Genomic DNA, 57,671 nt, shown 5'->3' on the forward strand with positions numbered 1-57,671 from the left:
GCCGCCCAGATGCAGCGCGACAACAGCGCTGCCTGCTGCCATCGCCGCGGTGGCGGTGGTGCGCACGCGGACAAGCTGCCAGTTTGGCCCCACGCTGAAGGTGTTGTCGCCAAATCCGCCAAAGGGCGGCACATTCTGCTGCACCCGCACGCCGATGCGTGCGCGCCCGTCATCGGTCGCGGCGGACACGGTGCGCGCGGCAACCGCGATTTCAAGCTGGTCGCCTTCGGCAATCGCTTCGGTCAGCGGCACGGCGGCCTGCAGATCCCACGCCTGCGGGGCCACGGCCGGCGAGGTGAACTGCGCAGCGGTGCCCAGCCAGATCGTCCCTTCTTGCCGCACCACATAGGTTCCGGCATTGGCGATGAAGCTGTAATCCGACACGAACGGATTGCTGATCAGCGTGCCGCGCCCTTCCAGTTGCGGGGGCAGAGTGGGCGTGGGGCGGGCGTTGTTGCCCAGAATCCGATCCGCGCCTGCCACCACGAAGGTCTGGCCGATTTCCACCGTCTGCTGTTCGGCCCCCATCTGGAACACCAGAAACGCCTCGCGCCGGGGGATCGAGATATTGGCGGTGGCGGTGCCTTCGTACCAGCGCCATTCGGGACCGATCGCAAAGGTGGTGTCGCCAAAGCCCGGCCAGGGATCGGCATCGCGCTGCACGCGCACGGTGACGCGGCCATTGCCATCTGCCGCGCGGCTGGCCGTGGTGCGCGCCCAGAAGCCGTAGGTCACCTGCGTGCCCGATGCGATATCGGCGGTCAGCGGCGCATAGGCCTGAATGTCCCACGGATTGGCCCCGGCGCGGCGCACTTCATACTGCGTCGCCGCCCCGCCACCCGGAATATTGGGATCCACGATCGCCGCCGTGCGCAGCCGCGCCCCCGCCGTTCGCCATTCGAGCGAGGTGGGATCGTTGATCAGCGTGCCGGGCAGGCTGGCGTCAATCTCGGCCAGCAGCGCGGCGGTGTCCGCATCCTGCGCCAGCGTGGGCACCGAAGGGGACAGAGCGAGGGCAAGGGCAGCCAGGCCCACCCCTGCCGTGCGAATTGCGAGGGTCATCTTGCGTTTCTCCCAACACCATGCGCGCCGGCCCATACCGTGCGCGCGAAAAAGCCTGATCAGGAACAGGGCAGAACCTGCTCCGCATCCATGCCCAGCCGCACTTCGGCCAGCGCCAGATCCGCCCGGCCTTCGCTGGACAGGATGAAGGGCGCGGCAACGCTTGCCATGTCGATGCCCTTGTCGCGCAGGCATTTGAGCGGCAGGCCGTATCGCACGAAGCGGCCATTGGCGGGCAGCGCCACCGGGTTCACGCCCAGCGTGCCATCCGCCCCGCGCATTGCCACGCCCAGTGTTTGCGGCGCAGTGTCCACCTTCACCGTGAACAGCAGCAGGATATCCGCATTGGTTTCGCGCGTGATGTCCACCGGGTTGAGATTACTGACCGAGACAGCCGCCGAACCGCCCGCGATTTCGAAGCGACGCGCGCCTTCCTGCACGACGTGGTTGACTGCGCTGATCCGCGCACGCCCTTCCATCGCCTCTGCCGGCACGGTGGTGATGCGGGTCTGGCTGCCGGGCTGCGACGGGTCGGCAATGGTGAGTGACCATGCGGCGGCAGGCACGCCCGCATCGAACCACACGCGGCTGTCGCCCGCCTCAGCCACCTGCACCAGCGGCAGATCGGTCCACGCGGAAGGCGCGGAGGCATAGGTGAGACCGTAGCCCAGCGGGAACAGAGTGCCGTCATCCATGTCCGCAGTGATCGGCCAGGCGGCGGGCAGCGTGCCGGTAAAATCGTAACGCGGTGCGCGCCCTGCATCGCCCACCAGCACATCGGCAATCCCGCCGCCCTCGCTGCCCGGCAGCCACGCGACGACAAAGGCATCGGCCGTGTTCAGCGCCTCGTTCACATAAAGCGGGCGGCCGGTAATCATTACCGCCACCACCGGAATGCCCTGCTCGCGCAGCGCGCGCATCGTGGCATAGGGCCCGGTCAGCGCGTTATCGAGCGCGAGCGTCGCGCGGTCGCCCTGAAATTCGGCATAGGGTTCCTCACCAAACACCACCACGGCGGCATCGGGCCGCTGGGTGAAACTGCCATCGGGCGAAAGTTCCGCGCTGCCGCCTGCGGCGGTCACCGCATCGCGCAGGCCCGCCCAGATCGAGGTTGCGCCGGGAAACAGATCGTTGGTGAGGCCGGTGCCCTGCCAGCTCAGCGTCCAGCCGCCCGATTGGCGGGCAATATCGTCCGCCCCGTCGCCCGCCACCAGCAGGCGGCCACCCGGCGCCAGCGGCAACACGCCGTCATTGCGCAGCAGAACCAGCGACTTGCGCACCGCCTCGCGCGCCAGTTCGCGGTGTTCGGGCGCGCCCAGCAGATCGTAACGGCCCGACAGATAGCGTTCGGACGGGCGCGGCGCGTCGAGCAGGCCAAGGCGTTCCTTCACCGTCAGGATGCGCGTCACCGCCTCGTCCACGCGGGCCATCGGAATCTCGCCGCTGCGCGCGCGGGCCAACAGGTCGTTATAGATCGGACGCCAGGTATCGGGCGCCATGTACATATCGATCCCGGCCATCAGCGCCTGCGGGCAGCTTTCATTGGTGCAGCCTGCAACCTGCCCGTGCGCGTTCCAGTCGGACACGGTGAAGCCGCCGAAATCCATCCGCTCCTTCAGCACGCCGGTCAGCAGCGAATGGTTGCCGGTCATCTTCACGCCCTGCCAGCTGGAGAAGCTGGCCATCACGGTGGAGACGCCTTCGGCAATCGCGGGGCCATAGGGCGCGCCGTGGATGTCGCGCAGTTCCTCTTCGGAAACCGAGCTGTCGCCCTGATCGGTGCCATTGTCCGTGCCGCCATCGGCCAGAAAATGCTTGGTCGAGGCCAGCACATAGGGGCCATCGAGCATATTGCGCACGCCGGGGCCGCCTTCCAGCCCGCGCACCATTGCGCCGACATAGGAGGAGACGATGGCGGGATCGGACGAATAGCCTTCGTAAGCGCGGCCCCAGCGGAAATCCTGCGGCACGGCCACGGTGGGGGCAAAGGTCCATTCCTGCCCGGTCACGCGGATCTCGATCGCGGTGGCACGGCCGATCCGTTCGATCAGATCGACATCGCGCGCCGCGCCAAGGCCGATATTGTGCGGGAAAATGGTCGCTCCGATGATGTTGGAATGGCCGTGCACCGCATCGGTGCCCCATACGATCGGCACGCCCACACCGCCATCGCTGGTGTCGGTGGAAGCTTCCCAGAACTCGTCGGCCAGCCGCAGCCAGTCCTGTGCCGGGGCCAGATCGTTGCCATAGGGGCCGGAATTGCCGCCATTGAGCACCGAGCCGAGATTGTATTCGCGCACCTCGTCCGGCGTGACGCAGCACAGATCGGCCTGGACCAACTGGCCAATCTTTTCCTCCAGCGTCATGCGCGCCACGATGGACGCCACGCGCGCCTGCGCTTCGGGCGGGTTCTGCACGGGATATGTATAGGCGGGCCAGATTTCCGGATTCGCCACGCCGCGCGCGCCGGTGTGCGGCGAATCGGCAGGAGCGCTGCTGGCGGTCTGCGCCTGGCTGGTCCCCATGCTCGCGCAGGCCATCAGCATGATCGTGGCCAGACCTGTCGAAGCAACCTTCCCGAAACGCGGCATCGTGTTCTCCCTTCGCTTCCCGTCTGCGCGGGAATCTTGACTATGTGAGCGCTACCATCCAAATTCCGGGGCCACTTGTCAAAGGCATAATGCACGACGAGGCGTGGCCGGCAGTTGAACCGGTGGGGTGGGGAGAGAACAATGACAGCAAGGCTTTACCCGTTTGCGCGCGCGGCGCTGGCCGCATCGGCATTGGGGCTGGCGGGCCTCTTTGCCGCCTCTGGCGCGGCGGCACAGGGCGGCGCGGCACAGGTGGCCGTGGCGGACCAATCCCTGCCTCATCGCCTGCTGGCACAGATGACGCTGGAGGAGAAAATCGGCCAGCTGGTGCAGCGCATGGGCGGGCGGCAGCGCGCGCTCAATTCGCGGCTTGGCCCGGACGAGCTGGAGCGCGTGCGCGCCGGACAGGTCGGCTCCTATCTCCATGTCGCGGGCGCGGAACCCTTGCGCGAATTGCAGCGCGTGGCGGTGGAGGAAAGCCGCCTGGGCGTTCCGCTCCTGTTTTCGATGGATGTGGTGCACGGCTACCGCACGATCTTCCCCGTGCCGCTGGCGATGGCGGCCAGTTTCGATGACGCCGCCATGGAGCGCCACGCGCGCATCGCCGCAGTGGAGGCAAGCGCGGCGGGCCTGCATTGGACTTTCGCCCCCATGGCCGATGTGGCGCGCGATCCGCGTTGGGGCCGCATTGTCGAGGGCGCGGGCGAAGACCCATTCCTCACCGCGCGGATGACCGCAGCGCAGGTGCGCGGGTTTCAGGGCGATGACCTTGCCGCCGCCGACACGCTGATGGCGGGCACCAAGCATCTGGGCGCCTATGGCGCGGCCGAGGGCGGGCGCGATTACGCCGGCGCGGAATTGTCCGAACGTGCGTTGCAGGAAATCTACCTTGCGCCGTTCCGCGCGGCGGCAGAGACGGGCACGGCCAGTTTCATGACCGCGTTCAACACTATCGGCGGCGTGCCGACCACCGCGAACGAGGCGCTGCTGCGCGGGCTGCTGCGCGACGATTGGGGCTGGCAGGGGCTGATGCTGTCCGATTGGCGCGCGGTGGAGGAATTGCTGGCGCATGGCATTGCCGAAACACGCGACGATGCCGCTGCCTTGGCTCTGCGCGCCAGCGTGGACATGGACATGGTGGCCGATGTTTATGCCGATCATCTGGCGCGTGCGATTGCCATGGACCCCGCGCTGCTTCCGCTGCTGGACGAGGCGGTATTGCGCATTCTGTCGGTGAAGGAACAACTCGGCCTGTTCGATGACCCCTACCGCTACCACGACACCGCGCGCGAGGCGGCGGTAATGGTTTCGGCAGAACACCGCGCGGCGGCGCGCGAGGTGGCGGAACGCTCGATCGTGCTGCTCAAGAACGAGGGCGATGTCCTGCCGCTGGTGCGGGGGGCGGGGCGTATCGCGTTGATCGGTGCGCTGGCCGATGATGCGCGCAGTGCGCTGGGCAGCTGGAAGGCGCAGGGGCTGGATGCCGATGTGGTGACTTTGCGCGCCGCCTTGCAGGCTGCGCATCCCGGCGTCACCTACACACCGGGCGTCGACAGCCGCAGCGAGGACGCATCGGGCATAGAAGCTGCGGTCGCCGCCGCACGGGCTGCCGATGTTGTGGTGCTGGCGCTGGGCGAGGATTTCGACTGGTCGGGCGAGGCGCGCAGCCGGTCCAGCCTCGAACTTCCGGGGCGGCAGAGGGAATTGCTCGCTGCGATCAAGGCGACGGGCAAGCCGCTGGTCGTGGTGCTGATGGGCGGGCGCCCGCTGGCCATTCCGGAAGTCGATGCAGCCGCTGATGCGGTGCTCGCCACATGGCTCTTGGGCATTGAAAGCGGGCCTGCGATTACCCGTGTGCTGCTGGGCGATGTGAACCCTGCGGGCCGCTTGCCGGTGACCTTCCCGCGCGCCACGGGGCAGGTGCCGTTCACCTATGACCAGATGCCCACCGGCCGCCCTGCCGATCCCGACCCCACGCGCGACACGGTGCGCTATATGGACCTGCAGATCACCCCGCTTTACGCCTTCGGCCACGGCCTGTCCTATACCAGCTTCACTTATGGCGCGATGGAAGTGGACAGCGCGGAGGTGGCGGCGGCTGGCGGCGCGGTGACGGTGCGCGTGCCTGTCACCAATACCGGCGCGCGGGCGGGCGACGAGGTGGTGCAGCTCTATATGCGCGATCCCGTTGCCAGCGTGTCGCGCCCGGTCATGCAATTGCGCGGCTATGCCCGCGTGGCCCTGCAGCCCGGCGAAACGAAAACGGTGGCATTTACGCTGGAGCCTGCGCAATTTGCGCTGTGGGTTCTGGGCGGTGGCTGGCAGGTTGAAGCAGGAAGGATCGAATTGATGGCAGGGGCAGCGTCCGACGATATCCGCACACGCGGGTCAATCACCATCACGGGCAGCGCGCCCGGAACCATTGCCCCTGCGGCAATCCCCACGCGGGTTTCTGTGCAATGAGGGCGCTTCTCGCCGTCGCCGCGCTGGCCGCCATCTTGGCCGTTCCCGCCATGGCGGGGGAAGTGGAACAGGTGCCGCATGGCCTTGTCGTCACCACCGATGCGGGCGAGAAGGTGCGCCTGCTGGCCTTTGCCGACGGCACCATCCGCGTGACCGTGGCAGAGGATCTGGCGGCGGTCTCGCCCAGCCTGATGGTTACCCAAGAAGCCGATGGCGCGCCCGTTTTCCATACCGACGGCACCTATGCCAGCCTGACCACGCATCGGGGCCACGCCATGGTGCAGCTCTCGGATGGGCGGCTGACCGTATACGATGCGCAAGGCGCGGTGCTGCTTGACGAATACGCACCCGCCCGCCGGATGCAGCCGGTCAATGTGGAAGGGCAGCGCTGGCTCGCCACCCGCGTGCAGTTCAACCGCGGCACGGATGAGGGGCTGTATGGCCTTGGCCAGCACCAGAACCGGCAGATGAACTACAACGGCGAGGATGTTGAGCTGGCGCAGCACAACATGGCCATCGCCATCCCCTACATGGTGTCGACGCGCGGTTACGGCATCTTGTGGGACAACAACTCGATCACCCGCGTGGGCGATCCCACGCCCTATCGCCCGCTGGAACTGGACTGGCGGGCGGATTACTATCTCGATCGGCGCTTCGCCCTGTCGCGGCGCGAGGCCACGATCAATTACCAGTATATACGCGATCAGGCGCGCTGGCCGACCGAGGCCTTGTCGCGCACCGAGGCGGCGACCAGCGGGCAGAACACTGCCGGCAATGCGGTGCAATCGCAGGCGGTGATCTGGAGCGGGCGGTTCCGCGCCGACAGGGCGGGCACACACAAGTTTCGCCTCTATTCCTCCAGCTATGTCCGCGTGCTGGCGAACGGGCGCGAAGTGCTCAACCGTTGGCGGCAGAACTGGAACCCTTGGTATCACCATTTCGAACTGGAATTGCGCGCAGGCGAGAGGGTGGATTTGCGCGTCGAGTGGGAGCCGAACGCCGGCTATATCGCGCTGGAACACGCCGAGCCCTTGCCCGCAGCCGATCGCCATTCGGTCAGCTTTGCCAGCGATGCCGGAACCGCAATCGATTATTATGTCGTGCCCGCGCCGACAATGGACGAAGGAATCGCCGGATACCGCCGCCTGACGGGCAAGGCGCCGATGATGCCGCGCTGGTCCTACGGCTTCTGGCAATCGCGCCAGCGGTATCAGACACAGGACGAGTTGACCCAGGCGCTGGGTTGGTATCGCGCGCTGAACATACCCATCGATGCGATTGTGCAGGACTGGTTCTATTGGCCCGAAGATCAATGGGGCTGCCATTGCTTTGACCCGGCGCGCTTCCCCGATCCTGCCGCCATGGTGCGCAGTGTCCATGCGAACAATGCGCGCATCATGATTTCGGTCTGGCCAAAGTTTTACCCCAATACCGCCAATGCGCAGGAACTGGCCGCAGGTGGCTTCCTGTATCAGCGCCCGCTGGATGCCGGGCAGCGCGACTGGGTGGGGCCGGGCTATGCCAACACTTTCTACGATCCCTATTCGGGCGAGGCGCGGGCGATCTATGCCCGCCAGATGATCGAGGCGCTGGCCCCGCTGGGCTTTGATGCCTGGTGGATGGACGCGACCGAGCCTGATTGGCATTCCAACCTGTCGGTGGAGGAGCGCGCCTTCCAGATGAGATCACCCGTCACCGGCACGCCGGGGCTGGCGATCTTCAATTCCTATCCGCTGGTTCATGCCGAAGGGGTGGCCGATGCCCTGCGTGCAGCCCAGCCGAACCGCCGGCCTTTCATCCTCACCCGCAGCGGGTTTGGCGGGGTGCAGCGCGCCAGCGCGGCGCTGTGGTCGGGCGATGTGGCGGCGCGGTGGGACGACCTGCGCGACCAGATCAGCGCGGGCACCAATCTGTCTGTCGCGGGCGTCCCCAACTGGACGCACGACATTGGCGGCTTCTCGGTCGAAAGCCGGTACACCTACCAATTGCCCGAACATCTGCCCGAATGGCGCGAGCTGTATCTGCGCTGGTTCCAGTTTGGCGCATTCAGCCCGCTGTTCCGCAGCCATGGGGAATTCCCCTTGCGCGAAACGCCGGTGATTGCATCAGAGGACGAGGCGATGCTGGAGGGCCTCACCTACTACCACCGCCTGCGTTACCGGCTGCTGCCCTATATCTACACGCTGGCGGCGGGCACGCATTTTGACGATGGCACTATCCTGCGCCCGCTGGTGATGGATTTCGAGGCCGATCGGCGGACCTGGGAGATTGACGACCAGTATCTGTTCGGCCCCTCGATCATGGTTGCGCCGGTGACAGTGTTCGGTGCGCGCGAGCGGCAGGTCTATCTGCCAGCCGGCACCGACTGGTATGACGCGCAAACGGGCGCGCGCCATGCAGGCGGGCAGACGATCACCGTCGATGCCCCGCGCGAGCGGATACCGCTGTTCATCCGCGCGGGCGCGATCGTTCCGCTGGGGCCGGTGGTGCAGCACGCCAACGAAAACCCGCAGGGGCCGCTGGTGGTCCATGTCTTTGCCGGGGCGGATGGCGCCTTCAGCCTGTATGAGGATCAAGGCGAGGATATGGGCCATGCACGCGGCGAGTTCAGCCGCATCCCGATGCGCTGGTTCGACGCCTCGCGCACCTTCACGCTGGGCGCGCGGCAGGGCAGTTTTCCGGGCATGGAAGACCTGCGCGAGATCGCGGTGATCGTGCATGATGGCAGCTCCAGCGGCCCGGTTTTCGAAGCCGAGGAACCGGGCGGTCTGCTCTATCACGGGGAGCCGATCCCCTAACCGATCACCAGTTCCACATTGTCCCATCTTCCAGCCGGGCGATGGGGAGCTGTGCAGGCTTGTAGGGGTATTTGGCCGCCAGCTCCTCATCAATGGTCACGCCGTGGCCGGGGCTTTCGCCGCAATAGAGGTGGCCTGCTTCGAAGCGGTAGTCATGCGGGAAGACCGCGTCGGTTTCTTCCGAATGGCGCATATATTCCTGAATGCCGAAATTGGGCACCCAGGTGTCGAAATGCAGCGCTGCGCCCATGGTGACGGGCGAGAGGTCGGTGGCCCCGTGGCTGCCCGTGCGCACCTGATAGAGTGCAGCAAAATCGGCAATGCGGCGCAGATGGGTGATGCCGCCCGCGCGCAGCACGGTGGTGCGGATATAGTCGATCAGCTGGTTTTCGATCAGTTCCTTGCAATCCCAGATCGTGTTGAAAATCTCCCCCACGGCCAGCGGTGTGGTGGTGCGTTCGCGGATCAGGCGGAAGGCCTGCTGGTTTTCCGCAGGGGTTGCATCCTCCATCCAGAAAAGGCGATACGGCTCCAGCGATTTGCCCAGTTGCGCCGCCTCGTTCGGGGTCAGGCGGTGATGCACATCGTGCAGCAATTCCGGCTCGTCACCATAGGTTTCACGCAGTTTTTCGAACAGCTTGGGGACGAACCGCAGATATTTGGGCGTGTCCCACACCGTCTCGGTGGGAAGGGCAGCATCGGCGGGTTCGTAATGCAGCGTTCCGCGCGCGACGCCATAGGCCTTGGCAATGCCGGGGATGCCGCTTTGCGCGCGGATCGCCTTGTATCCCATGGCGATATACTGGCCCACTGCATCCACGGTTTCTTCCAGCGTGTTGCCATTGGCATGGCCGTAAACCAGCACCCGTTCCCGGCTTTTTCCGCCCAGCAATTGGTAAAGCGGCATCCCGGCCAGCTTCGCCTTGATATCCCACAAGGCGGTATCGACCGCGGAAATCGCGCTCATCGTCACCGGCCCGCGCCGCCAATATGCGCCGCGATAGAGGAATTGCCAGATATCCTCGCTCTGGCGGGGATCGCGGCCGATCAAATTGGGTATCACGTGATCGGTGAGATAGGATGCCACCGACAATTCGCGCCCGTTCAGCGTGGCATCGCCAATACCGGTAACGCCTTGATCGGTTTCGATCAGCAGGGTCACGAAATTGCGCCCCGGCGAACAGACGATAACCCTTGCAGCGGTGATTTTCATGCGCGATACCCTTTCCCGTTAGCGCTACCATCGCGCTAGCCACAATGCGCAAAAAAAGCGAGAGGAGTTGAGGGTGCCAAGGCCGCTTGTGCTCAATGAAGACCGGTTGTTCCCGTTGGAACCATCGGCGCGGGCGCTGGCGCGAGAGCTGTATGGCACGGTGGCCAGGCTGCCGATCATCAGCCCGCACGGCCATACCGACCCTGCCTGGTTTGCGTTGAACAAATCCTTTGGCAATGCGGCCGAATTGCTGCTGCAACCCGATCACTACCTTACACGGATGCTCTATTCGCAAGGTGTCCCGCTGGAGGCGCTGGGGGTGAAAGGCGCAGCCGCCGACCCACGCGAAGCATGGCGCATTTTTGCGCAGCATTACCATCTGTTTCGCGGCACCCCCAGCCGGATGTGGATGGATTGGGTGTTGTCCGAGGTGTTCGGCATCGCTATGCGGCTGGATGCGGAGACGGCGGACGCCGCCTATGACCGGATCACCGATGCGCTGGCGACGCCGGAATGTGCCCCGCGCGCCCTGTTCGAACGCTTCAATATCGAAGTGCTCGCCACCACCGAAAGCCCGCTCGACTCGTTGGAGCATCATGCGGCGATCCGGCAATCGGGTTGGCAGGGCCGCGTGATTACCGCCTACCGCCCCGATCCGGTGGTTGATCCGGAATTCGAAGGCTTCGCGACAAATCTGGCGCTGCTGGCGGAACTGACGGGGGAGGATTGCGGCAGCTGGCACGGCTACCTCGCGGCGCACCGGCAGCGCCGCGCCTTCTTCAAGGGCATGGGCGCAACCAGCACCGATCACGGCCACCCCACCGCGCAAACCGCCGATCTGTCCGGGCATGAGGCGGAGAGCCTGTTCGACCGCGTGAAAGGCGGACACGCCAGCTCGCAGGATGCCGAACTGTTCCGCGCGCAGATGCTGACCGAAATGGCGCGGATGAGTGTGGAGGACGGGCTGGTGATGCAATTGCACCCCGGTTCCTACCGCAACCACAACGCCGATCTGTTCGCCCGCTTTGGCCGCGATGTGGGCGCGGATATTCCGCTGCGCACCGATTATGTCCATGCGCTGAAACCCCTGCTCGACCGGTTCGGCAATGCGCCGGGCTTTTCGCTGATCCTCTTCACCCTCGATGAAAGCACCTATGCCCGCGAACTGGCGCCGCTGGCGGGGCATTATCCATGCCTCAAACTGGGGCCGGCCTGGTGGTTCCATGACAGCCCGGAAGGGATGCGCCGCTTCCGCCGCATGGTGACCGAAACGGCGGGCTTCTACAACACCGTGGGCTTCAACGACGATACGCGCGCCTTCCTGTCGATCCCTGCCCGGCACGATGTGGCGCGCCGGGTGGATTGCGGCTTTCTGGCCGAGCTGGTGATGGAACACCGGCTGGAGGAGGACGAGGCCTTCGAGCTGGCGCAGGATCTGGCCTATGATCTGGCGAAGAAGGCCTACCGGCTGTGAGGCTGGCACCCGACACGCTGCGGCATCTGCCTGTCCATGTGCCGTCTCCGCCCTATGATTTTGCCGGGCAAGAGGTGGGCGTGGTGCATTTCGGGCTTGGCGCCTTTGCCCGTGCGCATCTGGCGGCCTATTGCGACGCGGCGATGGCAGCTGGCGAAAGCGGCTGGGCCATTACCGGCGTGTCGCTGCGGTCGCGCAAGGTGAGCGAGGCGCTGAACCCGCAAGGCGGCCTTTACACGCTGACCGAGCACGGCGAAGGCGGCCCTGCCACTTACGTTGTGGGAGCCTTGCGCGAAGTGCTGGTGGCCGGGCGCGAGAGCGAGGCGATCGTTGATCGCATTGCATCCGCATCGTGCCATATGGTCAGCTTTACCGTAACCGAGAAAGGCTATTGCCGGAACGCTGACGGATCGGTTGACGCCCATGCCGCCGGGGCAAGTTTCTATCCGCTGCTGGCTGCGGCAATGAAGCGGCGCATGGAACAGGGCTTGCCGGGGCTGACCGTGTTGTGCTGCGACAACCTGCCGGAAAATGGCCGTTTGCTGGGACGATTGGTGAAGGCGTGGCTGGAGCAGGAAGCACCCGATGTGGCCGGCTGGTTTGCCGCGCATTGCACCACGCCATCGACGATGGTGGACCGCATCGTGCCGGCCAGCACGCCGGCCGATCTTGCCGCACTGGAACGCCGGTTGGGGATGCAAGACCGGGGCGCTGTGTTTACCGAGCCGTTCAGCCAGTTCGTGATCGAGGACCGCTTTGCCGGGCCGCGCCCTGCCTTTGAGCGGTATGGCGTGCAAATGGTTGCCGATGTGGCGCCTTATGAAACAGCCAAGCTGCGGATGCTGAACGGTGCCCATTCGCTGCTGGCCTATCGGGGGCTGCGGGCGGGCCATGAATTCGTGCACCAGGCCATGGGCGATCCCGCCATCCGCACCGATGTGGAACGGCTGATGCGGCAGGAAGCCGCGCCCACGCTGATCCCTGCGCCGGGGCAGGATCTGGCGGCCTATGCCGCGCAACTGATGCAACGTTTTGACAACCCCGCGCTGGAACACCGGCTGGCACAAATCGCGATGGATGGCAGCCAAAAACTGCCGCAGCGCTGGCTGGCTACGCTGGCCGAGGCGCAGGGGCCGTGTCCTGCGATCTTGTCGGGCATTGCGGCCTTTCTGTGGCACGTGGCTGACGGGCGGTGGCTGGACGATCCGCTCGCCGACTGGCTGTGGCAGGAAGTCGCCTCGCGCGACATTCCCGCGCAGATTGTGTCGGTGTTCGGCCCCGGCGGATTGCTGCGATCGCGCTGGATTCCCTCGGCGCAAGATATCGCCGCGATTGCAGCCGCTTATGAGGAGCAGATGTCATGAAGCCGATCTTTGCGGCGGCCGTGATGGCCGTGGCTGCGTTGTCCCTTGGCGGCTGTGCGAGCACGTCTTCGGCCTCTGTCGCCAGTTCTGTAATGGCCGCGCCCGAAGGCAGCCCCGTGGCCCGGCATGGTGCGCTCTCGATCGCCGGAAACCGCGTGGTGGATGCCAGCGGCCAGCCCGTCACATTGCGCGGGATGAGCCTGTTCTGGAGCCAGTGGGCCCCGCAATACTACACCGCCGAAACGGTCGACTGGCTGGTTCGCGACTGGAAGATCACCGTCATCCGCGCTGCCATCGCGGCCGAGGGGAACGACAGCGCGCTGTTCCATATGGAGCGTGAACTGGCCAAGGCATCGGTCGTGATCGAGGCGGCGGTGGCCAACGGTATCTATGTGGTGGTCGATTGGCACGCGCACCGCAATCACCCCGAACACGCCGAATATTTCCTGTCCGAGATCGCCCGGCGCTACGGCCATCTCCCCCACCTGATTTACGAGCCGTTCAACGAGCCGCTGCGCGACGGGGTGGAATGGAGCCGCGATGTGAAGCCCTATCACGAGCGGATGATCGCCGCGATCCGGGCGCATGATCCCGACAATCTGATCATCGTGGGTTCCCCCAGCTGGAGCCAGGATGTCGATATAGCCGCCGCCGACCGGCTGGACGGGAGCAATATCGGCTACACGCTGCATTACTATGCCGCCACCCACAAAGAAGGCCTGCGCGCCAAGGGTGATGCGGCGCTGGCCGCGGGCCTTGCGCTGATGGTGACCGAATTCGGCATTGTCGAGGCAACGGGCAATGGCCCGATCGACCTCGAATCCTCCAACGCCTGGTGGGACTGGGCCGAGGCGAACGGCGTGTCGTGGATGGCCTGGTCTGTCGGCGACCGGGACGAAACCAGCGCCGCGCTGGTGCCCGGCGCGCCGGTGGCGGGCTGGCGCGAGGAGCATCTGACTGAAGGCGGGCGCATTTTGCGCGACCGCATCCGCACCGCCAATATTGCGGACGGCTATTGACCTCTCGCCCGCGCGCCATATGGTAGCGCTATCAGGGGGAGGGGAAACAATGTCCCGCAAGACTTATCCGGGCCGGGAGCGCCGCGCGTGAGCGCGCCTGCATCTGGCGGCGTATCGCCTGTTGGCATGGGCAAGCCGCAGGGCCGCTATCGCTGGGCTATCTGCGCGATCCTGTTCTTCGTCATCACCATCAATTATATCGACCGCCAGATACTGGGCGTGCTCAAGCCCGTGATCGAGCAGGATCTGGGCTGGAGCGAGGTCGATTACGGCAATATCGTCACCGCGTTTCAGGCCAGCTACGGCCTTGGCCTGCTGTTTGTGGGGCGCTGGCTGGACAAGGTGGGCACGCGCAAGGGCGTGGCCATTGCCATCGCGGTGTGGAGCATCGCTGCCTGTTTCCACGCGGCAGCGCGCAGCGTGCTGTCCTTCATGCTGGCGCGCATGGTGCTGGGCGTGGCGGAAAGCGCGGCCTATCCCGGCGCGGTCAAATCGGTCGCCGAATGGTTCCCCAAGCGCGAGCGCGCGCTGGGCGTGGGCATATTGAATGCCGGCGCGAATGTGGGCGTGCTGATGACGCCGATCATCGCCATCGGCATTGCCGGCTTCTACGGCTGGGAAATGGCCTTTCTGGTGACCGGCGCCATCGGCTTTGTCGTGCTGTGGGCGTGGCTGCGTTTTTTCCGCACGCCGGCCACGCATGAAAAGGTGACCGACGCAGAGCGCGCCTGGATCCAGCAGGATGGCGAGGATGTGGCGGGCCGCCCGCTGGGCTGGAAGGATGCGCTGAAACAGCGGCAGGCATGGTATTTCATCTGCGGCAAGTTTTTCACCGATCCGGTCTGGTATCTGTTCCTGTTCTGGCTGCCCGATTTCCTCGCCAAGACGCAGGGCATGGAACTGTTTCCCAAGGGCGAAACCGGCATCCTTGCCACGATTGGCCCGGCGCTGATCGGCGTCTATCTGCTGGCCGATGTGGGCGCAGTGGCGGGGGGCTGGCTGTCTTCCCACTTCATCGCGCGCGGCTGGTCGATCAACCGCGCACGCAAGACCACGCTGTTCATCGCCGCGCTGTTTGCCGTGCCGTTGGTGACGGTGGCCAATGCCTCCAGCCCGCTGGTGGCGGTGCTGCTGATCGGCATGGGAACAGCCGCGCATCAGGCCTTCAGCTCCAACATCTTCGCGATGATTTCCGACCTCTATCCGCGCCGCGCGGTCGCCACGATTGCGGGTATGGGCGGTGCGGCAGGGGCAGTGGGCGGGATGCTGATCGCGCAGGCAACCGGCTGGACGCTGGAATTAACCGGATCCTATGTGCCGATAGTGATTTATGCCGGCATGGCCTATGTCATTGCCTTCGTGATCATTCAGCTATTGGTGCCGCGCATGGAAGCAGCCCGGATGCCGGAGGATTGAGGCAATGGCGACAGTAGCAGTGTTCGGGGAGATCCTGCTGCGGCTGGCCCCACAGGCTGGTGCGTCGCTGCGGCGTGCGGTGGGCCTTGACATCCATGTGGGCGGGGCAGAGGCGAATGTGGCTGTCGGCCTCGCGCAACTGGGCCATGCGGCGCGCGTCATCTCGACCCTTCCCGCCAGCGCGCTGGGCGAAATTGCCCGGCGGCGGCTGGCGGCAGAAGGGATCGACCTGACGCATACTGGCGCGGGGCCGGGACGCATGGGCCTCTATTTCCACGAACCCGCCGCTGGCCCGCGCGGCGGCGGCGTGCTGTATGACCGGGCGGGCAGTGCCTTTGCCCTTGCACAGGCAGCCGCCTATGATCCGGCATCAGCGCTGATTGGGGTTCGCCACCTGCACATTTCGGGCATTTCCCCCGCGGTGAGCGAGGCAGGGGCGGAGGCGACGCTGGCCATGGTAGCTGCGGCGCGCGAGGGCGGTTGCACTATCAGTTTTGACGGCAATTTCCGCGCCAGCCTGTGGGCCACTTCGGCCCGCAATCCGCGCGATGTGCTGGTTCCGCTGGTGGCGCAGGCAGACCTGATCTTCGGCAATCACCGTGATGCGGCGCTTTTGCTGGGCCGCGACCTGTTGGGCGAAAGCCCGCGTGCGGTGGCACTTGCCCTGTTCGAAGCCTTTCCGCAATGCAGCCTCGTTGCCTCTACCCGACGTGAGGTGGAGCAGGGCGGTGCGCAATTTGTGGGCGCGCGGATCGACGCGCGCGACGATTTTGCCGAGGCGGACGAGGTGGGACTGCCCCACATCGTGGAACGGATCGGCACGGGCGATGCCTTTGCCACCGGTGTGCTGCACCGCTGGCTGGAAGACCCCACCGATCTGGGCGGCGCGGCGCGCGCGGGCGTGGCGTTGATGGCGCTGAAGCACGCCATGCCCGGCGATCTGCCCGATTTCACGCCCGATGATCTGTATGGCGCGGGCGCGGATATTCAGCGCTAGACCGGAATATCCACCGCCACCACCGCGCCATCGGCATCGGCGCTGGCATAGATGGCTTCCATGATCCGCATATCGCGCAGGCCCATCTCGCCCGGCGTCAGATGCAGCACATTGGCGCGCGCGGCGGCCGAAAAGCCATCCACCTGCGCGGCAAATTGCTGCATTGGATTGCCTGCCCGGAATTCGCGCGGGGGCTGCCCGCCGCCTTCGAGCAGGATCCGGTTGTCGTCATATGTGGTGGCCGGCTGCATCTCGATGCTGGCATCCGCGCCGAAATAACGCTGGCGGCTGACATAGGGGCTCCAGCAATAGGAAGAGGAGCCCTGCACATTGATGCCGCTGGCCATGCGCAGGCGGTAATCCACCCCGCCTTCCACCTCGGCAAAACGCGCATCGCCCGCAGGTGTCGAATAATGCGCGGTCACGCCCACCACCCGGTCGCCCGGCAGCATCATCAGCGAGGTGTTGATGCCATAGACGCCGATGTCGAACAGCGACCCGCCGCCCGCCAGTTGCTTTTCCAGCCGCCATTTGTGCGGCGGATATTGCGGATTGGCGGAAAAGCCGTGATCGGCGCTGACATGGCGCAGTGCGCCCAGTTCGCCTGCGGTGATCCGGCGCAGCGTGTCGCGGTTATTGGGTTCGAAATGCACGCGGTAGGCCACGCCCAATTGCCGGTTGGCGGCGCGCGCGGCGGCTACCATCGCCTCGGCCTCGGCCACGGTCGAACACATCGGCTTTTCGCACAGCACGTGCTTGCCTGCCTGCAGCGCGCGGATCGTGTATTCGGCGTGCAACCCCACCGGCAACGCGATGAAGACGCAGTCAATCTCCGGATCGTTGGCGATCGCATCGTATCCGGCGTAATCGTAAAAGCGGGACACGCCGTAAGCCGCGCCCAGCGTCCGCGCCTTTTCCGCATTTCCCGAAACAAAGGCGGTGATGCGGCTGTGGCGCGCATCGCCAAAGCCGGGGATCACCTGCCCCACGGCAAAGGTGCCAAGGCCCACAATCGCCCAGCGCATCCGCTCGCCCGGCATATCGGGCAATTGCGGATTGCCGAGCAGCGGCTGGCCGATGGCTTCCTGCGCCGATGTGCTGGCGGATAGCGCCGCCAGTGATGCCGCCGCCGCGCCGCCAGCCAGCAATTCGCGCCGCGAGAGGTTGGTGCCCGTCTTGTCCGCTTTGTCCATCGCCCGATCCTCTCTTGCCATTTGGTAGCGCAAACATTGCCGCTTCGGCACCGTCGCCGCAAGCGCAAAAGGCCCTGCGACAATTTGGCGCAAGCCGGGGCTTTTCAGCGCGGGCCAGCGGCTTATGATGGCGGCCCTGCGTTTGGGAGGGCGCGCGAGGTGGGGAGAGCAATCAGGCAGAGTCGGTTTGTTGCAGCTCTGTGCGCAGCGCCGTTGCTGGCGGCCTGTGCGCACGGAGCTGAGGCGCAGCCGACGATCCCACCGGATATCGTGATGCAGGGCGAACGGCTTTTCCCCGAAAGCATTACGTCTGCCGCGGACGGCACGCTTTATATCGGCAGCAATCCGGGCATCGTCTTCCGCGCCGCGCCGGGCAGCGCAACAGCAACCCCGTGGATCGTGCCGGATGAAGCGAACGGCCTTGCCACTGTGTTCGGCGTGCTGGCGGACGAGCCGCGCGGCCTGCTCTGGGTGTGCAGCAATCCGGCGATGGGAACGCCCGGCGGGGCGCCGCAGATCAAGACCTTCCGGTTGAGTGATGGCGCGCTTGCCGCAACCTATCCGCTGAATGTCGAAGGCCCGGCGATGTGCAACGACATGACCGTGGCGGCGAATGGCGAAGTCTATGCCACCGAAACGCTGGGCGGACGCATCCTGAAGCTGGCAAACGGCGGGGCAGCGTTCGAATCGTGGGCCGTCGACCCGGAGTTCGCTTCCATCGACGGCATCAGTTTCAGTTCCGATGGAACGCTCTATGCCAATGCCATCCAGCGCAACACCCTGTTGCGCATCGGGATCGAGGACAACGGGCTGTTCGACAATGTCGAGGTGATGCAGACCTCGCGCCCGTTGCAGGGGCCTGACGGGCTGCGTGCGCTGGCTGATGGACGCATGCTGCAATCGGAAGGCAACGGCGGCGTGATCACGGTGCTGACCATCCCCGAAACCGGCCCGGTAATTTTCCAGACCATCGCCAGCGGCATCGACTACGCCAGCTCGGTCACCGCCGTGAATGGCCGCGCCTTCTATCCCGAAGGAAAGCTGCGGTTCCTGTTCGGCCCTGCCGCCGGCGAAGACCCCGGCCCCTTCGTGATCCGGTCTGTCGCCATACCGGAGGCGGAATGATGCGCCGCCTTGTCCTCGCCACGACCCTGCTGGCGCTGCCCGTCCCCGCCGCCGCGCAGATGAGCGATGCCGCCATCCGCGCCGAAGCGGCAGAACTCACCCGCCGTGTGGAAGTGCTGGAAGGCACCCGCGCCATTCTCAACCTGCAACGGGCCTTCGGCTTTTATGTCGATCGCGGGCTGTGGGATCAGGCCGCCGCACTGTTCGCCGCCGATGGCACGATCGAGATCGGGATCGACGGCGTCTATCAAGGCCCGGCGCGGATCGAGGATTATCTGCGCCGCCTGCATGGCGGGCAGGAGGGGCTGATCTACGGCCAATTGAACGAATGGGTCACGCTGCAACCCGCCATTGTGGTTGCGCCCGATGCCCGCAGCGCCACCGCGCGCTGGCGCGATCTGGGGATGCTGGGGCAATACCGGAGCCACGCCGAATGGCGCGACGGGATTTACGAGAACACCTATGTCCGCGAAGGCGGGGTGTGGAAGATCAAGAGCCTGCATCTCTACGTCAATTTTGTTGCCCCCTATGCGCGCGGCTGGGCGCGTTTGCAGGATGGCGAAGGGCTGGCGCGCAGCCAGGCTTCGGTGGATTTCCCGCCTGATCGCCCGCCCACGGCCAGCTATCAGCCGTTCCCGGCGGTGCAGGTGCCGCCGTTTCGCGCGCCCCATCCGGTGACGGGGAGGGCGGTGCAATGAGCAGGCTTTTCATCCTTGCCGCCTTGGCCGCTCTGATCGCCACCCCCGCCGCCGCGCAAAGTGCCGAGCAACGATTGGCCGCCATGCGCGAACGGGTGGAGCGGCTGGAGGATGCGGGCGCAATCGAGCTGCTTCAGGCGACCTATGGCTATTATTTCGACAAGGGGCTTTGGCGCGAAGTGGCGCAATTGTTCGCCCGCAATGGCCGGTTCGAATACGGGCAGAGCGGGGTCTATATCGGCCCGCAGCGGATCGAGCGCGCGCTGCTGCTGTTCGGGCCGGAACGTCTGGGGCGCGGATATCTCAACAACCATATGCAGTTGCAGGCGGTGATCACCGTCGCCCCCGATGGCCGCAGCGCCACCGGGCGGTTTCAGGGCATGGTGATGCTGGCAGAGCCGGGCGCGAACGGCCAATGGGGCGTGGGGATTTACGAAAACCGGTATGTAAAGGAAGGCGGCGTGTGGAAGATCGCCAGCCTGCACTTCTACCCCACCGGCACCACCGATTACGATCTGGGCTGGACACGCAGCGCGATCCCCATGGATGGCCCCAGCGCGCTGTTCCCGCCCGATGAGCCGCCATCCGTGGTGTATCGCGCCTTCCCGCAGAACTACATCCCGCCCTTCAGCTATCCCCACCCGGTGACCGGCGAGGTGATCGAGCTGGTGCAGCCGCGCGATGACATTGCGGGGAGGCCGTGACGATGCGCCTGCTGCTTCTGACCGCCGCCGCTTTGCTGGTCGCTTCTCCCGCCGCCGCGCAGGAGCCGGAGGAGAGCGTGGACGCCATGCTCGATAGCCTTGATGCCCGCATCACCCGGCTGGAGGACATCAACGCGATCGAGCGGTTGCAACGCACCTATGGCTATTTCGTCGACAAGGGGCAATGGACGCATCTCGCCAACCTGTTTGCCGAGGATGCGACGCTGGAAATCGGCGGCAAGGGCATCTTTGTCGGCCGGCCGCGCGTGCTGGAATATATGCAGGTCGCCTTTGGCCCCGATGGCGCGAATGTGGGCATGATTACCAACCATATGCAGTTCCAGACCGTGACCAATACCAGCCCCGACGGGCGCACCGGCTGGCTGCGCGGCCGCGCGTTCGTGATGGCAAGTTCGGGCTGGGGCCTGCCGCTGTACGAGGACGAGTTTGAAAAGGGCGAGGACGGCATCTGGCGCATCAGCCGCCTGACCGGCCCCTTCACCATGTATACCAACTGGCAGGGCTGGGGCGAAAACGCGCTCAACAACACCTGGCCCGACAAGTTCAATCCGCCGCCAGATCTGCCGCCCAGCACGGTCTATCTGACCTATCCTGCCTATTACATTGCCCCCTTCCATTATCCCAACCCGGTAACGGGGGAACCGTTCGTGCCCGATGTGGGCACGGTGGGCGCCTATCACCGCCCGCCCGGCACGGCGGCGCAGATGGAAGCGCTGGGCGTGGGGCGGCAGGTGGACGGGACGCAGCCCATTGCGCTGCCGCCGAGAGACTAGAACGATGCAGATGACAATTCGTGCGGCCCTGCTGGCCGGTTTCGCCCTGTCGCTGGCCCCGATGCTGGCCGGATGCCAGATGGCCGCCGCGCCTTCGCCAAATGCGTCGTCCCCGGTCGCCAGTACCGATCCGCTGGCCAATCCCGCCCCTGGCGAATGGCTGAGCGACGGGCGCGATTACAGTGCGCAGCGCTACTCCCCGCTGACGCAAATCAATGCGGGCAATATCAGCGAGCTGGGCCTTGCGTGGTATGCCGATCTCGACACCTATCGCGGGGTGGAGGCGACGCCGCTTTACGCCGATGGCGTGCTGTACAACACGCTCGCCTGGAACATCACCACGGCCTATGACGCGCGCACGGGCGAAGTGCTGTGGACATATGACCCGCAGACGCCGCGCGAGTTTGGGCGGCTGGCCTGCTGCGAACCGGTGAGCCGTGGGTTGGCCCTGCACGGCAACAAGGTGATCATCGCCACGCTGGATGGGCGGCTGATCGCGCTCGACCGCAGCACGGGGCAACCCATCTGGACCACGCGCACCTTTGCGGCGGACAGCGGCTATGCCTATTCGATCACCGGCGCGCCGCGCGTGTTCGGGGACAAGGTGGTGGTGGGGCAATCGGGCGGCGATCTGGGCGTGCGTGGCTTCGTGTCCGCCCATGATGTGGAGACCGGCGCGGAGGTATGGAAGTTCTACCTCACCCCCAGCCCGACCGATACGCCCGATGGCGCGGCGTCCGATCCCGTCAACGCGATGATGCGCGCCACCTGGAGCGATGAGGGGCTGTGGCGGCAATTGGGTGGCGGGGCCAATCCGTGGGATGCCATCGCCTATGATCCGGCGCTGAACCTTGTCTATGTGGGCACCGGCAATGCCGTTCCGCATTCGCGCTATTACCGGTCGAACGATGAAGGCGACAATCTGTTCGTCTGCTCGATCGTGGCGCTGGATGCGACCACGGGGGAATACCGCTGGCATTACCAGATGAATCCGGGCGAGGAGTGGGACTGGACCTGCACGCAAAGCATGATCGCCGCCGATCTGGAGATTGGCGGGCGCACACGGCAGGTGCTGATGCAGGCGCCCAAGAACGGCTTTTTCTACGTGCTCGACCGCGCGAGCGGGGAGTTCATTCAGGCGGGCGCGCACGTGTTCCAGAACTGGAATGAGGGTTTCGAGGCCGATGGCCGCCCGATAACCAGCGCGGCAGTGCGCTATACCGATCAGCCGCATCTGGTCGCCCCCGGCCCCGGCGGCGCGCACAACTGGTTCCCGATGGCTTTTTCCCCACGCACGGGCCTTGCCTATTTCCCCGCCTATCAAAGCGGCTTTGTGCTGGCCCGGCAGCCGGGGTGGACGCCGCAGCCCATGCGGTCGAACAGCGGGTGGGGGTTCTTTTCCACCGGAGAGGCTGCGCAGGTGCGGGCGCGACTGACGGCCGAGGCCAACGCGCTGGAAAAGGCCTGGCTCACCGCGTGGGATCCCGTTGGCAATAGGATTGCCTGGCAGGTGGAACTGCCGCGCCACGGCAATGGCGGGGCGATGGTGACTGCCAGCGACATCGTGTTTGCCGGCACTACGCGCCAGACCTTCACCGCGTTTGATGCACGCAGCGGGCGGCAGTTGTGGGAATTTCCCGCGCAAAGCGCGCCGGTGGCAGGCGCGATCAGCTACGAACTGGACGGCGTGCAATATATCGCGATCAATGCCGGCTGGGGCGGCGGCGCGGCGCAGATCGAGCGCGGCGCGGGCATTGAAATGCCGCGTGCGCCCGCCCGCCTGCTGGTGTTCCGGCTGGGTGGCAGCGCGCAGCTTCCGCCGCTTGCTCCCAACGCCTCCGCCCCGCCCGAACCGCCACCCTTGCGGGCCAGCGAAGCGACTGTGGCGCGCGGGGCGCAGCTGTTCGCACAGACCTGCGCCGTGTGCCACGGACAGAACGCCATTGGCGGGGTCAAGGATCTGCGTCACATGAGCGCCGAAACGCACGCCGCCTTCAACCGCATCGTGCTGGAGGGGCTGCTGCTGGATCGCGGCATGGCCAGCTTTGCCGACATCCTCTCAACCGAGGATGCCGAGGCGATTCATGGCTATCTGATCGCGCGTGCCAACGAGGATTGGGGCCGCTGAACGCGGCTTACCGCCGCAGCGCAATCGCCCCGTCGCCCACCACGGCAAAGGCAGACCAGTAGAAGGGGTGCGAGGTGTCGGCATCGTCCATCAGGCCAAGTTGCGCCAGACGCAGCGCTTCGGCGATGGACTGCCCCCGGCCTGCGTCGAAAAAGCCGCCGATCAGCCGCCCGGTCGCGTCATAATCGTCGGGCACGGGCCAGTGGCTGGCCACCACATTGCGCCCGCCTGCGCCCACAAAGGCACGCACCAGCCCGTCCAGCGCGAAATCCCCGCCCGTGGCGATGCCCGCCTCGCGGCTGGCGGCAAGCCCGCCCACGCTGGCGGTGTTGCAGGCCGACAGGATCACCAGATCGGCATCAAGCGACAGGTCGAATATCTCGGCAAAGGAGAGCAGGCCGTCCGATTCCGCATCGCCAAAGCTGGTGAGCAGGGCCGGGCGCGGCGGGCATTCGGGCTGCGGCGAGGTGACAAGGCCGTGCGTCGCAAAATGCAGGATGCGGTACTGGTTGAGGTCGTTCATCGCCTTCAGCCGCGTATCGGTGAAATCGCCATCGGTCAGCAAGGCCACGCCGCCGCCGCCCGATCCCAGAATGGCGCTGGCCGTGCGCAGTTCGTCGGCCTTTACCGGATTGCTCCAGGTCAGCGGCGACCAGAAGCAGCGTTCATCGGCAATCCCGCTGCGCGTGCCGGGCGAAAAGACGGCATTTTCGAGCAGTGGCACATTCTGCCCCAGACCCAGATACTCGCCCCGCGCCTGCGACCGGCGCGCGGCGCGCACATCGCGGAACGAGGCGGGAGAGACTGACGTGGTCACCTGCATGGCGCGGCCAAGCCACGCGGTGCCGCGGTAATCATAGGGATCGGCATCGGGATCGGCGGTGCGCGCGGCATAGCGCTCCACGCTCGCATCATCCATCACCAGCAGGTTGATTGGCAGGCGCAGCAGGGCGCCGTCCGGCTCGAAAATCAGGTGGCGCACCTGCGCCAGCCGGTCGTTTACCGGGCCGAGCAAAGTGGTGGCCAGCTGCCGCGCCACGCCCAGTTCAAACGGGTAGGTGATCGTCTGTCCGCCTTCCTCGATCGCGATGGAATCGCGCAAGGTGTCCACCATTTGCGCGATCCGGGCGGGTGAAGCATCGAGGCGGTAGGCGGTGGCGCTGATGCGGTTGGCATAGATGGCATAAGCCGCGTCATCGAGCATCACCAGCTTGAGATAGCCTTCGCCATCCCCCAGCGTTGCCTGCAATTCGCCCAGCGTGATCCGCCCGCTGCTGACCGCGCGATAACGGGGATAGGCGGCCAGCTGCTGCTGCACATCGAGTTGCCGCTGGCGCAGCAGGTCGAGTTCCCCCCGCATGGCAGGCAGCGCGGCGGCGAGCGATGCGTCCTGCTCGGCCTGGCTTTCGGCTGTCAGCACTTCGATCCGCTTCATTTCGATCGCGCGGCCCAGATTGATGGCCTGCCGGAACAATTGCGCGGCCTCGTCGCTGCCGCCGGACAATTCCCGCGCCAGCACGGCCTGCGTCTGGGCAAGGCCGGGGCGCAGCATCAGCTGGCTGGCGGCGAACATATCCTCTGCCGCTTCGGCCGGGTTGGCTTGCGGTTCGGCCAGCAGGGCGAACCAGGGCGCAAGGTGGCGGCGCAGGGCCGGGGTGTGGGCATCGTCTCCGGCATTGGCAACAAGCTGACGGAACAGGCTGGCCGCTTCCTCCCGCCGGCCGCTGCGCGCATACAGTCCCGCCAGCTGCGCCGTGGCGCTCGCCAGCGCGGGCGAGCCGGGATAGGTGGCGGCCAGCAAGCCGATGGCCTGGCGATGCCGCGCTTCGGCCTCTCCGGTTTCGCCGCGCGCCTCGGCTAGCGTGCCCAGATCGCCCAGGATCTGCGCACGCAGCCACAGCACGGTCACCACGCGCGCTTCGCGCACGGCGGTGATATCGGCATAGGCCCGGCGCAGCAGATCGTCGGCCTCGGCAGCATGGCCCAGAAGGCGCAGCGCCGTTCCGCGCAGATAGGTCGCCTGCCCGTCAAGCAGTTGCAGCCGTTCGGCCAGCGTCAACACAGCGCCGGCCCCGGCAACCGGATTGCCGCCTTCGGACGAAAGCCTTTCCGCCATCACGGTGTCGATCTGCAATTGCAGCGTAGCTTCCATGCTGTCGACGAGCTGCGGTAGGGGTGCGTCCAGCACCGCCAGCGCAGCGGCGGGATCGGCGCGGTTGAGCGCGTCGAGGCTGCGGAAATTGCGTGCCAGCCGCGCCAGCAAGGGATTGCCCGCAGCGTCATCGGCAGCCTTGGCGAACAGGTTGCGCGCTTCGGCAAAATTGCCAAGGTTCGATTGCTGCAAGGCGGCGTTCAGCAGCGCTTCTGTCGCGTTCTGTCCCGGCAGATTTGTGGCCGATACGCCAAAGAACTCCGCCGCCTCGGCAAACAGGCCGGCATTGGAACGGCGATAGGCTTCGCTCAGCGCAATCTCGGCCGAAATCGCCTCGGCCTGCGCGCGGGCAAAGGCCTGTGCATCGCCAGCCTGTGTCAGCGGCACATTGACCGCGCCTTCCACCAGCCGGTCCCCTGCGAGGGTTGCCAGCCCCAGCCGCAGCGCATCGGCGTAGACGGCAAGGCCAGCGGCGGCAAAGGTGCGCCCGCCGCGTGTTCCGGCGAGCACCAGCCGCTCCACCGCCTTGCCCGGCGATGTGCACAGCTGCGCGGCCACATTGTTCAGACCGCCGCCGATCGACCCCGCCGGGGCGACGCGGCAGGTGGCATCGGCACCTGCCAGCCGGGCGAGTGCCATTTGCGGTGTGTCGCCGCCCACAATCTGCAATTCCCCCACCGACGCCGCCGCATCGCGGCAGACGATCCGGTATTGCCGGTCGAACAGCCCTTGACCCGGCCGGGGCGACTGGATCTGCGCCTCGCATAGCCCGTCCGATCCGATCGGCACCGAATCGCGCAGGCTGACCGATTGCGCCAGCGATTGCGCAGCGGAAGGCGGCGCGGACAGCACCAGTCCGCACGAAACGCCAAGGGCGAGGGCAAGGCGTGCCAGCCTTGCGGCGGTATGGGCCATGTCAGTCCTCCTCATCCTCATCCGCGCTATCCGATCCGCCAAGCGCGGCATTGTCCCCGCCGCTGGTGACCGGATCATAAACCAGCCCGCGATCGGACACGGGCGGCGGGGTTATCCGATCCGGGAATGCGATGCCGAACCCGTCATCGCCGCCGGTCAGCCCGCCGTCATCGGTGGGGATGGGCGCCAGATTGGTGTAATCTTCGCTCGTCACCGGCAGATCCGGTTGCTCCCGCGGAGGCGGAGGCGGCGGAGGCGGCGGAGGAGGCGGCGGTGGCGGAGGAGGTGGCGGCGGGGGCGGAGGAGGTGGCGGCGGGGGCGGAGGTGGCGGCGGTGCACCACATTGCCCGGTCACGATAATGCAATCGTTATAGGTGGAGCTGGCGGTGAAATTGGCGGCAAGATTGGTGCCGAAATCGGCATCGAAAAAGGCATCGTCATTGGTGATCGGCGCGCCATTGGCATCCACCGCGCGGCCAAAGGCGATCGCCAGCATCGGCCCCGGCGTTACGGCATCGGGGTTGCGGATGATGCGCAGCCCGCCCGCATTCGTGGCAATGCCGTCAAATGTGCTGCCCGCACCCGTATTCTTCAAAAGGATCGCCGTTTCGCCCGCCAGCTGCATCTGGCCGGCGGAAAGATACGTGCTCGCAGCGGTTTCGGCCGCAGCAAGAAGGCCGGGAATGGTGGGATCGGCCGGATTTGAACGCAGCAAGGCCAGCAAGCTGGCATCGCCCGCAAAGATCGCGTCTCCTGTAATGCTGAGGCTGCCGGCCAAACCCCCGTTGGCATTGGTGACCGCGACCGAGCCGGTGGGCAGGGTGAGCGCCACCGTCCCGTTGCTGAACAAACTCAAGGCATCATCCGCCCCGGCATTGGTGTAACGCAGGGCGCCGGTGACATTCAGGCTTTGCGGCCCCTCGATATAGACCAGGCCCAGCCGTGTCGCCTCGGTGCCCGACAGGGTGAGGTCGCGGATTTCCACATCGTCGCCGGTCGAATTGATCGGCGCGCCGTAAAAATACAGTTCGGCCGTGTCGATCCGGTCGAATTCGTCCTGCAACAGGCTGAAGCCGCCGCCCGCGGCCGTGCCGCCCAGAAGGGCGGTGGCGCTCTGGTTGATCGAGGTGATGAACAACTGGTTGGCCTGCAGGGCCGCGCCTGCGGCAATGTCGAGATTACTTGCGATCAGCGTGATACCGCTGGCGATGACGCCCGCTGCGCCAGTGACCAGCGGCGACCCGGTAAAGGTCAGCAACTGGCCCGAGGAGAACAGGAAGGCGGCATTGCCGTTGAGCGGATCGGCCCCGCCGCGCACGACATTGCCTTGTCCGGTGTTCACCAGCAGATCGCCCGGCGTATCCAGTTGCAGAGAGGTCGGCACCGTTATGGTGCCGCCGTTTGGCTGCATCCGCGATGCGGGCGCGTCGAGCAGGGCGGTATCGACCACGCCGGAACGGGCGAGCAGCGTATCGGCATCCAGGCTGCCGGCCAGCACATCGATCTGGAACGCGCCGCTGCTCCCCTCGATGCCGCCAATCGCCGTGGTGCGAAGGTTGATCGAACCTGCCCGCAGTGCCGGATCGCCACCCGTCAGGCGCAGCGCCGCAAGGCCTGCAACGCTGAAATTGCCGGGCGCGCCAAAGGCGGTGGAGGTGATCCGCAATTCCTCCAGATCGGCCGAAGCGCTCTCGGACAGCGTCACGACGACATTGCCCGCCGTGGCGGTGCCGCCGGGCGTGGCACTGGGGTTGACCCCGGCCGCCGCCTCCGATTCCGCATGGAGGAGGCTGCCGGCAACCTGCGTCCCGCCGCTGAAGGTTATGTTGACCGGCGCCGCGGTGCCATTGCCGGCAAGCGCCGCGCTGTCGCCTCCGCGCGCCTTGCTGGAAATCGTCAGGCTGCCCGGGTCGATCGCATCGCCGATCTGCAATTGCGATACGCCAACAAAGCTGGCGAGCACGGGTTCATTCGCCGCATTGCCGCCTGCACCGCCGACCGCGCTTCCGCCGGTCGCTTCGCTGGAGAGCGAACTGGCGCCGCGGAAAATGGCGGTGCCGTCATTGCCTTCCAGCCGGGCCGGGCCGCTCAGCGCATTGCCGCCCGTGCCCGTGCCGCTGGCAGTGCCGCCGGTCGCTTCGGAAAAGGCGCGAATTTGCAAGTCCAGCGTGCCTCCGGTCAGCGCCGCCAGCCGCACCGTGCCCGACAGCGCGTTGCCACCCGAGATATTGGCATTGGGATTGAGGCTGGATCCGCCCACGGCCTGTTCGAACAGCTCGATATTCTGCCCGGTTACCGTGCCGCCGTTTTCGGCCACGATCTGTGCCGTGCCGCCGCCGTTGAAGGCAGTTGCCCCGCCTGCGCCGCCCGCCACATTCGACCCGCCGCCAAATATCTGCACGCCAAAGCGCGCCGGCCCGCCGCTGATGAAACCTTGCGAGGGCAGGCTGATCGCGCCTTCATCAATGGCGAATATGCTGATGCGCCCTCCCGTAGCCGCGCCGCCAATGCCCGTGCCGCCGGTGGTATTGCCGCCACTGGCGCTGGACAGGACGCTGGCCCGGTCGGCAAGGCTAAGCTGCGATCCGGGGCCTTCGGCGTTCAGCCGCACCACGCTGCCCGTTGCCGCGCCGCCCGTGGCGCCGTTCCCGCTCCCGCCGCTGCCGCTGCCGCGCAGATCCAGCGCCGACACGCGAATCGAGCCGCTGTTGGTGGCGAACAGGTCGACATTGCCGCCTAACCCCTGCCCGCCGGTAAAGCCGGGAAGCAAGGTGTCGCCGCCAATCCCTGCGGTTTCCAGCGTGGTCGTTCCGGTAAGCGCGGCAAGCGCGGCGTTATCCACCAACAGGCCCAGCGCCCCACCGATGCCGGCCCCGCCATTGCCGTCCGCGCCCGTGCCGCCCTGTCCGGTGGAACGCAGCGTGAGATCGCCAGCAAGGGCGATGCTGCCTCCATCGCCCGCAGCGAGCACTGCCGAGCCGCCGCGCGCCAGCCCGCCCGCGCCGGCAAGCCCGGCGCCGCCCCGGGCAAGGCTGGTCAGCGCCAACTGGCCCAGCTCCACCGCGCCTTGTATGCCCGCTTCGATCCGCGCCGCGTCGCCATTGGCTTCCCCGCCCGTGGCCCCATCCCCGCCGGTCGCGTTGGAGGCAATATCCACGCGCCCGCTGGCGATCACACCGAATTCCGCCAGAAAATCGCTGCGGCCGCCAATGCCTGCGCCGCCCGCCCCGCGCAGCGCCGTGTCGCCTGTGCCGCCTTGGCCCCCGGTGCCGCTGATCGTGGCGACCAGTTCACTGCCCAGATCGACACGCCCCTGATCCACGGGTGGGGCGCCGGTCCCCGCAATTGCGGAAACGCTGACAAGCCCGCCGCGCCCCACACCGCCCGCGCCGCCAGGAATATTGCCTTGGCCCAAGCCGCCCGCACCGCCGGTGCCATCCGCGGTGATGGCGACCGAGCCGAGCGTGATGGATGCGCCGTCCGCTTCCGCCAGCGCGTAGAAGCCGCCCGGACTGTCGAGGAATTCGAGCGGGCTCAAAGGTGCGCCGCCGCCAAAGCCCGCGCCGCCCGCGCCGGCATCGGTAAAGCTTTCAAGCCCACGCCCGCCAAGCCCGCCCGTGCCGCTGAGCCGTGCGGTCAACGCGCCATCGACCGCGATTGTCCCCGATCCTCCGGCCGCGCGCAGCGCGTCCAGCAGCACTTCGCCGCCGCGCCCGATTCCGCCCTCGCCGCCCAGGCCCAGATCGGCTGCGCCGCCCAACCCCAGCGCAGTTACGTCCACTTCTCCGCCCAGCGAAATGCGGCCGCTTTGGGCCGTCATCACCAGCCCACCGCCCGTGCCAAAGCCCCCGGAAAAGCCGTTGCCGCCGGTGCCGGTGGCTTGCAGATCGACATCGCCGGTTACTTCGACGCTGCCCAGATCGGTCGTGAAGATGGACAGCCGCCCGCCTGACCCATCTGCACGATAGGGCTGGCCGGGCGGGGTGCTGCCGGTGGAGTTGCCGCCTGCCCCGTCAAGCTGCACCAACATATTGCCGTCAATCCGGACACGGCCCGTGCTGCTGCTTGCCGTAATCCCCGCAAAGCCGCCAAGGCCTGATCCGCCTGATCCGTCCTGCGCGCCGCCGGCGCGGGCCACAGCGGTAATCCGCACATTGCCATTGACGCTCAACACGCTGCCGCTCTGCGCACCGATCTGCACCGAACCGGCAAAGGCCTGCGTGCCGTCCTGTGCCGATGTATCGGGCGCGATGGCCGAGGCCGAAGCCTGCAAACCCCCGTTGAGGGTCAGCGCGGCATTGTCCGTTGCCAGCAGGCTGATCGCGCCGCCATCATAGAAGGGCGAGCCGGCCGTTGTGCCGGCCAAAAGTTCAGCATCGGCCAGAATACGGGTAAGGCCGCCCACGGTGACGGTGCCGTTCTGGCTGGACAGGAGCGTCACATCGCCGCCTAGCGCGCTGCCTTGCAGGCCGCTGTCCGTATCGACCCCGGAAATCGCGCGGGCATCCAGCGTCAAGGCGCCGGTGATGGTGACGATGCCATCGGAAAGGGCGCCGGCCTGCACATCGCCGCCCTGCGAATCCGCCGGGAATGCCAGCGCGCGCCGTCCGTAGCTATGCGCCAGCACGCGCGCATCGCCGCCCACTTCGATAGTGCCGCCATCCGAGGCGAAATGGCTGGCACTTTCGATACCATAAAGCGTGAGATCGCCGGCAAACCGGGCGGTGGTGTCGCTGGCCAGCACATTGGCCGATGTAACCCCTGCCGCTGTTAAGCGGCTGGTGGCGTTGATCCCGGAGATCTGCACATTGCCACCGGGGACGGGTGGGGCGGAAGGGCCGTTCAGGTTGAGATTGTGGTCGAATTCGTAATCGCTGCCCACCGTGCCGCCCGCCAGCGAGCGGCCTGCCACATCGAAACCGGCGGACAGGATGATGTCGCCATTCTCCACGCTGGCGCTGACGGCGGGAGCAAACCCCAGATTGCCACCGATCAGCAGGTTGACTGGATCGTTGAGGCCGCGCGCCACCACATAGATGATGTGGTGATCGCCCGCTCCGCCCGATGCCGGGCCGGTGGTGCTGCCGAAATGCGCGACCGCATCGGTGGCCTCGGTGCCCACTTCCACCTGAATGTCGAACAGGCCGGAACTGTGCGCCATCCGGACCTGGTTGCCGCCGATATAGGCCGCCGAACCATTGATACTGGCGCTGCCATAGGTTTCCACGCGCGGCGCGGCCACCACCAGATAGCTGCCTTCGCCGCTGGCGGTGATCTGCGCCCCGTTGGCGATCGTTACCGAAGTGGGATCGGCACCGGGCATGGTCAGCACCATCGGCGTGCCTGTCGTGACAAAGCCTTCGAAGGCCGAAATGTCCGGCGCAAGGCTGGTAAGGACAAGGCCCTGCACATCGAACACTGCCGACCCGCCGATCAGCAGGCCGGTGGGCGAATAGAACATGATATGCCCGCCCGGAGAGGATGCGCCGGTCGCATCCTGAATGCGCGAAACAACGGTTCCGTTGATCTCGGTCACATTGCCGCCGGGCGCGGGCAGGATGCGGTTGATGATCGCAAAGCTGGTGTCGGCTACCGCGTTCTGGAAAACGGCCGTTCCGCCCACGGGCAGAAAGGGCAGGGCATTGCCGAAATTGTCGGTATCGGGCGTCCAGTCCACCACGGCGTTGAAGCCATCGACCGAGAGAAAATCGAAATCAGGGACAGTGCGGTCGATGGTCACATTGCCCTGCACGATCGCAGGCGTTGCCTGAATGGCCTGCGCCCTTGCCGGTGAAGGCGACGCGAAGGCACCCACTGTCAGCGCGGCAGCGCAGCTTGTCACCAGCAGGGCGGATTTCCGGGAGAATGTGCGTTCCATGTCAGAACCTCCAGGGGGCAAGGCGGCTGGTGATGGAGATCAGCAGGCGGGCATCGCCTCGCGGCAGATTGCCCAGCCGCTGCGTATCGGTGCGCCGCAGCGGAACCGCCAGCGCCACATCGCCCTGAATGCCGCGACCATAGGCAAAGCGCAGGCCCGCGCCCGCCGATGCCAGACTGTCCGGGTTGGCGGCGCGCTGGCTGGGGTCGCGGTCGCGCAGGCTTGCCGCGTCGAGAAACACGAAAGGCTGCACCGAAACGCTGTTTATGCTGTCGGGCATCAACGTGCCGTAGCGCATTTCCATCCGCGCGGTGATGCCGGTATCGCCGGTGACAGAGGCCGGGTCATAGCCGCGGCCTGCCGAAAAGCTGCCCCCGGTCAGCTCCTCGAAAGCGGGAAGGGGGTCGCGCGTGAACTGCCCGGTCAGATCCATTGCCAGGGTAAACAGCGGAACCGGCCGGTATTCGGTGCGCAGGCTGGCGCGCGCCAGCAGCGGCGTGGGGTCCTGTTCAATGCGCGTGGGCACCTGATTTGCAGCGAGGCACGCAGCGGGCGCGGTGCGGCAATCGCGGCTGGCGCCCAGAATGCCCAGCCCCTGCCGCACTTCCACACCCAGTGCGAGCCGTGCGCGCGGTTCGAACGCGGAATAACCCAGCCGCCGCCCGATGGAGGCGGTATCGGTTTCCAGCCAGTCGAGCCGCGCCCAGGCGGTGCGCACCCGGTCGCGCGTCAGGTCGAAACCGTTCAGCCGCACATCCTGATTCACCAGATCCAGCCCCGCCGATCCGCCAAGCGTTCGCGCCTGGCGGCGCACAAAGGGGAAGCTGGCATGGACGCCGGTAAAGAAAGTGTCGGACTTCACATCAAAGCCGGGCAGGTTGATGGCCGGATTGGTCCAGCCCAGTGTCACCTGCCCGCCCAATGACAGGCCTTCGCTCCCAACCAGAAAATCATGCGCCAGTTGCAGCGTCTGCTGTTCGGAGAAATCATGCGAGGAATAGGCCGACAGGCTGGTGCGGTCGCCAAGGCCGGTGATGCCGAAGAATTCGGCGCGCACCATGCCGCCAAAGCGGCCGAGCGCGCGCGCGCCGTAATTCTGCACATTGATATCGACGGTATTTCCCTGGCGCAGCACGGCTACTTCGCCGATGAGGTCACCCGGTTGGCCGCTTGCTGCCGGGCGCAGGGCAAGGCGCACGTCAAGGCCCGGTATGTCGTCGGCCAGCAGCAAATAGCGTTCGGCGGCATGGGTATTGAATACCGGCTGGCCCACCAGCTTTTGCAGATAGCCCGCCAACAGCCGTTCGGAAGCGCCCGCCTCGCCCCGCACGCGCAGCGCGGTAAGACGCCCCAGCACCACACGGAATTGCGCCGCGCCGCCCGTCAGGCGCTGTTCGGGTATCTCCACCGCCGCCAGATAGCCGGCATCAGCCAGCATTGTGCTGGCGCGGGCGCGGATGTCGCACAGCACCGCAAGCGGCAGATCGCGGCCCAGATAAGGCGCGGCGGCGGCGGCCAGGTCCACATCCGCGGCAGCCTCGGCCCCGGCGAAACTCACCTGCGAGAGAGTGACGCGCAGATCAGCGAATTCCGGATTGTCGAGCGCGCAGGGGCTGCGTTCAAATCCGCCATCGACGCTCAGCGTCGTGCGTGCCCGCGTGTCGGTGAGGGGCGCGGAAGGCACCAGTTCGTCGCGTGTAGGCGGGGCAATGCGAGACGGATCCGGCGTGACCTGCGCTGCGGCAGGCGCGCCCGAAAAGGCCGCCAGCACGAGCAGCGATGCACCCCCGGCACCCCGCGTAATAACCCTCGCGTAATGCCCGAAACGAAACCCGGAATACGTCCCAGCATACGTCTCAGTATACGTCACCGTCAGCCGACCGTCCTTCCCCAGAGGCCCGGAAACCGGCCTCAGACGGCACCTGCCATTTGGCAGGTGCAGCTAAATCAGATCGGTCAGGCGCACGCGCCTGACCCAGAGCCACGCCACGAGCCGCCTGCCACTTTTCAACTTTTTATGACGACCCCACCATCTCGGACTATGCGCCCAACGCCGCCCCAAGGCAATGCCCATCGGTGTCTTATCCCGCAAGCGGCACGCCCAGCGCGCTTGCCGCTTCGCGCAATTGCCGCGTGGCAGCCGGGTTGGCGGCCACGGCCCTGTCATAGGCCTGCCGTGCTTCGGCATCGCGGCCAAGGTGCCGGTAACTGCGCATCAGCATTATCCAGCCATCGACATTGGCCGGTTCGCGTTCCAGCCGTGCGGCAAGCCGGGCAACCATGCCCTCGGCCATCTCCTGCTGCTCTGAAGGCGGAAGGGCAGTGGCCGCGGCAAGCTGTTCCTGCGTCGGGCCTGGTATGCCCGCCGGCGAAACAGGCAGCGGCAGCGTGCCGCGCGCGGCGAGCGCCTGTTCCACCCGGTTGCCAAGCGCGATGCCGTCGCGCTGCGCCACCTGGTTGATCGTGCGAACCAGATCGGTCTCCCATGGGGCGCCGGGCGGCGTATCGGCCAGCAGCGCCAGCCAATCGGCAATCGCGCCTCGGTTGTCGCCGGCCAGATCCTTGGCCGTGGCAAGGAAATAGCGGGCCCGCGCATCGCCGGGGTCGATCGCTACGGCGCGGCGAAAGGCCTCCAGCGCGGCCGGTGGCATGGGATCGCGCGCGCTCGCCATCACCCGCGCCTCGCCCAGTGCAGACCACAGGACGGCACTTTCGGGCTCCAGCGCCACTGCCTTTTCGTATGCCGCCGCAGCCTCGGCAAACAGGTTCTGGTTGAAACTGGCAAAGGCCAGCCGCTGCCAGGCAACCGGGTCGTCGGCGGATGATTCGGCCTGCCGCCGCAGCTCGTCGAGCGATTGCGGCTGATCGGCGGGCTGGCTGGCCGCAGGCGGCGGCGCCGAATCGGTCTGCTCCATCAGTCGCCATGTGGCCGCCCCGGCCAGCAGCGCCGTTGCCGCCAGCGCCAGCAGCGCACCCTTGCGCCAGCTTGTCTGTATGCCGTGTGCGTCCGCGCCCTTTGCCATCTGTGCCCATCTCCACCCGTCATGCCCGTGCAGGTGCCGCTGCGGCGCCACAATGCCTGTCCGGCCAAGGTTTTCAATGCGCTTTGTTTGAGGCATAGTGCTGTTCAGGGGGGCGGTAATGGCATCAGGTCCAGACCGTTTTGTGGTGGCAATCGTGGGCTCGGGGCCGGCCGGGCTGAGCGCGGCTGCGCGTGCGGCGCAGCTTGGCCTTGCCCATGTGCTGATCGAAAAGACCGATCACCTTTCCGACACGATCTACAAATACCAGAAGGGCAAGCACGTGATGGCAACGCCATCCAACCTTGTCCTGCGCTCCGATCTCGATTTCGATGCGGGCAGCCGCGAGGCGATCCTGAGCACATGGGAGCAGCAGATTGCCGCAGGCGCGGTGAATGTGCGCTACCGTGCCGAAGTCACCGCGATCACCGGTGAGAAGGGCGATTTCACGATCACGATCAAGGGTGGGGACGCCATCCGCGCGCAGAACGTGGTGCTTGCCATCGGCACGCAGGGCAACCCCAATCTGCTGCGCATTCCCGGCGGAGACTTGCCCCTCGTCCAATATCAGCTCGATGATCCGGGCGAATATTTCGACGAGCATATCACCGTGGTCGGGTCTGGCGATGCCGGGATCGAGAACGCGCTGGGCCTTGCGGCTGATCCGGCGCAGCGCAATGTCGTCACCATCCTCAACCGCGGCACCGATTTCGCCCGGGCCAAGGGCGCCAATGTCAAACTGCTGCAAGAGGCCGAGAACGAGGGCCGCGTGATCGTGATGCGCGAGACATCGCCTGCCGAAGTAAGGCTTGGCGAGAACGGGGGGGAACTGGTGCTCGAAACGCGCGACGGGCAGCAGGTCATCCCTTGCGACCGCATCATCGCGCGCACCGGATCGCGCCCGCCGCGCGATTTTGTCGAGAAGATCGGCGTGGAATTCGGCAGTGCGGACCCAGGCGCCTTCCCGGTTCTCAGCCCCACTTTCGAGACCACCAAACCGGGCGTTTTCGTGATTGGCGCGCTGGCGGGCTATCCGCTCATCAAGCATTGCATGAACCAGGGCTTCGACGTGATCGAGTTCCTGAACGGCAATACCGCCCTCAAGCCCGCCGATCAGCCGATCCTGGAGAAAAAGTTCGCCGTGCTTCCCGGCGGCCGTTCGGTTGAGGAATGGCTGGCCGTCATCGGCGCCAATGTCGCGATCTTTCAGGATATGTCGCCGTTGCAATTGCGCGAATTGCTGCTCGATTCGCAGCCGCGCGCCTTTGCTGCGGGCGAGGTGGTGTTCACCCGGAACGAGCCGGGTTCCTCCATGTTTGCCATTGTCGAAGGTTCGGTGGTGGTGGAGGTGAACCCGTCTGACCCTTCCGTCACCGTGCCGATCGGGCAGGGCTCCATATTCGGCGAGGTAGGGCTGATATCGGGCCGGCCCCGCGGCTCCACCGTGCGCGCGGCGGAGGCGCTGGTGGTGGTGGAACTGTCGCGCACCGCCGCGCTCAAGCTGATTGCCACGGTGCCTTCGGCTGCGCGCGCGGTGAACCGCATCGCGCTGGAGCGGCAATTGCTCCAGATGTTCGGTTCGGGCCTCACTCCCGCCGATGTCGCCCCGCTGGTGGAGGCGGCCGAAGTGCTGGAAGTGCGCGCCGGGCAGAAGGTCATCACCGAGGGGGCGGATGACCGGGATATCTATGTCATCCGCCGCGGATCGATGGTGGTGGAGAAGGATATTGGCGGCAAGCCGATCTTCCTCTCCTACCTGCCCGCCGGTTCCTATTTCGGGGAAATGGCGGTGATCGACGGATCACGCCGCACCGCCACGGTAAAGGCCGCGATCAAGAGCGAAGTGGTGCGTATTCCCGGCGACCGCTTCACCGCGCTGCTCGATGCAAGGCCCGCCTTGCGCCAGCGTGCGCTGGCCGACATGGCGCACCGGCGCGAGCTCAACGCCTTTGTCGAGGCGCGCAAGGAAAGCTTTGGTTCGGCCGCCGATCTTTATGCCGAAACCGCGCAATTCCTCGTCGATAACGGCATTGGCGAGGCGACCGATGTGCTTCTTATCGACGAAACGCTGTGCGTGGGGTGCGACAATTGCGAGAAGGCCTGCGCCGACAGCCACGAGGGGCTGAGCCGGCTCGACCGCGAGGCGGGGCGTTCCTATGCCCACCTCCACGTGCCCACATCCTGCCGCCATTGCGAACATCCGCATTGCATGGCCGATTGCCCGCCCAACGCCATTCAGCGCGGGCCCGATGGCGAAGTGTTCATTGCCGATACCTGCATTGGCTGCGGCAATTGCCAGCGCAACTGCCCCTATGGCGTGATCCGCATGGATGCGGTGCCCCCAAAGAAGCCGGGCCTGCTGGCGTGGATGCTGCTGGGGCTGGGGCCGGGGCCGGGCGAGGCAAGCTATTCCTGGCGCAAGAAAAAGGCCGCGAAGCAAGGGGTGGAACAGGCCAAGCTGGCGGTGAAGTGCGATATGTGTTCCGGAATTGAAGGCGGCCCGGCCTGCGTGCGCGCCTGCCCCACCGGCGCGGCCATCCGCGTGTCGCCCGAAGGCTTCCTGTCCGTCACGCAGGAAGGGGGCCTTGACTGATGGCCAGCACCGCGCAGGACAGGATCCGCCCCGCAGACCGGCGGGGGCCGCGCGAAAGCGATCACGAAGGGTTCCTGGCGCACAAGCGGATGCGCTGGCTCAAGGTGGCGGCGCTGCTTTCGCTGGTGGCGATCATCGCCTACGCGCTGGTGGATGTCACCCCGCGCCACAACGGGGGAAGCTGGCTGGGTTACACGCTGGGCACTGTTGGCGCGCTGCTGATCGTGTGGCTGGCGCTGCTGGGCATCCGCAAGCGCCGGATGAGCGCGGGGCGCTGGTCCCTGAAGGCCTGGACATCGGCCCATGTCTATCTTGGTCTGTCGCTGGTGGTAATTGCCACCTTGCACACCGGTTTCCAGTTCGGCTGGAATGTCCACACGCTGGCCTATGTGCTGATGATGCTGGTGATTGCATCGGGCATCTGGGGCATATCGGTCTATGCCACGCTGCCGGCAAAGCTGGCCGGCAACCGACGCGACATGACCAAGGCACAGATGCTGGATGCGCTTGACGCGCTGGACCGGCAACTGGAAAGCGCCGCGCAGCCGCTGGGGCGCACGCAAGCCGATCTGGTGATTGCCGCGCTGGAACAGGATCCTTTCGCCGGTGGCATCGCCGCGCGTCTGACAGGCCGCTATCGCCGCTGCCGCACCCGCGCCGCGCTCGAAGGCCTGGCGACTGCGGGCAATGGGGAGGAGGTCGAGAAGGTGCTGAGCCTGCTGCGTCGGCGCGAGGCGCAGTTGCAGCAGATCCGCCGGCATCTGCGGCTGCGCGCCATGCTGGAAATCTGGCTCTATTTCCATGTGCCGCTCACCATCGCGCTGCTGGGCGCGCTTGCCGCGCACATCGTTTCCGTATTCTATTACTGGTGAGGAGGAGGGGCGCGAAGTGGAACTGACGCTGCGCAGCATCGCCTTCACTGCCGCGGGCCGCGAGATCGTGCGCACGCGCGAGTTGTCCACCGATGCGGTCACCGTGGGCCGCAATTCTGCCAACACGATCCACCTGCCTGACCTTGCCGTGGAGCAGGAGCATCTGCGCATCACCGCAACCTCTTCAGGCGCGCTGGCGGTGGAGGCGGTGGGCACGCTGGGCTTCACGCTGGACGGGCGGCAGGTCGATGCGGCCAGCATCGATCCCGCGCGCGGGGGCGAACTTGGCGTGGGATCGTATCTGTTGCAGATCGGGCAGGAGGGCGGACGGCTGGTCATCACCGTGCGCCAGCAGGTCGATGACGAGGGGGAGGGCAAGGAACGCCTGCGCGGCTTTGCGCTGGCCTCTGTCCTGCCGGGAAAGCGTGTTCTGTCCTGGGCCGGGCTGGTGGCAGTGCTGGTGGCGTTCCTCGCCATTCCCATCCATTCACATCTGACGCGCGATCGGGTGGAACCGCAGGTGAATGTGCCGGGCGCGGTGCGCATGGATGCGGCATGGACCACCGGCGCGCTGTCATCTGTCCACCACGGCCTGACCAACAATTGCGAATCCTGCCATGTGGAACCATTTCAGGCGGTGCAGGATGCCGCCTGCCTCACCTGCCATGAGGGGTTGGGCGATCACGCTGCGGCTGACCGCATGGCGCAGGGCCGCCCGCCTTTTTCCGGCAGCGATGCCTTCTTGTGGCGCGTGGCCCATGCGTTCGGCAAGCCTGGCCCTGGTGCCTGCACCGATTGCCATACCGAGCATGAAGGCGCAGGGCGGATGGAGCCGACACCGCAGGCCTTCTGCGCCGATTGCCACACCACGCTGGACACCCGGCTGACCGATACGCGGCTTGGCAATGCGCGCGATTTCACCGCGCTGCACCCGGAATACAAGGTGGCGGTGCTGCCCGCGCCCGATGCGCTGCGGCCGGTGCGCGTCTCGCTCGCCAGCAATCCCACCGATCACAACGGTCTGCGCTTCCCGCACGATGTCCATCTCGACCCCACCGGCGGCGTGACGCAGATGGCGCGGCGGCTGGGCCGCGATGCGGGCTATGGCGAGGCATTGCAATGCGCCTCCTGCCACACGCCCACGGCCGATGGCGTCCGCTTCCTGCCGGTGAAGATGGAGGAGAATTGCGAGGCGTGCCACAGCCTCGTCTATGACCGGGTAGGCACCACTTTCCGATCGCTGCGCCACGGCAATATCGCGCAGACGCAGGCCGATCTGCTCGCCGCCGACCGATCCCCCCGCCGCCCTGTCACCACCGGCCGCCGCCGTCCGGGCGAGTTTGCCGAAGGGGGCATTTATTACAACAATTTCAGCCGCGTGATGCCATCCATCCTGCGCGCCAATGTGATGAGCCAGGACGGATTGTGCGGCGAATGCCATTTGCCCGGCAATGGAGCTGCCGGCACGATCTCGGTCATGCCCGTCACCCAGCGGAACCGCTATATGCTGCACGGCTGGTTCGATCACCGCGCGCACCGGCAGGAAGATTGCGCCACCTGCCATGCGGCGGACACATCGGCACAGGCGACCGATCTGCTGCTGCCTGATCTGGCCTCGTGCCAGGAATGCCACGGAGGAGAACAGTCGCGCGTGGCCGAGGTGCCATCAAGCTGCGCCATGTGCCATTCTTACCACCCGCCCGCCAATGCCAGCACCGCTCCGCACGGGGCCGGGCGCCGGATTGCCGCCGGGATTTTGCGGCCGTGAAGCCGCCCTTTTGCACAGGAGGTCGCAAAGCGGCCCGCCGCCGGAGAGTGTGCCCATGATCATCGCCCAGATGACCGATATTCACATCGGCTTCGACCGCGAGGCGCGGCCCGAAGAGCTGAACCGCCAGCGCTTCCGCGCGGTTCTCAATCGGCTGCTGAAGCAACCCAATGTGCCCGATATGCTGATCTGTTCGGGCGATATTACCGACCGGGGGGACGCGGAAAGCTTTGCCCGCACGGCGGAGCTTCTCGTTGATCTGCCGTTCCCCGTGCACGTCATGGTGGGCAATCACGACAGCCGCGACGGGCTGCTTACCGCCTTTCCGCACACGCTGCGCGGGGATGACGGCTTCCTCCACGCCGCCTTTGAGCGCGATGGCCTGTTGGTGGTGCTGCTCGACACGCTGGAGCCGGGGCGGCACGGCGGCGCGTTCTGCGACAAGCGGCGCGACTGGCTGCGGGGCGTGCTGGAAGCCAACCGCGGCACACCCACGGTGATCTTCATGCATCACCCCCCGGTCGTATCGGGCATCCAGTGGATGGACCCGCGTGCCGACGAGGCGTGGATTACCAACCTTGCCTCCGCGCTGGAGGGGATGGGGCAGGTGCAGGCGATCCATTGCGGCCATCTGCACCGGCAGCTTGCGGCCAGTTTTTGCGGCATCCCGGTCAGCGTCACGCCCTCTGTCGCGCCGCTGGTGTCGCTCGACCTGCGCCCGATATCGCCCGATGTGCCCGATTCCCGCGCGCTGATCACCACCGAGCCGCCGAGCTATGCCCTCCACCACTGGGATGGCGCGCGGCTGGTGACGCATTACGAGACAGTGAGCGACTGGCAGGTGCTGGCCTATTACGGCCCGCATCTGCAACCGATGATCCGCGAGATGGAGCGGGAGAAGACCTAGGGGGTACTGGCCATCACCCGCGATGCGATCGGGTGAGGATAGGGGGGCTTACCGTCCCGCCCCGTTAGCGGCCACCACCGGCCCACGCCCCGGCACCCAGGCGGTCATGTCCACCGCGTCGCTTACCCGCCACGGTATCCCGGCGGAATTGAGGAAGAAGTCTTCCATCTCGGCGCGCGTGAAGGGGCGACTGCCCAGCCGGCCGAACACCGCGATCTGCCCGCCGGTCTCATCCACCGCGCGGTCACGGTCCAACCCCTTGGACATGGCGAGCGCGGGGCTGGGCGTGCGCGCCCAGGCGACCAGTTCGGGCATGGGGGCAGGGGAGAAGCCGTAGAAATTGGGCTGGCTGTCGGGGCTGGTGAGTTGCAGCACCTTCATCCCGTTCACGCCATCGGCCACATAGGCGAACAGGCTGGCATTGGTGCTGGCGACGATCACATCTTCCACATCGTTCATCGTGCCGCCCAGCGTCTCCATGCGGTAGACGGTGGGCGCCAAGGGCCGCGTGATGTTGATGATGGCAAGGCCCTGATGCTTGGCCGCGACATAGGCATAGGTGCGCGCCAGATAGATGCGCCGCGCATTTTCCAGCGGCACGAAGCCTTCGCGGCGCTCAACCGGATTGCGCAGGTCGGTCACATCGAACAGCTTCACGCCTTCCGCATCGCTCACCCACAGGTAACGGAACTGGATCGCGCTGGCCCGTGCATCGCGCATGGGACGCACGGCAGCGAGGCGCGGGGCATCGGGATTGGCAAGATCCACCACCACCAGCCCGGCATCGGCCGTGATATAGGCTACCTCACCCGCCAGATTGATATGCCGGGCACCGTTGAGCACGCCATCGGGGTTCCATGCGCGGCTGCCATCGGCAAAGCGGTGGCGGGTGATATTGTTGTTGCGGAACTCCCCATCGGCAAAGGTGTCGACATTGACGAGGATCAGCCCCTCCACAGCGTCGGTCACCACGGCATAGGAATAGATCGGCAGGAAAGCCTGCTCCTGGTTCATCTCGCGCATTTGGGCGGTGTTTCGCGTGGGCGCGATGGCCTGCATCGTGGGCAAGGCCATGCAGGTGGCGTTGCGGCTGGCGACATGGGCGTTGTGGCCGAGCGCGCTGAACGGCGCGGTGACGACGCGTTCGGAAAATCCCTTATTGGCGACAGAGGCGATGTCATAGACGCGGAAGCCCCCGCGCCCCTCGGCCACGAACATATATTCGCCGCGCATCTGCAAACAGCGCACCGCGTCGCGCGTGCCTTCGTGCACGTTGAAAAACTCCTCCATCGGGCGCGTTTCGCCTGAAAGGCCATCGCTGAATGTGGGGCCGCGCACCCAGTTCTTCAGCTCACGCCCATTCCGCTCCACATGGGCGCGGAAATAATCGGGATAGGCATAGCGGTGGAGGTAGGAGCCGATCACCGCCTGCGGTTCGTCCCATTCGGTCACGCGCGTGGCCTGAAAGCCGCGCTCCAGCCCCGTCCAGGCGTTGAGGCCCACAAAGTTCACGTAATTGGTGCCCAGCAACAGCAGCTGCGCCATGATGGCATTGTTGTCCTCAGCCTCGGACAAGTGGCAATCGGTGCAGGTCTTGGTCTCGGTCAGCCGCACGGTATGCGGGAAATGCGGGGCAAAGGCCTGGCTGGAAAAGCCGATGGAGCTGATCGGCGGCTGCTGGATGTAGATCCGTTCGCGGTTGATATTGGTGGAGGACAGCACCAGCGCGGAGGATGAGCGCACGGGCGCGATCTGGTTGCCCTTGGTGGTCTGGTGGATGCCCAGCTGGAACATCTCGTCGCGCGCGACCTGCGGGTTGTAGGTGGCGAAATTGCGCGTGGTTTCGCCTTCGTAACGGTGCAGCGGGGTGGACCAGTTCGCCTCGATCGGCAGGTGGCAGCCGCCGCAGCTGGTGGTCCATGACAAATGGCAGGTGAAGCAGGCCATCTCCTCTTCGCCATGCGCGCGGTCCTCGCGGGCGACACCGAGGCCGAATTCGAACCGGCCCGTATCCGCGCCGCTGCGGCTCATCAGCTTGGCGCGCGCGGACTTGCCGTTGAAGGCGGGGCTTTCCGGATCCACGCTGTCGCGCACCAGGCTCACCTGCCATTCCAGCGCGGGGTCGACCAGCGAGCGCTGGATCAGCGTCTGCCGGCCATTGGGGCCGTTCACCCATTCAAAGCGGCGGCGGCCATCGGGATTGCGCAGCAGCGTCAGATCATGCCCGCCGGGAGGTGCGGCAGGGCCGCTGGTGCGCAGCGTGGGATAGGCATCGGCGGTGCCGTGGCAATCCTTGCAGCCAATCTCGATCGCATTGGCCACTTCGCCATAGATCAGGCCGTTGCCGTGGCTGTCCTGCGCGAAATGGCAATCGGCGCACTGCATCCCCTTTTCGGCGTGGATGTCCATCATGTGCACGGTCTTGCCCGGATTGACGCCAGCGGGGACGAACTGCCCTTCGCCCTCGCGCCGCCAGCGTTGGGGATCGTCCGGTGCCACCCGGTTGCCTTCTGCGTCGAGCAGATTGCCTTCGCGGTCGCGCTTCAGAATGGCGCGGAAGTTCCAGCCGTGGCCGTGGTAATCGCCGAACTGCGTGTGTTCGAGCAGCGGGTTGAGGTCATAGACATTGCGCAGGAAATCAATGTCGCCCCACAGCCCGCGCGGGGCAGCGCCTTCGGGGTTGCGATCGTTGATGGCGCGCACTTCGGCGGCGGTGGGATAGCGCTGGGTGAGGTAAATCGCGGCATAGTCCGCATCGCTCATCCCTTCCGGGCGCGGGGTGCGGTTTTCCGGGCCGGGCCACATGAAAGGCGCGTCCGCCTCGTAATCCCACATCGTGTAGCCGAGGTAGGAATTGAGGAAGATATTGGGCTGGTGCATATGGCAATTCATGCACTGCGCGGTGGGAATGGCGCGGGTGAAGACATGGCGCAGCGGATGGCCGCGCTCCCGCTCGCCGGTGGCACCATCGTGGCCGTTGCCGTCATTCTCGCCGTGATGGCTGTCGCCCGGCTGAATCAGCGCGCCGTGACCGCCGGGATCCCCGCGCATCTGCCGGTTGATCGTGGGGTCAACCGTCACCGTCTGCCCGTCGCGCCCGTATTGCGCGTAGATCAGCGAATGGCGCGGCTCGCGGTCATTGGCATAGACCACATGGCAGCTGGCGCAGCCCGAATGGCGGTAATCGCCCGGCTGGTCGTTGGTGCCCATGAACCAGGTGAAGGGATCGTTGAGGCGCGTCTTGTGGATGTTCAGCACCGGTATCGCCGCGCGCAGGCCCGTGGCGGGGCCGCGGTTGCTCTGCTTCAGGTCGGGCCGCCCCGGTTCCTCCAACCGCTGGATGAGGCCAGTGGGGTTGGGCAGGCCGATTTCGGGAAACTGGCTGGCGATATTGCGTCCGCCGCGTTCGAACACGCGGAACACATCGCCCGGCGGCACCACGTGCCAGGTGGGCAGCGGGTAGAGCGCGGCCAGCGCCCCGCGCGCCGCCTGTTCGGGCGTGACCGTTCCGTGTGGCTGGCCGGGGGACAGCACCTGCGCCGGCTGCCCTTCGCGCGTATAGGCTTCGCCCAGCACATAGTTTTTGAACGGGAGGATGCCGTTATTGTAGCTGGCCCCGCCCCACAGCATGGCGCCGCTGGCCATCAGGCTGCGTTCCGCCGCCTCGATCACGGGCATATGGCACGCCCCGCACGCCTCGCGCGCCACGCGGTAATCGCTGGGGTTCACAAAGCGCAGGAATTCCGGCGATTCCCGGTTGAGCAGCGAATAGGAGCGTTCGGGATTGGCGGAGGAAGGGAAGTGCCAGCTTTCGGGCAGGGTCGGCAGGACATGGGCGGCATCGCGCGCGGCGACATAATCGGGATGGTCGAAGGACAGATCGGGATTGCCGCGCACTGCCGCATTTCCGCCGTGGCAATCGACGCAGCCCAGCACCACCGCATCGCTGATATGCATCGAAGGCGCATCGGTCTGCACATGGCAGGAATAGCAGCCGTCGGACTTGGCCATCGCTTGCAGCATCGTCTGGTTCTGCGGCGCGGGCGCGGCGCGCACCAGGCTGTAATCGCGCGGGACCGGCGTCTCGCTGGGCCCGGCGGCGCGGCTTTGCGGGCCGGCCACAAAGGCAATAGCGGCCAGAGCAAGGCTGGCGGCAAAGGCGACATGGCGAAAGGCGGGGCGCGTCAGCATCAGTAGGTCAGCGTCACATTGGCCAGCACCGAAAGATAGGCGCGGGAATTATCGGTGGTGTCGAACAGGTCGCGAAAGCCATCGCCCGCCAGCAATGCTGCGGCGCTCAATCGGCCCACAATGTTCTGGTTGGCGCGCGGCCGCCAGATGGCCGCGGCGGACAGGTCATAGCCGATATCGCGCGGGATGCTGCCTTCTACCCGCAAGGCTTGCAAGGTTGCGGTGTTCTCGAACCACAGATGGTTGGCATTGGTGGACAGCCGCAGTTCGGGCGTCAGGTCGAAATCCGCGCCTACGCCCAGCAGGATGAGGCCCGGATTGTTGAAGTTCGATTGCCCCTGCTCTTTCGAAGAGCGCAGCGAATTGAGGATGCCGTTGCGCCCGTTCAGGCTCACCGCGCGCCCGCCGCCGGCAAAGGGGATGGTCTGGCGAATCCAGTAGGAGGTGTCGGCCCCGGCAAAGACGGGGTTTTCGAAGATCGCATCGAAGCCGGTTTCGGTATCGTCAAACGGATCGCCATCGCCGCTGGCCCATGCGCCCGACAGGCGAAAGCGCATCCAGTCCCGGTCGTAGCTGAGTTCGGCAGCGGCGAAGAAGGCGCGGATATCTGCCGGTCGGTCGGTGAAGAAGCTGTTCCTGTCCTCTCCCAAAGCGGCATAGGCGCTGGCGGTCAGATTGATCCGGCCGATGCGCCCGTCGGCATTGTAGCCGAGGTAAACCACATCGTAATCGCGCCCGCGCAGACTGCCGAGCAATGCCGGACGCACGGGAAAGCCGTTATCGTCCACCTCCACATTGTCGCCCTCGCGGTTGCGGTTGTAGGCCACGGTAAGCTGGCTGGTAAGCGCGGGGATGAGGAAATCCTGCCGGTAGATATTGGCGAAGAACACCAGATCATCGCGCGGGCGCTGCACCACCGAATTGAGGCCGCTATTCGTATCTTTCTCAAGCCGGATGAAACCCGCGAGGTTGAACTGGAAGCGGTTGTTGTCGCGGTTGCCGAACAGGCGCACGCCCAGCTGGTTGTCGTTGAACAGGAAGCCGCGGAAATCGGCCTGAAAGGGCTGGATGCCCGCCCGAATCGAGATGAAATCGAACCGTTCGGTATCGAACTGGGTGAAGTGGTAATCGACGAAGGCTTCCTGCACACCCAGGAAATGGTCAGTGCGGTGGCTCGGCTTGCTCGGCTCGACAAACAGCACGCGCCTTTCCGGCACGTCCACGTGGTTGATATTGTAGGCCAGCGTCAGGCGGTATTCGACCGAGGGCGGGGCATAGGCGGTCGAGCCCTTGAGCAGCGCGAAACCGGCAATGAAGGTCTGCGACAGGACATAGGAAAAGGGCCGCCCGAACACATCGAGGCTGCCGGGCCGTTCGGTCGTCTGCACGCCCACGGGGATGGGGAAGGTGCGCGGTTCGACCACCGTGTCCGAAATGGCATTGGCGATGAAGAACCACTTGTCGCTCTTCAGCCCCAGAAAGCGCGGGGTGAGGCAGCGCGCGCTGCCATAGGGTGGGTCTTCCCCCGCGGCGGCGGCGGCATCGCGCAGTGCCTGCCGGTGGGCGCGCTCCTCGTCCGAATTGGTGCAGATCGGACGGTCGCCCTTGTAGGTATTCTGGTGATAGGGATCGAGCGGGTTCTCCACCACCAGGCCGAGGTTCTCGATCAGCCGCCAGCGATCGGGAATGGCGATCTGATCGGTCGGGAAGGCCGATGGCGGCGGGGCGCGCACCGCGCCGGGATTCACCTGCTGCACCGCTTCAGGCAAGGGGGCGACGAAACCGGGCCGCGTGCGCCCTTCCAGAATGGCCGGATCGACCGGGCCGGGAGGTGGTTCCACCGCCGTGCCAAGCCCGCCTGCGGGGCGCTCGGCCACCGGGGTTTCCTCCTGGGCCGGGCCCGCTTCGGGCTGGGCGCCAAGGGCCATCAGCGGCAGGATGAGCAGCCCCGCGCTCACAGGCCCTGACACACATTCTGCGCGGCGCTGCCCAGGAACGGGGCAAAGGGGCACGAGACATAGCGCAGCCGCATCCCGCGCCCGCCGACATTCACCACGATCTGATCGGCGCGGATGGCAGGCGCGGCATTGCCGATGCCGCCCACCCGAAGCCCTGCATTGTGCACGCCGAGGAAGCTGACCATGTCGTCCTGATCAATCCCGTCACCCGACACGCCAATCGCGCCCACCAGCTGGTTGCCGCGATAGATCGGCACGCTGCCGGGGAAAATCTGCAGGCCATTGGCCAGCCGCTTCTGACCCGGCGCGGCATCGGGAAGGGCGGTGCAGCCCACGCCTGTATCCGCCGAAGCGCCGCCCGTGGCGACATGGACCGCAGCCGCCACGACATTGCCCGCGATCAGATCGGATTGCAGGCCCACGGCAAAGGGACTGAACTGCCCGGCCTGCATAACCGAAAGCGGCCCCGGCCCCTGCGCCACTTCGCCATCGGGGAAATAAGGGCGCGCCAGATTGCCGATCGACCGGTTGCCATAGGCCGCAGTGCCGGTGAGCGCGGCCGGATCACCCAGAAAGGCACGCAGCCGCTGCACATAGGGGCTGACAAGGCCGCCCGCCGCCTGCAATTGCGCGGCGGCTGCCGGATTGGCGAAGAAGGCCGCGCTGCGGGCCTTTTGCAGGCTCACATCGACGCCGAACACCGGCCCATCGGGCGAACGCACGATCCCCAGCACCGCGCCATGCGTATCCACCACGCTGATGCTCGCCTGCATCCGGCTGTCGAGCGGGCGGCGGATCTGTGCGCGGGCGCGCGAGAGGACAGCAAAGGCTTCCTCCAGCACGGCGCGCACTTCGGCGGCGGTCAGCGGCTGGGATACGCTGGCGCCATCGGTGCCCGCGCGGATGGGGAAGCGGGGATTGCCGCTGCCATCGGTCAGCACAAAGGCATCGCGGTTGGAAAACTCGGCCATGCTGGCGGCCCGAATGCCCGATGCCTCGGTGCCATAGGCGGTGCCGGCGCGCAGCACCCCGTCGCTATAGCCGGCAATGGGTGCCAGCACACCCGGCGCAGTGGCGAAGCTGGTCTGCAAAGGCGCAAGCTGCCCCGCCGCCGCATCGGCAAAGCGCAAGGCGGTGCCGTCCACAAAGATGCGCTCGGCCCTGATATCGTCGGGCGGGGTGAAACCCTGTATGCCCGCCAGCGCGATCAGTTCCTCGGCATCCAGATCGGTATCGAGAATATTGGGATCAAAGCCGTAATCGCCATCGCCCATCACGCCGATGCCACCCACGACCACGCCGTTTTTGTAGATGGGAAAGCCGCCCGGATCGGCGGCAAGACCCAAGGGGCTGCGTTTGGGCCCGATCAGGGCGGATGCGCCCATGCCGCCGGTAAAGCGCGTGGCAAGGTCGGAACAGGGCAATTGACTGAACTGCACGCCGAACAGCGGCCCGCTTTCCAGCCCCGCCGTGGTGGGCGCAGGCGGGAAATGCTGCTGTACGATCTGGCTGGCGGTGCGGGTGGAAAAGGCGTTGCCGCTGCTGGAAAGATAGGCGCCCGTCAGCGCCTTGGCGAGCGCGGCGGCGCTGGCCGGAATGGTGGCCCCTTGCAGGCCGATCTCGCTGCCCGGCGCGGCATTGCCGGCAATGGTGCGGGTGGATACGCGCGCCAGATCGGGCGCGCCGGTCATGCGGAAGGAGGCAAGCACATTGCCCACCCGGTCGGTCACCACGATCCAGCTGGGCAGATTGCGCGCGGCCGCTTCACCCGCCGCCTGCGCGACAATGCGCTGCACCTCCGCCACGGTGAGCGCTTCGGGCGCGGGCGGGGTGAACAGGCCGCCTGTCGGCAGCGGAGTGGGAGTGGGCGCGGGTGCAGGCGTGGGGCCTGCGCCGCCACCTCCCCCACCGGAACTGCCGCCACCGCAGCCCGCCAGCACCAATGCGGCACCCGCCAGCAAGGCCGTTGCCCGCTGCAAGCCCATCACCGCAGCCTTCCGATGGCGCCCACCGCGCTGCCCAGCGCGGCGCGGAAATCGGCGGGGCGGTAGCTTTCGGGGCTGCGCACCGCGCTGTAGGCCCGGTTGATGTCCGCGCGGATACTGGCCGCGGCCCCTACAGTGATGCGTCCCTGCGCCACCAGCGCATTGAGCAGTGTATCGACCGCCATCACCGCCTGCGCGGACCCGGCATAATCGGTAAAGCGCGGGCGTGTGGCTTCGCCGCCGATTATGGCGATCACGGCAAAGGCATCGTTGCCGCCATAGGAGCGTGCGGCCAGCGTATCGGAAAGGCGCTGCGCCTCGGCCCGCAAGGCAGTGGCTGCGGCCACGGCCGGTTCGCGTCCCCGGTTCATCGCCGCGTGAAAGGCGCGGCTGGCGCTGCGGAAGCTTTCGGCCCGCGCCGGGGCCAGCGCCGATGCCACGGCATCGAGCATGATGATGTTCTCGTCATTGAAGGGCGGCTGCCCGAAAGTGAGCGGGCGGCCGGGATTGACCTCGAAAGTCAGCCGCCGTTCCGCTCCATCGGTGATGGCGCGGTGGCACGAATGGCAATCAAAGAAGGTGAATTGCGGGAACAGGCCCTCGCTCGCCAGGTCGGCGCGGGTGAACAGATCGGTGGCGCGGGCCACCGCCTCGGCCTGGCCCACTGCCCACAATTGCACATTGTCGGTGCGGCCCTTGCGCGCGATGTAATCGGCATCGGCATCGTGATGCTGCTGGAAGCTGGAAAACAGATCCAGCTCGAAACTGATGCGCGGATGGCCCGCCGCCATCATGGCGTGGGTAACAAACTGGCCTTGCCTGGCGCTGCCGTAATGGCAATCGAGGCACAGGCGGGCGCGGTTTTGCGGCTGGTCGAGCGCGATCATGCCGCGTGCCAGATTGGCTGAATGGCTGGCGCCCACTTCGTAATGGCTCGCCAGCCAGCCCGCCGCCGGGCCGTGGCAACTTTCGCATCCCACGCCATCGGTGATCTGGAAACGCGGGCCGCGGTCGCTGGCTGGCACGAAAGTGGCGTGGCAACCCAGGCATTCGCTGCGCGAAGTGGCGTCGGCCCAGCCCAGCGACTGCGCGATCTGTTGCCCGCGCCGCCCGGCCAGCACGGCATAGGCACGGCTGTGCGCGCCGCTGACATTGAAGGGCGATTGCCAGGTCGCAATCTCGTCCTGCCGAACCACGGCGCCATTGCCTTCGCTGCGCCCGTGGCAGGTGGACCCGGCGCAGGAGGCCACGCCGGTATAGGCATAGGAGCCTTGCGCTTCCGCGCTGTTGCCAAGGGGAAAGGCGGCCAACAGAAAGGCGACTGCGGCTGGCAGAAGCGCAAGCAGCGCGCCTCTTGCGGCAGGACGTGCGCCACGAAGCGCGCGCCTCCTGCGCCCGGTCTGGCCCTGATCGCTGCCGTCACCTGCCACCTGCCGTCCCCCCAACGTCCAGCATCAGCACGGGAAGGGCTACCTGCCCGCCCCGCTCCTGCCCCGGCACGCCCCCCGCGCCGAAAGCCGTTCGTGCGTCACACTCACCCTTGCGTCATCGCCGCTGCCATCTGATCCAGTTGCACCGTGCAGCCATGGGCGATCAGCGCGTTGGCCAAATCCTCTGGTGTGCCGGGAACCGTATCGAGAAAGGCGAAACGCACTTCCACCGGGCCGTTGCCGGTGCCGTGGCCGATGCGATAGGCGGTGCCGGGCGCGGGCGGCGTGGCCGCGTTCCACAGGGCCAGCATTTCTCCGGCGGGGAAGGTCACGTGCCAGCCATTGCCGCCTTGTGCCGGGGTAATGGCATAGGTGCTTTCGGCCTGTGTATCGGCGCGCCACAGCCGCACGGTGCTGGCCCGCGGCAGGCAGATCGTGCCTGCCTTGGCTACATCGACATACCACAGGCTGGGATTTCTGACCTCGCCCGATGCGGTGGATCGCACGGCCCCGGTGCGGGCGCGCACGGCGGCACGCTGTGTGGTGAGCGCGGCAAAGGCGCGGTTGCGGCTGGCGGCGCTGGCGGTGCCCAGCGAATGGCTGCCTGCGCCGCGAAAGATGCGGGTGCCGCCGTTTTCCAGAATGGTGACAATATCCCCTTCGCGCAGGGTGAAGGTCTGGCCCGGCCCGATCTGGCGGCCCACGGGAAACTGCGCTGCCGAAGGCCCGCTGGATGACACCACCACACCCGCCAGCGCGGCTGAAGGCGCAAGGCCGATCAAAGCGATGGCCGCCGCCGATGCGGAAAGATTCCTGCTAATCCAGGACATAAGCTCCACCCTCGTTCAATTCCCGCGATCGCATTAGCAGATTTTGCAGCGCAATGTCAGCCGGATTGCTTGCGCAGAGCCTTTCCAGCATGGCAAGCGCCTCAGCCCGCAGTTCCGGCCTGCTTTGCCCAAGCCATTCGATCGCCTGCGCAAGCTGGGCGCGCGCTTCGGGTGGAAAATCAGGTGCGGGTTCGAACAGATCCACCGGCCGGGCACGGCCGCGCAGCACCACCCGGCCCATCGGACGCCACCAGTCCAGGGTGGTGCGGCTGGCGAATTCGGCGCTTGCCATCACCGCGCTGCCCAGCGCCTTGTTGGCCGCCTCCAGCCGCGCAGCCGTGTTCATCGAATCGCCCAGTGCGGTGTACTGGATGCGGTTCTCGCCGCCAAAATTGCCCACCACCGCCTCGCCCCAATGCATCCCCACGCGGGTCTTGCCGATGCGGGGCAACGAAGGGTCGGCGGCGGCCACTTCGGCGCGGAACGCCTCGCCTGCCAGCCAGAGCGCGTATCCCGCGCGCGCGGCGTTGTCGGCGTCGTCCGGCTTGGCAATCGGCGCCCCCCAGAAAGCGACCACCGCATCCCCCACGAACTTGTCGAGTATCCCGCCGTGATCGAGCACCACCTGGCTGAGCATTTCGAGGTAGCGGTTGAGCAGTCTGGCGACCATTTCCGGCTCAATCGCGTGGCTCATCTTGGTAAAGCCTTCAAGGTCCGAAAAGATCACGAAGATTTCCCGCTTTGAGCCGCCCAGTTGCAGCAGTTCGGGATGGGTGATGATTTCCTGCGCGATGGAGGCGGGCAGATATTTGCCCAGCGCGCCTTGCGCAAAGCGGCGCTGCACCGCGCCCGCCGCGCGCGCCGCCGAGGTGACAGCGACAAAGGCCAGCACCCAGCCCAGCACCGGCCCGACCGAGGGAAAGCCGTAAGTGTCCACTTCCTGCCAATGCAGGACAAAAGGCAGACCGATCAGGATCGCCAGTTGCACCAGCAGAACCGGAATGACCCGCCAGCTGCGGATCTCCAGCAGCGCAGTCAATGCCGCCGCCAGCACCGTCAGCGCGGCATACAGCCACAGCAGCGCGCCCGATGGTCGGGACAGCCGCTTGCCGTCGAGCATCTGTGCAATGGTGGCAGCATGGATTTCGATACCCGGCGGGCGCGGGTCAAAGGCACCCGATTCCAGCGTGTCGGGACTGAAGGCGGAAAAAGGCGTCAGCGTGCGGTCGTAATCGATGATATCGCCGCCGATGAGCACATAGGCCCCGCGCAGTTGCGCGGCCAGCGGATCGCGCAGATTGGGAATCGCCATCAGCTCAGGATTGGCGAACAGATCGATCTGCAGGCTGGCAAAGACCGGCTGTTGCAGCAGCAGCGGCTTGCGGTATCGGATCGCGCCTTCATAGCCGGGCAGGGTGCGTTCCTCCGCCTCTCCTGCCGACAGCAGCATGGCACGGCCCAGCAAAGGCGGCAGGTCGGGGAGAATTTCGGGCCAGGTGCGCGTGACCCCGCCCGTTTCGGCGGTCAGGCGGATGCTGGCGGGCCGGACCTTGGGGCTGGTGAGCCGGGCCATGAAGCCATCAAGGAATTGCTGCTGGTCGTAAACGATGTCCTGCGCATTGGTATCGGTGGAGGCATAGGCGACCGAAACCGGCGTCTGCATCGCGTTGAGCGTGGCGATGAGCTCCTCGTCCTCGGCCTGCGGCTGATCGAACAGGATATCGATGCCGATCGCCCTGGCGCCCATCGTGTCGATCGTCCGGAGCGCGCGCGACAGCATCCCGCGGTCCAATGGCGAGCGTTTGCCCAGGTTGATCAGCGTCTGGTCGTCATACACGACCAGCACCACGCGGCGGTCCTGCTCCACCGATTGTGCCAGCGTGAAGCTGCGGAAATCGAACAGCGCGCGTTCTGCCTCGTCGGTGAAATAGATGACCCAGGAAAAGCGGGCGAGCAGCAGCGCCGCCACCAGCAGGACGCTGGTCAGTGCGAGCCGCTGCGGCCCTGCTTCGCGCACATTGCGCCAGCCGGCGGCGAATAATGTGCCGACGATCGCGCCAAAGTTCGGGCCATGGTTTGGGCCAAGATTTGGGCCGGTCATGCAAGCCCCCGCTGCTTCATCCCCGGGCAAAGGTGCGTCAGCCCTGCTGGCAAGGCAAGAGGATAGAAGCCTTTATTTTGTCGCACCCAAGTGATTTGATGGCGCCGGGGAAATGTCGAGCCGAGTCGGGCAACAGCCGGTTCAGCCTGCAGTTTGGCTTTGCTTCTGGGGAGGGAATTATGGCGGCATCGGATCATGTCGATTTTGCGATGTTCATGGAGGGCGTAAAGCGCCGCAACCCGCATCAGCCGGAATTCGTTCAGGCCGTGCAGGAAGTGGCCGAGGACATCTTCGATTTCATCGCGGACAAGGAAGAATACCATTCGCAGCAGATCCTGCGCCGCATTGCCGAGCCGGACAGGGTGGTGTCGTTCCGCGTGTGCTGGGAAGACGACAACGGCAATATCCGTGTCCAGCGCGGCTGGCGGGTGCAGAACAACAACGCCATCGGCCCCTACAAGGGCGGCATCCGCTTCCATCCCAGCGTCAATGAAAGCGTGCTCAAGTTTCTGGCGTTCGAGCAGACGTTCAAGAACGCGCTGACCGGGCTGCCGATGGGCGGCGGCAAGGGGGGATCGAACTTCAACCCCAAGGGCAAGAGCGTGCGCGAGATCATGCGCTTCTGCCAGTCCTTCATGACCGAGCTTTACCGCCATATCGGGCCGGATGTGGATGTGCCGGCGGGCGATATCGGCGTGGGCGGGCGCGAGATCGGCTTCATGTTCGGCCAGTACAAGCGCATCACCAACCATTTCAACGGGGTGCTGACCGGCAAGGGGCTGGAATATGGCGGCTCGCTGATCCGCACCGAGGCGACCGGCTATGGCGCGGTCTATTTCCTGGAGAATATGCTGAAGCACCGCGGCATGGATCTGCACGGCAAGACAGCGGTGATTTCCGGCAGCGGCAATGTCGCCACCCATGCGGCGGAAAAGGTTGTGCAGCTTGGCGGGAAAGTGCTCACCCTGTCCGACAGCGGCGGTTTCATCCACGATCCCGACGGCATCACGCAGGAAAAGATCGACTGGGTGAAAGCGCACAAGACCCATCGGCGCGGCCGGATCGAGGAATATGTGGAGGCCTTCCCCGCGGCCAGTTTCCATGCCGGAAAGACCCCGTGGGGCGTGCCCTGCGATGTCGCGCTGCCCTGCGCCACGCAGAACGAATTGCTGGGCGCCGATGCCCGCCTGCTGGTGGACAATGGCTGCATCGCGGTGTCTGAAGGGGCAAATATGCCGAGCGATCTGGATGCCGTGCATCTTTTCAAGGCGGCCAGGATCATGTTCGCGCCGGGCAAGGCGGCCAATGCGGGCGGCGTCGCCGTGTCGGGCCTGGAAATGAGCCAGAACTCGCTGCGCAAGAGCTGGGGCGAGGACGAGCTTCAGGCCATGCTGAAGGACATCATGGATGGGATACATGGCCGCTGCATCGCCTATGGCGACCAGGGCGATGGCTATGTCGATTATGTGAAGGGCGCGAATATCGCAGGGTTCAAGAAGGTGGCCGATGCGATGCTGGCATTTGGCGTGGTCTAGGGGCTGCCAGGCAGTCTTTCCGGGGCGCGCTCAGAAGCTGCTGTCGAACACATTGCAGGACGATACCGGGGCCGCGGGCGCGGGATTGTACATCCCGTTGCCGGTCGGCCCGCCCACCAGATCGCGGTCGTCGCGCACGAAATAGGCGGCTTCCTTGCTGATGCGCAGCGTGCCCAGCACCCATTCGCCGATGATCGGCTGGTAATCATAGACGACTTCGGTGAAAATGATCGCGCTGTTGGGTGGCGCGACAACCCGCTGCGCCGCGCGCCCCATGCCCTGAAACCCGCCCGTGCCCGATGAGGGCTGCGTCGATCCCTGCACGCCATAGCGCGAGGCGACATTGAGCATCCCCTTGCACCGTTGCCAGGCGATCCATTGCCGGCCGGAGGAGTTCTGCTGCAGGCTGGAGACGATGATGCGTCCGTTTTCCAGCAAGCCGAAACTGTCGCCGCCCTGGATCTGCGCGCCCAGCAGCGTATCGTTCACATCCACTTCGCGCAGGCGCGGCAGGCCAAGGGGGACCGTGGTCTTGGCGCGCGAAAGATTGTCCGCCACCGTCATGGCGATCTGGCTGGCGCGCATATGCGCCAGCGCCAGGTTGATGAGTTCGAACGAGGTGATCGAGAGCAATACGAAAACGGGGATGGTGAAGGCGAACTCCAGGATCACCACGCCCGACTCGTCACTGACAAGCAGACGGCGCAGGCACTGGCGGCCGCGATCGAGGAAGCAGGGGCGAGAAGCTGCGGTCATGGCGTGGGGCAGATCCGCACATTATTGGCCGCCGCCTGCGCCGAAAACGGCTGGTTGCGCAGATAGGTGCTGACGCGGACGGTTTGCGTGGAATCGAGCTGGAACAGCTTCCACAGGGGGAAGGGCCGGACATAGGTGAGCGTGGCGGTAATCGTCACCACATCCTGCGCGCCGCCGCGGCCCGACAGGCCGACATCGGTGTCATAGGTGCCGTTGCTGTTCCGGTCGACGAAGCACTCGTCGCTGTCCCACATATTGTTGTTGTTGTTGTCCTCGAAATCCTCGGGAAGGTTGATGTCGACATAGTTGGCGTAATAGACCGGATCGAGATCGAAGGAGATTTCGGTGTCGGCATCGCTGGCGGGGATCACGTTGCGCACCTGCCGGTTGACGCGGTTGGACAGCGTATCCCAGCTGGTGTTTTCCAGCGTGGCGGTGCGCGCCGCTTCCTCTACCGCCCCTTGCAGCACGGCCTTGGCATAAAAGGCGAAACCAAACTCGAACACGATCAGCAGCATCCCGATAAAGACGGGGGCGATCAGCGCGAATTCGACCACGGAAACGCCGCGATTGTTGCGCAGCACGCGCCGCACGAGGCTGCGGCGACGCGCAGATGCCTTGGCAGGGGGAGTGGGCTGAACCCTCACTGCACCAGCCTCAGATCGGCCACTTCGTTGGCGATGCGGGCGAAGGCCTGCCGCAATTCGGTGGTGTTGTTGGCCTGCATGGCGCGTCCGGAATCCGCGCAGCTTTGCATATTGCCAGTCACCGAAGTGCCAAAGGCGATAGCCCAGATGGCGACGCGTCCGCGTTCCGCATCGCACAGCGCCTGGAAGCGGCGGGCGTGGAGCGTCGCGGCGGCAACCCCGGTGCTGCCGGTAATGCGGCGTTCGGTCTGCTCGGTGCCATAGGAACTGTAGGTGGTGGCCGAGGAGACCGGCTCACCATCGGTCAGGAAGATGATGTGGCGGCTGATCTGCCCGCCATTGGGGCCGGTCAGGTTGCGATCGGCAAACATACCCTGAGGCGAGATAAGCCGCAGGCCCCAGATCATGCCGACGTCGAGATAGGTATTGCCATTGGCCTGCAAGGAATTGACATAGCTGGTGAAAGCCGAACGCGTCGGATATTCGCGCAAATTGCGCATCGATGCCGATGGGCAGGCATTGGCCGGCTTGGAATTGTTGTTTGTCGTGGTCTGGTGGGCCGTGCCCGTGCGCAGCCAGGTCAGATCGTGCATCATCGGGCGCCAGCGCATCGATTCGCTGGTGCCGCCCTCGATATAGTTGAGATCCTTTGCCGCCTCGGGAATTGGCGAAAAGGTGGTGGCGGCGGTGGTGGTGCGTTCCTCCAGGCAGCCGTTCCAGCTGGCATTGGACCGGGTCAGGCCGGTCTGGTTGGGCATCTGCGCCAGTTCTACCATGTCATATGACCCTGCCGTTGGCACGGCAGCGGTGCTGGTATTGATCGACGAGACATAGGAAATGCTGCCGCCCGCGCGGTAGTTGGTGGTGTTGATTTCGACCGGGCGATAGGTCCAGTTGGTGAAGCGAAAGCCCGTTTCGCGGATGAAGCGGGTGTGCGTCACGCGCCGTGTGCAGGCGCGATACTGGTTGGTGCTGGCGCCGTTATTGTCGTTCCATGTGGCGCTCACGCGCGAGAAGGTGGCGCGGGTATAGCCGCTGCCGCTGGTCGGCACGGTGGATTGCCAGGTGTTCGAGCCATCGGGCTTGTACAGTTC

General features: G+C 66.0%; 34 protein-coding genes (2 of these 34 cut by a window edge). 17 read left to right on the top strand and 17 right to left on the bottom strand.

Features of this window, described 5'->3' with window-relative positions:
* Window positions 1-1,062 carry the 5' portion of a hypothetical protein gene (locus WFP44_RS00210; protein WP_336924322.1) on the bottom strand. Its footprint begins 60 nt before the window's first position, so 1,062 of the gene's 1,122 nt are visible here — the first part of the coding sequence; it begins with the start codon at window positions 1,060-1,062; the stop codon falls past the left edge of the window.
* 59 nt (window positions 1,063-1,121) lie between these two features.
* The gene (locus tag WFP44_RS00215) at window positions 1,122-3,653 is read right to left on the bottom strand and encodes a glycoside hydrolase family 3 protein (RefSeq protein WP_336924323.1); all 2,532 of its coding nucleotides are present in this window, start codon (window positions 3,651-3,653) and stop codon (window positions 1,122-1,124) included.
* A gap of 141 nt (window positions 3,654-3,794) precedes the next feature.
* Here WFP44_RS00215 and WFP44_RS00220 point away from each other — a divergent pair, with 141 nt between their 5' ends.
* Window positions 3,795-6,116 carry a glycoside hydrolase family 3 N-terminal domain-containing protein gene (locus WFP44_RS00220; RefSeq protein WP_336924324.1) on the top strand — a complete coding sequence of 774 codons (2,322 nt, stop codon included), beginning with the start codon at window positions 3,795-3,797 and terminating at the stop codon, window positions 6,114-6,116.
* Complete coding sequence (locus WFP44_RS00225; protein WP_336924325.1) at window positions 6,113-8,914, top strand: glycoside hydrolase family 31 protein; 2,802 nt, start codon at window positions 6,113-6,115, stop codon at window positions 8,912-8,914. Before WFP44_RS00220 ends, WFP44_RS00225 begins: the two co-directional genes overlap by 4 nt.
* Window positions 8,915-8,918: 4 nt before the next feature.
* Here the strand turns inward: WFP44_RS00225 and manD are convergent, their stop codons facing one another.
* Complete coding sequence (gene manD, locus WFP44_RS00230) at window positions 8,919-10,127, bottom strand: D-mannonate dehydratase ManD (RefSeq protein WP_336924326.1); 1,209 nt, start codon at window positions 10,125-10,127, stop codon at window positions 8,919-8,921.
* A gap of 73 nt (window positions 10,128-10,200) precedes the next feature.
* Here manD and uxaC point away from each other — a divergent pair, with 73 nt between their 5' ends.
* The 5 genes from uxaC (at window position 10,201) to WFP44_RS00255 (ending at window position 16,397) form a co-directional block, all read left to right on the top strand.
* Window positions 10,201-11,601: a glucuronate isomerase gene (gene uxaC, locus WFP44_RS00235; protein WP_336924327.1), complete on the top strand. Its 1,401-nt coding sequence runs from the start codon at window positions 10,201-10,203 to the stop codon at window positions 11,599-11,601.
* Complete coding sequence (locus WFP44_RS00240) at window positions 11,598-12,965, top strand: mannitol dehydrogenase family protein (protein WP_336924328.1); 1,368 nt, start codon at window positions 11,598-11,600, stop codon at window positions 12,963-12,965. The genes uxaC and WFP44_RS00240 overlap by 4 nt, the downstream gene beginning before the upstream one ends.
* A complete protein-coding gene (locus WFP44_RS00245) occupies window positions 12,962-13,984 on the top strand; it encodes a glycoside hydrolase family 5 protein (protein WP_336924329.1) in 1,023 nt (340 codons plus the stop codon). Before WFP44_RS00240 ends, WFP44_RS00245 begins: the two co-directional genes overlap by 4 nt.
* A gap of 87 nt (window positions 13,985-14,071) precedes the next feature.
* Window positions 14,072-15,400: an MFS transporter gene (locus WFP44_RS00250; RefSeq protein ID WP_336924330.1), complete on the top strand. Its 1,329-nt coding sequence runs from the start codon at window positions 14,072-14,074 to the stop codon at window positions 15,398-15,400.
* A gap of 4 nt (window positions 15,401-15,404) precedes the next feature.
* Window positions 15,405-16,397: a sugar kinase gene (locus WFP44_RS00255; RefSeq protein WP_336924331.1), complete on the top strand. Its 993-nt coding sequence runs from the start codon at window positions 15,405-15,407 to the stop codon at window positions 16,395-16,397.
* Here WFP44_RS00255 and WFP44_RS00260 read toward each other — a convergent pair.
* Entirely contained in the window at window positions 16,394-17,590 is a 1,197-nt protein-coding gene (locus WFP44_RS00260; protein ID WP_336924332.1) for a Gfo/Idh/MocA family protein, read from the bottom strand. The two genes, WFP44_RS00255 and WFP44_RS00260, sit on opposite strands and share 4 nt — an antisense overlap.
* A gap of 213 nt (window positions 17,591-17,803) precedes the next feature.
* Here WFP44_RS00260 and WFP44_RS00265 point away from each other — a divergent pair, with 213 nt between their 5' ends.
* Genes WFP44_RS00265 through WFP44_RS00285 form a run of 5 tightly spaced genes read left to right on the top strand, consistent with a single transcriptional unit; the run spans window position 17,804 to window position 23,039 of the window.
* A complete protein-coding gene (locus WFP44_RS00265; protein WP_336924333.1) occupies window positions 17,804-18,715 on the top strand; it encodes an SMP-30/gluconolactonase/LRE family protein in 912 nt (303 codons plus the stop codon).
* Window positions 18,712-19,413 (top strand): nuclear transport factor 2 family protein, encoded by a 702-nt coding sequence (locus tag WFP44_RS00270; protein WP_336924334.1) that lies wholly within the window; start codon window positions 18,712-18,714, stop codon window positions 19,411-19,413. The genes WFP44_RS00265 and WFP44_RS00270 overlap by 4 nt, the downstream gene beginning before the upstream one ends.
* Window positions 19,410-20,117: a nuclear transport factor 2 family protein gene (locus WFP44_RS00275; protein ID WP_336924335.1), complete on the top strand. Its 708-nt coding sequence runs from the start codon at window positions 19,410-19,412 to the stop codon at window positions 20,115-20,117. The genes WFP44_RS00270 and WFP44_RS00275 overlap by 4 nt, the downstream gene beginning before the upstream one ends.
* Window positions 20,118-20,119: 2 nt before the next feature.
* Complete coding sequence (locus WFP44_RS00280) at window positions 20,120-20,911, top strand: nuclear transport factor 2 family protein (RefSeq protein ID WP_336924336.1); 792 nt, start codon at window positions 20,120-20,122, stop codon at window positions 20,909-20,911.
* A 4-nt stretch (window positions 20,912-20,915) separates the two neighbouring features.
* A complete protein-coding gene (locus WFP44_RS00285) occupies window positions 20,916-23,039 on the top strand; it encodes a PQQ-dependent dehydrogenase, methanol/ethanol family (RefSeq protein ID WP_336924337.1) in 2,124 nt (707 codons plus the stop codon).
* Window positions 23,040-23,046: 7 nt separating this feature from the next.
* Here WFP44_RS00285 and WFP44_RS00290 read toward each other — a convergent pair whose 3' ends face one another.
* From WFP44_RS00290 to WFP44_RS00305, 4 genes are all read right to left on the bottom strand, one after another.
* Window positions 23,047-26,106, bottom strand: coding sequence for a CHAT domain-containing protein (locus tag WFP44_RS00290; protein ID WP_336924338.1), 3,060 nt, complete (start codon window positions 26,104-26,106; stop codon window positions 23,047-23,049).
* 1 nt (window position 26,107) lies between these two features.
* Window positions 26,108-31,984 (bottom strand): beta strand repeat-containing protein, encoded by a 5,877-nt coding sequence (locus WFP44_RS00295; RefSeq protein ID WP_336924339.1) that lies wholly within the window; start codon window positions 31,982-31,984, stop codon window positions 26,108-26,110.
* 1 nt (window position 31,985) lies between these two features.
* Window positions 31,986-33,755 carry a ShlB/FhaC/HecB family hemolysin secretion/activation protein gene (locus WFP44_RS00300; protein WP_336924340.1) on the bottom strand — a complete coding sequence of 590 codons (1,770 nt, stop codon included), beginning with the start codon at window positions 33,753-33,755 and terminating at the stop codon, window positions 31,986-31,988.
* 310 nt (window positions 33,756-34,065) lie between these two features.
* Window positions 34,066-35,007 carry a tetratricopeptide repeat protein gene (locus tag WFP44_RS00305; RefSeq protein WP_336924341.1) on the bottom strand — a complete coding sequence of 314 codons (942 nt, stop codon included), beginning with the start codon at window positions 35,005-35,007 and terminating at the stop codon, window positions 34,066-34,068.
* 118 nt (window positions 35,008-35,125) lie between these two features.
* Between WFP44_RS00305 and WFP44_RS00310 the strand changes: the two genes are divergently transcribed.
* Genes WFP44_RS00310 through WFP44_RS00325 form a run of 4 tightly spaced genes read left to right on the top strand, consistent with a single transcriptional unit; the run spans window position 35,126 to window position 41,144 of the window.
* On the top strand, window positions 35,126-37,597 hold the full coding sequence (locus WFP44_RS00310; RefSeq protein ID WP_336924342.1) for an NAD(P)-binding domain-containing protein: 2,472 nt from the start codon (window positions 35,126-35,128) through the stop codon (window positions 37,595-37,597).
* A complete protein-coding gene (locus WFP44_RS00315) occupies window positions 37,597-38,469 on the top strand; it encodes a hypothetical protein (RefSeq protein WP_336924343.1) in 873 nt (290 codons plus the stop codon). The genes WFP44_RS00310 and WFP44_RS00315 overlap by 1 nt, the downstream gene beginning before the upstream one ends.
* Before the next feature lie 16 nt (window positions 38,470-38,485).
* A complete protein-coding gene (locus tag WFP44_RS00320) occupies window positions 38,486-40,237 on the top strand; it encodes a cytochrome c3 family protein (protein WP_336924344.1) in 1,752 nt (583 codons plus the stop codon).
* A gap of 55 nt (window positions 40,238-40,292) precedes the next feature.
* Window positions 40,293-41,144 (top strand): metallophosphoesterase, encoded by an 852-nt coding sequence (locus WFP44_RS00325; RefSeq protein WP_336924671.1) that lies wholly within the window; start codon window positions 40,293-40,295, stop codon window positions 41,142-41,144.
* A 48-nt stretch (window positions 41,145-41,192) separates the two neighbouring features.
* Here the strand turns inward: WFP44_RS00325 and WFP44_RS00330 are convergent, their stop codons facing one another.
* The 6 genes from WFP44_RS00330 to WFP44_RS00355 form a co-directional block, all read right to left on the bottom strand.
* The gene (locus WFP44_RS00330) at window positions 41,193-45,335 is read right to left on the bottom strand and encodes an LVIVD repeat-containing protein (RefSeq protein WP_336924345.1); all 4,143 of its coding nucleotides are present in this window, start codon (window positions 45,333-45,335) and stop codon (window positions 41,193-41,195) included.
* Complete coding sequence (locus WFP44_RS00335) at window positions 45,335-47,263, bottom strand: hypothetical protein (protein WP_336924672.1); 1,929 nt, start codon at window positions 47,261-47,263, stop codon at window positions 45,335-45,337. The genes WFP44_RS00330 and WFP44_RS00335 overlap by 1 nt, the downstream gene beginning before the upstream one ends.
* 26 nt (window positions 47,264-47,289) lie before the next feature.
* Window positions 47,290-49,278: a heme-binding protein gene (locus WFP44_RS00340; RefSeq protein ID WP_336924346.1), complete on the bottom strand. Its 1,989-nt coding sequence runs from the start codon at window positions 49,276-49,278 to the stop codon at window positions 47,290-47,292.
* Window positions 49,278-50,591: a multiheme c-type cytochrome gene (locus WFP44_RS00345; RefSeq protein WP_377923130.1), complete on the bottom strand. Its 1,314-nt coding sequence runs from the start codon at window positions 50,589-50,591 to the stop codon at window positions 49,278-49,280. Before WFP44_RS00345 ends, WFP44_RS00340 begins: the two co-directional genes overlap by 1 nt.
* A 221-nt stretch (window positions 50,592-50,812) precedes the next feature.
* Window positions 50,813-51,538, bottom strand: a complete 726-nt coding sequence (locus tag WFP44_RS00350; protein ID WP_336924348.1) for a hypothetical protein — start codon at window positions 51,536-51,538, stop codon at window positions 50,813-50,815.
* Complete coding sequence (locus WFP44_RS00355; RefSeq protein WP_336924349.1) at window positions 51,525-53,639, bottom strand: adenylate/guanylate cyclase domain-containing protein; 2,115 nt, start codon at window positions 53,637-53,639, stop codon at window positions 51,525-51,527. Before WFP44_RS00355 ends, WFP44_RS00350 begins: the two co-directional genes overlap by 14 nt.
* Before the next feature lie 179 nt (window positions 53,640-53,818).
* On the opposite strand from WFP44_RS00355, the gene gdhA reads away from it, so the two are divergent.
* Window positions 53,819-55,174, top strand: coding sequence for an NADP-specific glutamate dehydrogenase (gene gdhA, locus WFP44_RS00360; RefSeq protein ID WP_336924350.1), 1,356 nt, complete (start codon window positions 53,819-53,821; stop codon window positions 55,172-55,174).
* Between the two features lie 30 nt (window positions 55,175-55,204).
* Here the strand turns inward: gdhA and WFP44_RS00365 are convergent, their stop codons facing one another.
* The 3 genes in view from WFP44_RS00365 to WFP44_RS00375 are tightly spaced (each overlapping or abutting the next) and all read right to left on the bottom strand, a layout consistent with a single transcriptional unit that may run on beyond the window.
* Complete coding sequence (locus tag WFP44_RS00365; protein ID WP_336924351.1) at window positions 55,205-55,930, bottom strand: TadE/TadG family type IV pilus assembly protein; 726 nt, start codon at window positions 55,928-55,930, stop codon at window positions 55,205-55,207.
* Window positions 55,927-56,577: a TadE/TadG family type IV pilus assembly protein gene (locus tag WFP44_RS00370; RefSeq protein ID WP_336924352.1), complete on the bottom strand. Its 651-nt coding sequence runs from the start codon at window positions 56,575-56,577 to the stop codon at window positions 55,927-55,929. Before WFP44_RS00370 ends, WFP44_RS00365 begins: the two co-directional genes overlap by 4 nt.
* A protein-coding gene (locus WFP44_RS00375; protein ID WP_336924353.1) for a Tad domain-containing protein crosses the window boundary here: on the bottom strand, window positions 56,574-57,671 show its 3' portion. Its footprint extends 918 nt past the window's final position; the window shows 1,098 of its 2,016 coding nt (coding positions 919-2,016); its start codon lies off the right edge, out of view — the gene reads right to left on this strand; it ends in the stop codon at window positions 56,574-56,576. Before WFP44_RS00375 ends, WFP44_RS00370 begins: the two co-directional genes overlap by 4 nt.

Source organism: Alteraurantiacibacter palmitatis (assembly GCF_037154115.1).
GTDB lineage: Bacteria > Pseudomonadota > Alphaproteobacteria > Sphingomonadales > Sphingomonadaceae > Alteraurantiacibacter > Alteraurantiacibacter palmitatis.

Excerpts from the sequence above, each read along its gene's own strand:
- WFP44_RS00215 (WP_336924323.1), bottom strand. The coding sequence starts at position 3,653 with ATGCCGCGTTTCGGGAAGGTTGCTTCGACAGGTCTGGCCACGATCATG.
- WFP44_RS00220 (WP_336924324.1), top strand. The coding sequence starts at position 3,795 with ATGACAGCAAGGCTTTACCCGTTTGCGCGCGCGGCGCTGGCCGCATCG.
- WFP44_RS00225 (WP_336924325.1), top strand. The coding sequence starts at position 6,113 with ATGAGGGCGCTTCTCGCCGTCGCCGCGCTGGCCGCCATCTTGGCCGTT.
- manD (WP_336924326.1), bottom strand. The coding sequence starts at position 10,127 with ATGAAAATCACCGCTGCAAGGGTTATCGTCTGTTCGCCGGGGCGCAAT.
- WFP44_RS00245 (WP_336924329.1), top strand. The coding sequence starts at position 12,962 with ATGAAGCCGATCTTTGCGGCGGCCGTGATGGCCGTGGCTGCGTTGTCC.
- WFP44_RS00255 (WP_336924331.1), top strand. The coding sequence starts at position 15,405 with ATGGCGACAGTAGCAGTGTTCGGGGAGATCCTGCTGCGGCTGGCCCCA.
- WFP44_RS00260 (WP_336924332.1), bottom strand. The coding sequence starts at position 17,590 with ATGGACAAAGCGGACAAGACGGGCACCAACCTCTCGCGGCGCGAATTG.
- WFP44_RS00270 (WP_336924334.1), top strand. The coding sequence starts at position 18,712 with ATGATGCGCCGCCTTGTCCTCGCCACGACCCTGCTGGCGCTGCCCGTC.
- WFP44_RS00275 (WP_336924335.1), top strand. The coding sequence starts at position 19,410 with ATGAGCAGGCTTTTCATCCTTGCCGCCTTGGCCGCTCTGATCGCCACC.
- WFP44_RS00280 (WP_336924336.1), top strand. The coding sequence starts at position 20,120 with ATGCGCCTGCTGCTTCTGACCGCCGCCGCTTTGCTGGTCGCTTCTCCC.
- WFP44_RS00285 (WP_336924337.1), top strand. The coding sequence starts at position 20,916 with ATGCAGATGACAATTCGTGCGGCCCTGCTGGCCGGTTTCGCCCTGTCG.
- WFP44_RS00290 (WP_336924338.1), bottom strand. The coding sequence starts at position 26,106 with ATGGCCCATACCGCCGCAAGGCTGGCACGCCTTGCCCTCGCCCTTGGC.
- WFP44_RS00295 (WP_336924339.1), bottom strand. The coding sequence starts at position 31,984 with ATGGAACGCACATTCTCCCGGAAATCCGCCCTGCTGGTGACAAGCTGC.
- WFP44_RS00305 (WP_336924341.1), bottom strand. The coding sequence starts at position 35,007 with ATGGCAAAGGGCGCGGACGCACACGGCATACAGACAAGCTGGCGCAAG.
- WFP44_RS00310 (WP_336924342.1), top strand. The coding sequence starts at position 35,126 with ATGGCATCAGGTCCAGACCGTTTTGTGGTGGCAATCGTGGGCTCGGGG.
- WFP44_RS00315 (WP_336924343.1), top strand. The coding sequence starts at position 37,597 with ATGGCCAGCACCGCGCAGGACAGGATCCGCCCCGCAGACCGGCGGGGG.
- WFP44_RS00325 (WP_336924671.1), top strand. The coding sequence starts at position 40,293 with ATGATCATCGCCCAGATGACCGATATTCACATCGGCTTCGACCGCGAG.
- WFP44_RS00330 (WP_336924345.1), bottom strand. The coding sequence starts at position 45,335 with ATGCTGACGCGCCCCGCCTTTCGCCATGTCGCCTTTGCCGCCAGCCTT.
- WFP44_RS00335 (WP_336924672.1), bottom strand. The coding sequence starts at position 47,263 with ATGGCCCTTGGCGCCCAGCCCGAAGCGGGCCCGGCCCAGGAGGAAACC.
- WFP44_RS00340 (WP_336924346.1), bottom strand. The coding sequence starts at position 49,278 with ATGGGCTTGCAGCGGGCAACGGCCTTGCTGGCGGGTGCCGCATTGGTG.
- WFP44_RS00350 (WP_336924348.1), bottom strand. The coding sequence starts at position 51,538 with ATGTCCTGGATTAGCAGGAATCTTTCCGCATCGGCGGCGGCCATCGCT.
- WFP44_RS00355 (WP_336924349.1), bottom strand. The coding sequence starts at position 53,639 with ATGACCGGCCCAAATCTTGGCCCAAACCATGGCCCGAACTTTGGCGCG.
- gdhA (WP_336924350.1), top strand. The coding sequence starts at position 53,819 with ATGGCGGCATCGGATCATGTCGATTTTGCGATGTTCATGGAGGGCGTA.
- WFP44_RS00365 (WP_336924351.1), bottom strand. The coding sequence starts at position 55,930 with ATGACCGCAGCTTCTCGCCCCTGCTTCCTCGATCGCGGCCGCCAGTGC.